Raw genomic sequence first — 45001 nt, 5'->3', positions numbered from 1 at the left:
TTCTTGACGACCATAGAGCATTGGAACCACCTGATCCCATCCCGAACTCAGCAGTGAAACGATGCATCGCCGATGGTAGTGTGGGGTTTCCCCATGTGAGAGTAGGTCATCGTCAAGATTAAATTCCGAAACCCCAATTGCGAAAGCAGTTGGGGTTTTGTTTTGGGCGCTCGAAAATCTCGACCCAGACTGATATCCAGCCTTTCTATGCAATGACCCTGCGCATGGCTATCATGCGTGCCTCATTCTGAGGCGATATGTGCATGCTGACGTTGTTGAAACTTCTGAAAGATGGTCAGTTCCATTCTGGAGAAGCGCTTGGCGCTGCCTTGGGCGTTAGTCGCAGTGCTGTGTGGAAGCAGCTTCAGCATCTTGAGGCAGAATTGAATCTCCCCATTCATAAGGTGCGGGGCCGCGGATATAGATTGGCTGCGCCATTGGTGTTTTTGAATGCGCAGGAGATTTCTCTGGGCGCGGCTTCCTTGGCTTGGCCCGTTCACATTTTCGACTCCATTGATTCCACTAATGCTGAGGCTTTACGTCTTATCGGTGCGGGCAGTGCGGCTCCTTTTGTTGTGCTGGCGGAGCAGCAAACGGCGGGTAGGGGGCGACGAGGCCGAAAGTGGGTCAGCCCATTTGCGCAAAACGTTTACTACAGCCTTGTATTGCGTATTGAGGGCGGTCTGCGGCAACTGGAAGGGCTGAGTCTGGTGGTGGGGCTGGCAGTCCTGCAGGCTCTGCGTGAGTCGGGTGTGCGGGGCGCAGCTTTGAAGTGGCCAAACGACGTCCTGGTTGGGCAAAAGAAAATCTCAGGCATCTTGCTTGAGTTGGTGGGAGATCCCGCCGATATCTGTCACGTTGTGCTAGGGATAGGTATCAATGTGAATATGCAGAAGGCTGTAGAGGTTGATCAGCAATGGACTTCGATGCAGCTCGAGGCTGGCTCTCCTGTGGATCGTAATCACCTGGTGGCGCGTCTGGGTTTGCAACTACAAGCCTACCTAGATCGACACAAGGCTGCGGGTTTTGCAGGGTTGCAAGACGAATGGGAACGGCATCACGCCTGGCAGGGGAAGTCCGTGTCTCTTATCGCGGGCGTCAATCAGATTGATGGGGTTGTGCTGGGCGTGGATCGTCAGGGCGCCTTGCGTTTGGATGTCGGTGGCGTTGAGAAAATATACAGCGGTGGTGAGTTAAGCCTGAGGTTGCGTGATGATTCTTGAGCTCGACTGTGGAAATAGCTTTATCAAATGGCGTGTTCTTGAGTTGAGTGAGGCAACTGTTCGCGCGGAAGGCATCGCAGGTTCGGATATCGCGCTGATCGATAGTTTGGTGGCTTTGCCTGGTCTATTGCTCACGCGTTGTCGGTTGGTGAGTGTTCGCGCGCTTGAGGAGACCGATAAGCTGATAGCTGCCTTGGTAGCGGCATTTGGCGTTGCTGTTTCCTGCGCCACCTCTGCTCAAGAAATGGGCGGAGTGCGCAATGGCTACGACGACTTCCAGCGCCTGGGGATGGATCGATGGCTAGCCATGCTAGGTGCGTTCAAGTTGGCGTCAGGTGCATGCTTGGTACTCGACTTTGGTACAGCGGCGACAGCAGATTTTATTGGTCCGGACGGTGGCCACCTGGGTGGGTTTATTTGCCCGGGTATGCCGCTTATGCGTAATCAACTGCGAACCCATACCCGCAAGATACGCTATGACGACGCGGCCGCTGAGCGGGCGCTGGAGCGTCTCTCTCCTGGTCGAACAACCGTAGAGGCTGTCGAGCGTGGTTGTACGCTCATGCTTAGAGGGTTCGTGCTGACCCAGCTCGAGTTGGCGCGAGGCTATTGGGGGGAGGATTTCACGGTCTTCCTCACTGGAGGCGATGCCGAACTGGTCAGGGATGCTGCGCCTCAGGCTCGGCTGGTCCCGGACCTGGTGTTTGTTGGTTTGGCGATGGCGTGTCCTTTGTCTTGAGGTGATTATGCGCTGGCTGTTTTTGCTTTTACTGGTTCTCAATGTTTTCTATTACGTCTGGCATCAGCAAGAGGCGCCATTGCGGGCCAAGGATGTCACGCCCTTGAGTCTCCATCGGGGAGCGCAGCAAGACATTCGCCTCTTGAGTGAGTCGGCAGACACGGTGGCTCGGCGCGATCGAGCGAGGCCGGCCGAGGCGCAAAATACCTGCTTATACATCGGTGGGTTCTCTGATCGACGCCAAGCCTCCTCTCTCGAGCAGAGGCTCACGAGCCTGGATATCAAGGTCAAGGTCCAGTTGCTGAACGCACCGGACGCCTCAGGTTATTGGTTGCGCGTAGCCCCTGAGAGCCGTCGCCTGGCTGACGATCTGCCCTTTGAAAGCCTTGCTAATGAATTCAATGAGTTAAAACATAAAATAATGCTGTGTGAAGGCATTGCAACTCTCGAATAGTTTGCATAGAATGGCGCCCGCTTCGCAGTGAAGACCTTTAAGGGCTACAGTGCAAAGCTACCGTCAATGCAGCTAACCTCATAATTTAAATGAGAAAATGCTTGACAGAAGGTCGGCGTGATGTAAAATGCCGGCTCGCTTAGGAGGGGTTCCCGAGCGGCCAAAGGGATCAGACTGTAAATCTGACGTCTACGACTTCGAAGGTTCGAATCCTTCCCCCTCCACCATTTTAGCGTGAGCTGCAAGCTCCGCGGGTATAGTTTAGTGGTAGAACCTCAGCCTTCCAAGCTGATGATGCGGGTTCGATTCCCGCTACCCGCTCCAAGTTTGCAGGTTGTGCAAGGTGTTTCGCTCTTGTAGCTCAGTTGGTAGAGCACACCCTTGGTAAGGGTGAGGTCAGCGGTTCAAATCCGCTCAAGAGCTCCATATGACAAGGCAGATATGAAAATATCTGCCTTTGTTTTAACAGCTGCCTCGGCTTGAATGTTGTTCGATGTTTCAGGTCCTGTGGGGTTGGTTGTTGTAAAGTCTTTTTCAGGCCTGCATAATGGTCGGCCTGATTTTGTTTTAGGTCAGTAGCTCAATTGGCAGAGCGACGGTCTCCAAAACCGTAGGTTGGGGGTTCGATTCCCTCCTGACCTGCCAGATTCACTTGGTGTGTCTGGCTTTCTTTTCACAGGATCTTCATAGATGACTCCTAAGGCTGAAGCTCAAAGCTCTCGTTTCGATCTGGTAAAGTGGCTCGCTGTAGTCGCCTTGGTGGTCGTAGGCGTTGTTGGCAATCAGTACTATTCTGCTTCGCCGATCCTGTACCGTGTACTCGCTTTGCTTGCCCTTGCTGCTGTAGCTGCCTTTGTAGGCCTGCAGACTGCCAAAGGCAAGTCCTTCGCGGTACTGGTTAAGGAAGCTCGCACCGAAATCCGTAAAGTCGTTTGGCCGACTCGCCAAGAAACCACGCAGACCACATTGATTGTCGTGGCTGTTGTTCTGGTTATGGCGTTGCTGTTGTGGGGGCTTGATTCCCTGCTCGGCTGGCTTGTTTCCTTGATTGTTGGCTAAGGGTGTCCCGTGGCTAAGCGTTGGTACGTTGTGCATGCTTACTCGGGTTACGAGAAGCATGTTATGCGCTCTTTGCTGGAGCGCGTAAAGCTGGCAGGCATGGAAGATGGCTTCGGCGAAATTCTGGTTCCCACTGAAGAAGTGGTTGAAATGCGGAATGGGCAGAAGCGCAAGAGCGAACGCAAGTTCTTCCCTGGCTACGTGCTGGTACAGATGGACATGAACGAAGGTACTTGGCACTTGGTCAAGGATACCCCTCGCGTCATGGGCTTCATTGGCGGTACTGCCGATAAGCCTGCTCCGATCACCGATAAAGAGGCGGAAGCAATTCTGCGTCGTGTTGCTGACGGTAGCGACAAGCCCAAGCCGAAGACGCTGTTCGAGCCGGGTGAGGTTGTTCGCGTTACAGACGGTCCGTTTGCTGATTTCAACGGTACGGTCGAAGAAGTTAACTACGAAAAGAGCCGGATCCAAGTGGCAGTGCTCATTTTCGGTCGCTCTACTCCGGTAGAGTTGGAGTTCAGCCAGGTCGAGAAGGTCTAGCTGGGCAAGCATCCCAACCCCGCAGCTTCGGCTGTGGGGTTTTGTCGTCACTGGGATAAACGCGCAAGTAACCGGGGAGCCTTTCGAGGCGTTTGAACCCGTAATTGGAGTGCCTCATGGCCAAGAAGATTACCGCTTACATCAAGCTGCAAGTGAAGGCCGCTCAGGCCAACCCTAGCCCACCCGTCGGTCCAGCTCTGGGTCAGCACGGCGTGAACATCATGGAATTCTGCAAGGCCTTCAACGCCCGTACTCAGGGTCTTGAGCCAGGTCTGCCGACTCCAGTGATCATCACTGTATACAGCGACCGTAGCTTCACCTTCGAAACCAAGTCGACCCCGGCTTCGGTTTTGCTGAAGAAAGCTGCCGGTCTGACTAGCGGTTCCGCTCGTCCTAACACCGTTAAGGTTGGCACTGTAACCCGTGCTCAGCTGGAAGAAATCGCGAAAACCAAAAACGCGGATCTGACTGCAGCTGATATGGATGCAGCCGTGCGTACCATCGCCGGTTCTGCTCGTAGCATGGGCCTTAACGTGGAGGGTGTGTAATGGCTAAGCTGACCAAGCGCCAAAAGGCTATCGCCGGCAAAATCGAAGCAGGCAAGTCCTACAACTTCGTAGACGCTGCTGCCCTGCTGACCGAGCTGTCGACTGTCAAGTTCAGCGAGTCTGTTGACGTTGCTGTAAACCTGGGCGTTGACCCACGTAAATCTGACCAGGTCGTTCGTAGCGCTACTGTGCTGCCACACGGTACTGGCAAGACTGTACGTGTTGCTGTCTTCACCCAAGGCCCAGCTGCTGAAGCTGCTCTGGCCGCTGGTGCTGATCGCGTTGGCATGGACGACCTGGCTGCCGAAATGAAAGGCGGCGACCTGAACTATGACGTCGTAATTGCTTCCCCGGATGCAATGCGCGTTGTAGGTCAGTTGGGTCAGATCCTCGGTCCACGTGGCCTGATGCCTAACCCTAAAGTCGGCACCGTAACGCCAGACGTAGCTACCGCGGTTAAAAACGCCAAGGCTGGTCAGGTTCGTTATCGCACCGACAAAAACGGCATCATTCACACCTCCGTTGGCAAAGTCGGCTTCGATGCCGTCAAGCTGAAGGAAAACGTTGAAGCCCTGATCGCTGATCTGAAGCGTATCAAGCCTGCTTCCTCGAAAGGTATCTACGTTAAGCGCGTTACCCTGAGCACCACTATGGGCCCAGGTCTGGTCATCGACCAAGGCTCGCTGGACGTATAAGACATAAATTGGCGCAAGTAATTGCGCCAATTGAAAGATTGGGGTCCCTGCCTGGCGGGGGCTATCCAAGACCGTAGGCGACGCAAGTCTTAAACCAACAAGCCTACGCAGATGGTGCTCCCGGTTCCTTACCGAATCAGACACCAAAACGACATCAGGCCTAGGCCAGATGAAACGGTAACAAGCAGGAGTTAAACCCGTGGCAATTAATCTCGAAGACAAGAAGGCCATCGTCGCTGAAGTCAACGAGGCTGCCAAAGCTGCTCTGTCCGCTGTCGTGGCTGATGCCCGTGGTGTGACAGTAGGCGCTATGACCGGACTCCGTAAAGAGGCTCGTGAAGCTGGCGTATACGTACGTGTTGTACGTAACACCCTGCTCAAGCGCGCTGTTGCTGACACTGAATACAGTGTTCTCAACGACGTGTTCACCGGCCCGACTCTGATCGCGTTCTCTAAAGATCATCCAGGCGCTGCTGCCCGTTTGTTCAAAGAATTCGCCAAGAGTCAGGATAAGTTCGAGATCAAGGCAGCTGCGTTCGAGGGCAAGTTCCTCGCAGCTAACCAAATCGACGTACTGGCAACACTGCCGACCCGTAACGAAGCTATTTCGCAGCTGATGAGCGTGATTCAAGGCGCTACCAGCAAGCTGGCTCGTACTCTGGCTGCAGTTCGCGAGCAAAAAGAAGCTGCCGCAGCCTAAGGCTGAGCAAATTCTCTCGCGTATTTTTGTTTATTTCGATGGCCGCGTAGGCCGTCCCCCAATTCAGGAAATACAGCAATGTCTATCTCCCAAGACGATATCCTCAACGCCGTAGCTGAAATGTCGGTTCTGCAGGTTGTTGAGCTGATCAAAGCTTTCGAAGAAAAATTCGGCGTTTCCGCTGCCGCTGCTTCCGCTGGCCCAGCTGTTGCTGCTGTCGCTGCTGAAGAGCAAACCGAATTCAACGTCATGCTGCTGGAAGCTGGCGAGAAGAAAGTAAACGTGATCAAGGCAGTACGTGAACTGACCGGTCTGGGCCTGAAAGAAGCCAAGGCTGTAGTTGACGGCGCTCCTGCCCAGGTTCTGGAAGCTGTGTCGAAAGACGCCGCTGACAAAGCCAAAGCTACTCTGGAAGAAGCAGGCGCTAAAGTCGAGCTGAAGTAAGCATCGACCTTGCGTCTCCAGCCCAAGCGTTAAGCTGAAGGCTGATGGCTGGTGGCTCTTGCCACCGGCCTTTTTCCGTTCTTGGCTGTCGACTCGGTCGCCGCCATTAACGCGCTGTAGCCACCCGAAGCGGTGGTGCAAACCATGGGGTTTGCAAGATTTTCTGGCTGCTCCCGTCGGAGGGGCCAAACAAGCAGGTGACCAAGCTGGGGAACGCTGATGGCTTACTCATATACTGAGAAAAAACGTATCCGCAAGGACTTTAGCAAGTTGCCGGACGTCATGGATGTCCCGTACCTTCTGGCTATCCAGCTGGATTCGTATCGTGAATTCTTGCAGGCGGGAGCGACCAAAGATCAGTTCCGCGACGTGGGCCTGCATGCGGCCTTCAAATCCGTTTTCCCGATCATCAGCTACTCCGGCAATGCTGCGCTGGAGTACGTCGGTTATCGCCTGGGCGAACCGGCATTTGATGTCAAAGAATGCGTATTGCGTGGCGTTACGTACGCCGTACCTTTGCGGGTAAAAGTCCGTCTGATCATTTTCGACAAAGAATCGTCGAACAAAGCGATCAAGGACATCAAAGAGCAAGAAGTCTACATGGGCGAAATCCCACTGATGACTGAAAACGGTACCTTCGTAATCAACGGTACCGAGCGTGTAATCGTTTCCCAGCTGCACCGTTCCCCGGGCGTGTTCTTCGACCACGACCGCGGCAAGACGCACAGCTCCGGCAAACTCCTGTACTCCGCGCGGATCATTCCGTACCGCGGTTCGTGGTTGGACTTCGAGTTCGACCCGAAAGACTGCGTGTTCGTGCGTATCGACCGTCGTCGCAAGCTGCCGGCCTCGGTATTGCTGCGCGCGCTCGGTTACACCACTGAGCAAGTGCTGGATGCTTTCTATACCACCAACGTATTCAGCCTGAAGGATGAAACCCTCAAGCTGGAACTGATCGCTTCGCGTCTGCGTGGTGAAATTGCTGTCCTGGACATCCAGGACGAAAAAGGCAAGGTCATCGTTGAGGCTGGCCGTCGTATCACTGCGCGCCACATCAACCAGATCGAAAAAGCCGGTATCAAAGAGCTGGAAGTGCCACTGGACTACGTCCTGGGTCGCACTACCGCCAAGGTCATCGTTCACCCGGCTACAGGCGAAATCCTGGCTGAGTGCAACACCGAGCTGAACACCGAGATCCTGGCCAAGATCGCCAAGGCCCAGGTTGTTCGCATCGAGACCCTGTACACCAACGATATCGACTGCGGTCCGTTCATCTCCGACACACTGAAGATCGACTCCACCAGCAACCAATTGGAAGCGCTGGTCGAGATCTATCGCATGATGCGTCCTGGTGAGCCACCAACCAAAGACGCTGCCGAAACCCTGTTCAACAACCTGTTCTTCAGCCCTGAGCGCTATGACCTGTCTGCGGTCGGCCGGATGAAGTTCAACCGTCGTATCGGTCGTACCGAGATCGAAGGTTCGGGCGTGCTGTGCAAGGAAGACATCGTCGCAGTATTGAAGACCCTGGTCGACATCCGTAACGGCAAAGGCATAGTCGATGACATCGACCACCTGGGTAACCGTCGTGTTCGCTGCGTAGGCGAAATGGCCGAGAACCAGTTCCGCGTTGGCCTGGTACGTGTTGAGCGTGCGGTCAAAGAGCGTCTGTCGATGGCTGAAAGCGAAGGCCTGATGCCGCAAGACCTGATCAACGCCAAGCCAGTGGCTGCTGCGGTGAAAGAGTTCTTCGGTTCCAGCCAGCTTTCGCAGTTCATGGACCAGAACAACCCGCTCTCCGAGATCACCCACAAGCGCCGTGTTTCTGCACTGGGCCCGGGCGGTCTGACCCGTGAGCGTGCTGGCTTTGAAGTCCGTGACGTACACCCGACGCACTACGGTCGTGTTTGCCCGATCGAAACGCCGGAAGGTCCGAACATCGGTCTGATCAACTCCCTGGCTGCCTATGCGCGCACCAACCAGTACGGCTTCCTCGAAAGCCCGTACCGTGTGGTGAAAGACGCCCTGGTTACCGACGAGATCGTATTCCTGTCCGCCATCGAAGAAGCTGATCACGTGATCGCTCAGGCTTCGGCCACGATGAACGACAAGAAAGTCCTGGTCGACGAGCTGGTAGCTGTTCGTCACTTGAACGAGTTCACCGTCAAGGCGCCGGAAGACGTTACCTTGATGGACGTATCGCCCAAGCAGGTAGTTTCTGTTGCAGCGTCGCTGATCCCGTTCCTGGAACACGATGACGCCAACCGTGCGTTGATGGGTTCCAACATGCAGCGTCAAGCTGTACCGACCCTGCGTGCTGACAAGCCGCTGGTAGGTACCGGCATGGAGCGCAACGTGGCGCGTGACTCCGGCGTTTGCGTCGTGGCTCGTCGTGGCGGTGTGATCGACTCCGTTGATGCCAGCCGTATCGTGGTTCGTGTTGCCGATGACGAAGTAGAAACTGGCGAAGCCGGTGTCGACATCTACAACCTGACCAAATACACCCGCTCGAACCAGAACACCTGCATCAACCAGCGTCCGCTGGTGAGCAAGGGTGATCGCGTTCAGCGTAGCGACATCATGGCCGACGGCCCGTCCACCGACATGGGTGAACTGGCTCTGGGTCAGAACATGCGCATCGCGTTCATGGCATGGAACGGCTTCAACTTCGAAGACTCCATCTGCCTGTCCGAGCGTGTGGTTCAAGAAGACCGCTTCACCACGATCCACATTCAGGAACTGACCTGTGTGGCGCGTGATACCAAGCTTGGGCCTGAGGAAATCACTGCAGACATCCCGAACGTGGGTGAAGCTGCACTGAACAAGCTGGACGAAGCCGGTATCGTTTATGTAGGTGCTGAAGTTGGCGCTGGCGACATCCTGGTCGGTAAGGTCACTCCGAAAGGCGAGACCCAGCTGACGCCGGAAGAGAAGCTGCTGCGTGCCATCTTCGGTGAAAAAGCCAGCGACGTTAAAGACACCTCCCTGCGTGTACCTACCGGTACCAAAGGTACTGTCATCGACGTACAGGTCTTCACCCGTGACGGCGTTGAGCGTGATGCTCGTGCACTGTCCATCGAGAAGACCCAGCTCGACGAGATCCGCAAGGATCTGAACGAAGAGTTCCGTATCGTTGAAGGTGCGACCTTCGAACGTCTGCGTTCCGCTCTGGTAGGCCACAAGGCCGAAGGTGGCGCAGGCCTGAAGAAAGGTCAGGACATCACCGACGAAATCCTCGACGGTCTTGAGCACGGCCAGTGGTTCAAACTGCGCATGGCTGAAGACGCTCTGAACGAGCAGCTCGAGAAGGCCCAGGCCTATATCGTTGATCGCCGCCGTCTGCTGGACGACAAGTTCGAAGACAAGAAGCGCAAACTGCAGCAGGGCGATGACCTGGCTCCAGGCGTGCTGAAAATCGTCAAGGTTTACCTGGCAATCCGTCGCCGCATCCAACCGGGCGACAAGATGGCCGGTCGTCACGGTAACAAGGGTGTGGTCTCTGTGATCATGCCGGTTGAAGACATGCCGCACGATGCCAATGGCACCCCGGTCGACGTGGTCCTCAACCCGTTGGGCGTACCTTCGCGTATGAACGTTGGTCAGATCCTTGAAACCCACCTGGGCCTCGCGGCCAAAGGTCTGGGCGAGAAGATCAACCGTATGATCGAAGAGCAGCGCAAGGTCGCAGACCTTCGTAAGTTCCTGCACGAGATCTACAACGAGATCGGCGGTCGCAACGAAGAGCTGGACACCTTCTCCGACCAGGAAATCCTGGATCTGGCGAAGAACCTGCGCGGCGGCGTTCCAATGGCTACCCCGGTGTTCGACGGTGCCAAGGAAAGCGAAATCAAGGCCATGCTGAAACTGGCAGACCTGCCAGAAAGCGGCCAGATGCAGCTGTTCGACGGCCGTACCGGCAACAAGTTCGAGCGCCCGGTTACTGTTGGCTACATGTACATGCTGAAGCTGAACCACTTGGTAGACGACAAGATGCACGCTCGTTCTACCGGTTCGTACAGCCTGGTTACCCAGCAGCCGCTGGGTGGTAAGGCTCAGTTCGGTGGTCAGCGTTTCGGGGAGATGGAGGTCTGGGCACTGGAAGCATACGGTGCTGCATACACTCTGCAAGAAATGCTCACAGTGAAGTCGGACGATGTGAACGGTCGTACCAAGATGTACAAAAACATCGTGGACGGCGATCACCGTATGGAGCCGGGCATGCCCGAGTCCTTCAACGTGTTGATCAAAGAAATTCGTTCCCTCGGCATCGATATCGATCTGGAAACCGAATAACACGTGACGCGAATCGAGAGCGGGGCTGTTTAGCCCGCTCTCTGCTCCGCCAGGAGGAAAGGCCTTGAAAGACCTACTGAATTTGCTGAAAAACCAGGGTCAAGTCGAAGAGTTCGACGCCATCCGTATTGGATTGGCATCGCCTGAGATGATCCGTTCGTGGTCGTTCGGTGAAGTTAAAAAGCCGGAAACCATCAACTACCGTACGTTCAAACCAGAACGTGACGGCCTGTTCTGCGCCAAGATCTTTGGCCCGGTAAAGGATTACGAGTGCCTGTGCGGTAAGTACAAGCGCTTGAAGCACCGTGGTGTGATCTGCGAGAAGTGTGGCGTTGAAGTCGCGCTGGCCAAGGTTCGTCGTGAGCGCATGGCGCACATCGAACTGGCTTCGCCGGTTGCCCACATCTGGTTCCTGAAATCGCTGCCGTCCCGTATCGGCTTGCTGATGGACATGACCCTGCGTGATATCGAACGTGTTCTCTACTTCGAGAGCTATGTCGTTATCGACCCAGGCATGACCACCCTTGAAAAAGGTCAGCTGCTGAACGACGAGCAGTACTTCGAAGCGCTGGAAGAGTTCGGCGACGATTTCGATGCCCGCATGGGTGCCGAAGCTGTCCGCGAACTGCTGCACGCTATCGACCTGGAGCACGAGATTGGTCGTCTGCGCGAAGAGATTCCGCAAACCAACTCCGAAACCAAGATCAAGAAGCTGTCCAAGCGTCTGAAGTTGATGGAAGCCTTCCAGGGTTCCGGCAACTTGCCAGAGTGGATGGTGCTGACCGTTCTGCCGGTTCTGCCGCCAGACCTGCGTCCGCTGGTACCGTTGGACGGTGGTCGTTTCGCGACGTCCGACCTCAACGACCTGTACCGCCGCGTGATCAACCGTAACAACCGCTTGAAGCGCCTGCTTGATCTGTCCGCTCCGGACATCATCGTGCGCAACGAAAAGCGTATGTTGCAAGAAGCGGTCGATGCCCTGCTCGACAACGGTCGTCGTGGCCGCGCTATCACAGGTTCCAACAAGCGTCCTCTGAAATCCCTGGCTGACATGATCAAGGGTAAGCAAGGTCGTTTCCGTCAGAACTTGCTCGGTAAGCGTGTTGACTACTCCGGTCGTTCGGTAATTACCGTAGGCCCGACCCTGCGTCTGCACCAGTGCGGTCTGCCTAAGAAGATGGCACTCGAGCTGTTCAAGCCGTTCATCTTCGGCAAGCTAGAAATGCGCGGTCTCGCGACCACCATCAAAGCGGCCAAGAAAATGGTCGAGCGCGAACTGCCAGAGGTTTGGGACGTTCTTGCTGAAGTGATCCGCGAACACCCGGTTCTCCTCAACCGTGCACCGACCCTTCACCGTCTGGGTATCCAGGCGTTTGAACCTGTACTGATCGAAGGTAAGGCTATCCAGCTGCACCCTCTGGTCTGTGCTGCGTACAACGCCGACTTCGACGGCGACCAAATGGCCGTGCACGTACCGCTGACACTGGAAGCTCAGTTGGAAGCGCGTGCGTTGATGATGTCGACCAACAACATCCTGTCGCCAGCCAACGGTGAGCCAATCATCGTTCCGTCGCAGGACGTTGTATTGGGTCTGTACTACATGACCCGTGAAGCGATCAACGCCAAGGGCGAAGGTCGTGTGTTCGCTGACCTGCAAGAAGTTGACCGTGTGTTCCGTGCCGGCGAAGCCGCACTGCACGCCAAGGTCAAAGTGCGGATCCACGAAACCGTCAACGACCGTGACGGCGGCAGCGTGAGCAACACCCGTATCGTCGACACCACTGTCGGCCGTGCGCTGTTGTACCAGGTTGTGCCAAAAGGTCTGTCGTACGACGTCGTCAACCTGCCGATGAAGAAAAAGGCGATCTCCAAGCTGATCAACCAGTGCTACCGCGTGGTTGGTTTGAAAGAGACCGTTATCTTCGCTGACCAGTTGATGTACACAGGTTTCGCTTACTCGACTATCTCCGGCGTTTCCATCGGCGTTAACGACTTCGTTATCCCGGATGAAAAAGCTCGCATCATCAGTGCTGCCACTGACGAAGTGAAAGAGATCGAGAGCCAGTACGCCTCCGGCCTGGTAACCCAGGGCGAGAAGTACAACAAGGTGATCGACCTTTGGTCCAAGGCGAACGACGAAGTTTCCAAGGCGATGATGGCCAACCTCTCGAAAGAGAAAGTCATCGACCGTCACGGCGACGAAGTTGACCAGGAATCCTTCAACTCGATGTACATGATGGCCGACTCGGGCGCGCGGGGTTCTGCTGCGCAGATCCGTCAGCTCGCCGGTATGCGTGGCCTGATGGCCAAGCCGGACGGTTCCATCATCGAAACGCCGATCACTGCGAACTTCCGTGAAGGTTTGAGCGTACTTCAGTACTTCATCTCCACTCACGGTGCTCGTAAGGGTCTTGCGGATACCGCGTTGAAAACCGCTAACTCCGGTTACCTGACTCGTCGTCTGGTAGACGTTGCACAAGATCTGGTTGTAACCGAGATCGATTGCGGCACCGAGCACGGCCTGCTGATGACTCCGCATATTGAAGGCGGTGACGTTGTAGAGCCACTGGGTGAACGTGTATTGGGTCGTGTTATTGCCCGTGACGTGTTCAAGCCGGGTACCGAGGAAGTTATCGTTCCTGCTGGCACCCTGGTTGACGAGAAGTGGGTCGAGTTCATCGAACTCAACAGCATCGACGAAGTGATCGTTCGCTCGCCGATCAGCTGCGAAACCCGCTACGGCATCTGCGCCAAGTGCTACGGCCGTGACTTGGCTCGTGGTCACCAGGTGAACATCGGTGAAGCGGTCGGCGTTATCGCTGCCCAGTCCATCGGTGAGCCGGGTACCCAGCTGACCATGCGTACGTTCCACATCGGTGGTGCGGCAAGCCGGACCTCCGCAGCCGACAGCGTTCAGGTGAAGAATGGCGGTACCGTCCGCCTGCACAACCTCAAGCACGTTGAGCGAGTGGATGGCCACCTGGTTGCTGTGTCCCGTTCCGGTGAGCTGGCCATCGCTGATGACTACGGTCGTGAGCGTGAGCGTTACAAGCTGCCGTACGGTGCTGTGATTTCGGTTAAAGAAGGTGACAAGGTCGACGCTGGCGCAATCGTGGCCAAGTGGGATCCGCACACTCACCCAATCGTTACCGAAATGAAAGGTACCGTGACCTACGTGGGCATGGAAGAAGGCATCACGATCAAGCGTCAGACTGACGAATTGACCGGTATGACCAACATTGAAGTACTCGACGCCAAAGATCGTCCAGCTGCCGGTAAGGACATCCGTCCTGCCGTGAAGATGGTCGATGACAACGGCAAGGATCTGTTGCTGCCAGGTACTGACGTAATCGCTCAGTACTTCCTGCCAGCCAACGCCCTGGTCGGTGTAGCGGATGGTGCGAAGATCGCGATCGGTGATGTTATCGCGCGTATCCCGCAAGAAACTTCGAAGACCCGTGACATCACCGGTGGTCTGCCGCGTGTTGCCGACTTGTTCGAAGCTCGTCGTCCGAAAGAAGCGTCGATTCTGGCTGAAGTCAGCGGCACCATCGCGTTCGGTAAAGAGACCAAGGGCAAGCGCCGTCTGGTCATTACCCCGAACGACGGTAGCGATCCGTATGAAGAGCTGATTCCGAAGTGGCGTCACCTGAACGTGTTCGAAGGCGAACAGGTAAACCGCGGCGAAGTTATCTCCGACGGTCCGAGCGATCCACACGACATCCTGCGTCTGCTGGGTGTGAGTGCGCTGGCCAAGTACATCGTTAACGAGATCCAGGACGTTTACCGTCTGCAAGGCGTGAAGATCAACGACAAGCACATCGAGACCATCCTGCGTCAGATGCTGCGTAAAGTTGAAATCGCTGAATCCGGCGATTCTAGTTTCATCAAGGGCGACCAGATGGAACTGACTCACGTACTGGTAGAAAACGAGCGCCTGGCGAACGAAGAGAAATTTGTCTCCAAGTTCACTCGCGTGTTGCTGGGTATCACCAAGGCGTCGTTGTCCACTGAGTCGTTCATCTCGGCGGCCTCCTTCCAGGAGACCACTCGCGTACTGACCGAAGCAGCGGTAACCGGCAAGCGCGATTACCTGCGCGGCCTGAAAGAAAACGTAGTCGTGGGTCGTCTGATCCCGGCGGGTACCGGTTTGGCTTATCACAGCGAGCGTAAGCGTCGCCGTGATGCTGACAAGCCGCTGCGCGTAAGCGCCAGTGAAGTGGAAGCTGCACTGACCGAAGCGCTGAACTCAAGCGGTAACTGAGTTCTGCGATAGATGAGTCTGGGCCCTGACACTCCCATTCGTCGGATCGAGGCATTTTTGCCCCGGTTCGACGCGAGGGGAGGTCGGGGCCTTGCCTTGACTGGGGACAAGATCCTCTTTAGACTCTTGTACCCCTAAATTTGGCGGGAATTCGTTCCTGCCATTTTGCTTTTCTTGCAAGACAATAGCGTCGCAAGACAACAGTGGAGCTAGTAGATGGCAACTATCAACCAGCTGGTACGTCAGCCGCGTAAGCGTATCGTCGAGAAATCCGACGTACCTGCGCTGCAGAACTGCCCGCAACGTCGTGGCGTATGCACCCGTGTGTATACCACCACGCCGAAAAAACCTAACTCGGCACTGCGTAAAGTATGCCGTGTGCGTCTGACCAACGGTTTCGAGGTTTCCTCGTACATCGGCGGTGAAGGCCACAACCTGCAAGAGCACAGCGTGGTACTGATCCGCGGCGGTCGTGTAAAAGACTTGCCAGGTGTTCGTTATCACACCGTACGCGGTTCTTTGGATACTTCCGGCGTTAAAGGTCGTAACCAGGGTCGTTCGAAGTACGGTACCAAGAAGCCTAAGTAGTAGCGGCTTTTTGTAAACCTGAATCATCTTATTTTCTGAGTCGATAAGAGTAAGGTCGGAGGCGTCCCGAAAGGGCACCGATTCCGAGCGAACCTGAAGACCGTTTGAGGGCTTATCCATGCCAAGAAGACGCGTAGCAGCCAAGCGCGAAGTGCTTGACGATCCAAAATACGGAAGCCAAATTCTGGCCAAGTTCATGAACCACGTGATGGAAAGCGGCAAGAAAGCCGTTGCCGAGCGTATCGTTTATGGCGCGCTGGAAAAGGTTAAAGAACGCAAGAACAGCGACCCCCTGGAAATCTTCGAGAAAGCTCTCGACGCCATCGCTCCGCTGGTCGAAGTGAAGTCGCGCCGTGTAGGCGGTGCTACTTACCAGGTTCCGGTTGAAGTTCGCCCGTCCCGTCGTAACGCTCTGGCAATGCGCTGGTTGGTAGACTTCGCCCGTAAGCGCGGCGAGAAGTCTATGGCTCTGCGTTTGGCCGGCGAACTGTTGGACGCTGCTGAAGGTAAAGGTGCTGCTGTTAAGAAGCGTGAAGACGTGCACCGTATGGCTGAAGCCAACAAAGCTTTCTCGCACTACCGCTTCTAATTTTAGCTTCACTAATTTTGCGAGGGCTTTATGGCTCGTACTACTCCGATTAGCCGCTACCGTAACATCGGTATCGTCGCTCACGTGGATGCTGGTAAAACCACCACCACCGAGCGCGTACTGTTTTACACCGGCAAAAGTCACAAAATGGGCGAGGTGCATGACGGCGCCGCGACCACAGACTGGATGGTTCAGGAGCAGGAGCGTGGTATTACCATTACTTCTGCTGCTATTACCGCCTTCTGGAAAGGTTCCGAGAAGCAGTACAAAGACGAGCATCGCTTCAACGTAATCGATACCCCGGGCCACGTAGACTTCACCATTGAAGTTGAGCGTTCCCTGCGCGTACTCGACGGCGCTGTCGTTGTGTTCTGCGGCACCTCGGGTGTTGAGCCTCAGTCGGAAACCGTATGGCGTCAAGCCAACAAGTACGGTGTTCCACGTCTTGTTTATGTAAACAAGATGGACCGTGCTGGTGCCAACTTCCTGCGCGTGATCGGTCAGATCAAGCAGCGTCTGGGTCACACTCCGGTGCCTATCCAGTTGGCTATCGGTTCCGAAGACAACTTCCAGGGTCAGATCGATCTGATCAACATGGAAGCTGTTTACTGGAATGATTCCGACAAAGGTATGGTTCCTGTTCGTAAGCCTATCCCTGAAGAGCTTCAGGAACTGGCTGACGAGTGGCGCAACAACATGGTTGAGGCTGCTGCCGAAGCCAGCGAAGAGCTGATGAACAAATACCTCGAAGGTGAAGAGCTCACCAACGTGGAAATCAAGGCCGCTCTGCGTCAGCGTACTATCGCTGGTGAGATCGTCTTGGCTGTTTGCGGTTCCTCGTTCAAGAACAAGGGTGTTCCCCTGGTTCTCGATGCCGTTATCGACTACCTGCCTGCTCCAACCGACATTCCTGCTATCAAGGGTTCCAACCCTGATAACGAGGAAGAAGAAATGGAGCGTCACGCCGATGACAACGAGCCGTTCTCGGCTCTGGCGTTCAAGATCGCTACCGACCCATTCGTGGGTACTTTGACCTTCGTCCGCGTTTACTCGGGCGTGTTGGCCTCCGGCGACGGCGTGATCAACTCGGTTAAAGGCAAGAAAGAGCGCGTGGGTCGTATGGTGCAAATGCACGCAAACGCCCGTGAAGAGATCAAGGAAGTACGCGCTGGTGACATCGCGGCCCTGATCGGCATGAAGGACGTCACCACTGGTGAGACTTTGTGCGACGCTGCCAAGCCAATCATCCTGGTTCGCATGGACTTCCCGGAGCCGGTTATTTCGGTTGCCGTAGAGCCTAAGACCAAGGATGACCAGGAAAAAATGGGTATCGCTCTGGGCAAACTTGCTCAGGAAGATCCATCTTTCCGCGTCAAGACTGATGAAGAGACTGGTCAAACGATCATCTCCGGCATGGGCGAGCTGCACCTGGACATCCTGGTTGACCGGATGCGCCGTGAGTTCAACGTCGAAGCCAACATCGGTAAGCCTCAGGTTTCCTATCGTGAGCGCATCACGAAGAACTGTGAAATCGAAGGCAAGTTCGTTCGTCAGTCCGGCGGTCGTGGTCAGTTCGGTCACTGCTGGATCCGTTTTGCTCCTGCTGACGAAGGTCAGGAAGGTCTGCAATTCGTGAACGAAGTAGTAGGTGGTGTTGTTCCTAAGGAATACATCCCTGCTATCCAGAAGGGTATCGAAGAGCAGATGAAGAACGGTGTTGTTGCCGGCTATCCGCTGATCGGCCTGAAAGCAACCGTTTTTGACGGTTCTTACCACGACGTCGACTCCAACGAGATGGCGTTTAAGGTGGCTGCTTCCATGGCAACCAAGCAACTGGCCCAGAAGGGCGGTGGTGAGTTGCTTGAGCCAATCATGGCGGTAGAAGTTGTTACACCTGAAGACTATATGGGTGATGTCATGGGCGACCTTAACCGTCGTCGCGGCATGATCTTGGGTATGGAAGACACGGTTTCCGGCAAAGTGATTCGCGCCGAGGTTCCGTTGGGCGAGATGTTCGGTTATGCGACCGACGTTCGTTCCATGTCCCAGGGTCGCGCAAGCTACTCTATGGAATTCAAAAAATACAACACAGCTCCGGCGCACATCGCTGAAACTGTATCCAAAAAACAAGGCTGATTCAGTCCTTTAGGCAAGGAGTTAATTGTCGTGGCTAAAGAAAAATTTGATCGTTCCCTACCGCACGTCAACGTTGGCACCATCGGTCACGTTGACCACGGTAAAACCACTCTGACTGCTGCTCTGACTCGCGTTTGCTCCGAAGTATTCGGTTCCGCAATCGTTGATTTCGATAAAATCGACAGCGCGCCAGAAGAGAAAGCTCGTGGTATCACCATCAACACCGCGCACGTTGAATACAACTCGCTGATCCGTCACTACGCTCACGTTGACTGCCCAGGTCACGCTGACTATGTGAAGAACATGATCACCGGTGCTGCCCAGATGGACGGCGCAATCCTGGTTTGCTCGGCCGCTGATGGTCCGATGCCACAAACCCGTGAGCACATCCTGCTGTCCCGTCAGGTTGGCGTTCCGTACATCGTGGTTTACCTGAACAAGGCTGACCTGGTAGACGACGCTGAGCTGCTGGAACTGGTTGAGATGGAAGTGCGCGATCTGCTGAGCACTTACGACTTCCCAGGTGACGACACTCCGATCATCATCGGTTCTGCTCGTATGGCTCTGGAAGGCAAAGACGATAACGAAATGGGCACCACGTCCGTTCGTAAACTGGTTGAGACTCTGGACAGCTACATCCCAGATCCAGTCCGTGTTATCGACAAGCCGTTCCTGATGCCAATCGAAGACGTATTCTCGATCTCCGGTCGCGGTACTGTTGTAACTGGTCGTATCGAGCGCGGTATCGTTAAGGTACAAGATCCACTGGAAATCGTTGGTCTGCGTGACACTACCGTCACCACCTGCACCGGTGTTGAAATGTTCCGTAAGCTGCTCGACGAAGGTCGTGCTGGCGAGAACTGCGGCGTTCTGCTGCGTGGTACCAAGCGTGACGACGTTGAGCGTGGCCAGGTTCTGGTCAAGCCAGGTTCGGTTAAGCCGCACACCAAGTTCGAAGCTGAAGTGTACGTGCTGAGCAAAGAAGAAGGCGGTCGTCACACTCCGTTCTTCAAAGGCTACCGTCCACAGTTCTACTTCCGTACTACTGACGTGACTGGTAACTGCGAACTGCCGGAAGGCGTAGAAATGGTAATGCCAGGCGACAACATCAAAATGGTTGTCACCCTGATCAAAACCATCGCTATGGAAGACGGTCTGCGTTTCGCAATCCGTGAAGGCGGCCGTACCGTTGGTGCTGGCGTTGTAGCTAAAATCATCGAGTAATCTCTCTTTTGAGTGAGCTTTGATGTTTTGAGAAAGCCCCCGCTTAGCGGGGGCTTTTTTATTGGGTTGACACCTATCTAGGGCGTCTATAGAATTGCGCCTCCTTTTAACGGGCGTATTGCGCCCGGTGGGAATAGCAGCCGGAGTCTGAAATCCAATGCAAAATCAGCAAATCCGTATCAGGTTGAAGGCTTTTGACCATCGCCTGATCGACCAATCCACCCAGGAAATCGTGGAAACCGCGAAACGTACTGGTGCTCAAGTGCGTGGTCCAATTCCACTGCCTACCCGTAAAGAGCGGTTCACCGTTCTGGTCTCCCCGCACGTCAACAAAGACGCGCGTGACCAGTACGAGATCCGTACTCATAAGCGCGTACTGGACATCGTCCAGCCAACGGATAAAACCGTTGATGCACTTATGAAGCTCGATCTGGCGGCCGGTGTGGAAGTACAGATCAGCCTCGGCTAAGACTTGGGTCTTAGTCGTGTAACGCTCTGAAATGGGCGGCCATAGCGGGTGAAAGCCCCGTACACTCATGAGGTTTACAACATGACTATTGGTGTAGTCGGTCGTAAATGCGGTATGACCCGTATTTTCACCGAAGAAGGTGTCTCCATTCCGGTCACGGTCATTGAGATCGAACCGAATCGCGTCACCCAGTTCAAAACTGAAGAAACCGATGGCTATCGTGCAGTGCAAGTCACTGTCGGCGAGCGTCGTGCTTCGCGCGTGACTGCTGCTCAAGCAGGTCACTTCGCTAAAGCAAACGTTGCAGCTGGTCGTACTGTCATGGAGTTCCGTCTTGAAGACGGCGACTACCAGGCTGGCGATCTGATCAACGCTGAAATCTTCGCCGCTGGTCAACTGGTTGATGTAACCGGTCAGTCCAAAGGTAAAGGCTTCCAGGGTACGATCAAGCGTTGGAATTTCCGTGGTCAAGACAACACTCACGGTAACTCCGTTTCCCACCGCGTCCCGGGCTCTATTGGCCAGTGCCAGACTCCTGGTCGTGTATTCAAGGGCAAAAAAATGTCCGGTCATATGGGCGCTGAGCGCGTGACCGTGCAGTCCCTCGAAGTAGTGCGCGTCGACGCTGAACGCAATCTGTTGTTGGTCAAGGGTGCTGTTCCTGGCGCTACTGGCGGCAACCTGGTTGTACGTCCAGCGGCCAAGGCTCGCGGTTAAGGGGAAGCTGACATGCAATTAAATGTAAATGACGCTCAAGCGATCGAAGTTTCCGAACTGACATTTGGCGGCGAATTCAACGAGACGCTCGTTCACCAAGCAGTCGTGGCCTACATGGCCGGCGGCCGTCAAGGTAGCAAGCAGCAAAAGACCCGTTCCGACGTACGTGGTGGCGGTAAGCGCCCTTGGCGTCAGAAAGGCACTGGCCGTGCTCGTGCCGGTACTATCCGTAGCCCAATCTGGCGTGGCGGCGGTACCACTTTCGCAGCTCGTCCACAGGATCACTCTCAGAAGCTCAACAAGAAGATGTACCGCGCAGCACTGCGCTCCATCCTTGCTGAACTCGTGCGTACTGATCGTCTGGTCGTGGTTCAGGACTTCGCTGTTGAAAGTCCAAAAACCAAAGATCTGCTGGGCAAACTGAACAACATGAGCCTGACCGACGTTTTGATCGTGTCCGAAGCTGTTGATCAGAACCTGTACCTGGCTGCTCGCAACCTGCCACACGTTGATGTACGTGACGTGCAAGGTTCCGATCCAGTTAGTCTGATCGCATACGACAAGGTGTTGATCACCGTGTCGGCCGTGAAGAAATTCGAGGAGCTGCTGGGATGAACCAGGAACGCGTATTTAAAGTTCTGCTTGGCCCGCACGTTTCCGAAAAGGCTACGGTTCTGGCTGACAAGAAAGGCCAGTTCGTTTTCAAGGTTGCAACTGACGCAACCAAGCTGGAAATCAAGAAGGCCGTCGAAAGCCTGTTCAGCGTGAAAGTAGAGCGTGTTACTACCCTGAATGTTCTGGGTAAGAGCAAGCGCACTGCTCGCGGTCTGGGCAAGCGTAATGACTGGAAGAAGGCAGTTATCTCCCTTCAGCCAGGCCAAGATCTCGATTTCAGCAGCAGTGCTGAGTAAGGAAGGGGTGCATCATGGCAATCGTTAAATGCAAACCGACTTCCCCTGGCCGCCGTTTTGTGGTCAAGGTGGTCAACCAGGAGCTGCATAAAGGCGCTCCTCACGCACCGCTGCTCGAGAAAAAATCGAAGTCTGGTGGTCGTAACAACAATGGTCGCATTACCACTCGTCACATCGGTGGTGGCCATAAGCAGCATTATCGTCTGGTCGACTTCCGTCGCAACGACAAAGATGGCATCGCTGCCACTGTCGAGCGTATCGAATACGATCCAAACCGTACTGCTCACATCGCTCTGCTGCTGTACGCAGATGGCGAGCGTCGCTACATCATCGCCCCTAAAGGCGTGAGTGCTGGCGACCAGCTGATCGCAGGTGCTCTGGCACCGATCAAGCCGGGCAACGCTCTGCAACTGCGTAACATTCCAGTTGGTAGCACCGTACACGGCATCGAATTGAAGCCAGGTAAAGGCGCACAGATCGCTCGTTCCGCTGGTGCTTCGGCTCAGCTGATCGCTCGTGAAGGTGTCTACGTGACCCTGCGTCTGCGTTCTGGTGAGATGCGTAAAGTACTGGCTGAATGCCGTGCGACCCTGGGCGAAGTCTCGAACTCCGAGCACAGCCTGCGTTCGTTGGGTAAAGCTGGTGCCAAACGCTGGCGTGGCGTTCGCCCAACCGTTCGTGGTGTTGCCATGAACCCGGTTGACCACCCACACGGTGGTGGTGAAGGTCGTACCTCTGGTGGTCGTCATCCGGTATCGCCATGGGGCTTCCCGACTAAGGGCGCGAAGACTCGTGGTAATAAGCGTACCGACAAAATGATCGTCCGTCGTCGCAAGTAAATAGAGGGATACGACAGTGCCACGTTCTCTGAAAAAAGGTCCTTTTATTGATCTTCACCTACTGAAGAAGATCGAAGTGGCGGCGGAAAAGAACGATCGCAAACCAGTTAAAACCTGGTCGCGTCGTTCGATGATCCTGCCACAAATGGTCGGTCTGACCATCGCAGTACACAACGGTCGTCAACACGTCCCAGTTCTCGTTAACGAAGACATGGTCGGCCACAAACTGGGCGAGTTTGCCGGTACCCGCACTTATCGTGGGCACGTGGCAGACAAGAAAGCCAAGCGTTAAGGGGTTAGGAAATGGAAGTAGCCGCTAAGTTGTCGGGCGCTCGAATCTCCGCCCAGAAAGCCCGCTTGGTCGCCGACCAGATCCGCGGGAAGAAGGTGGGCGAAGCGCTCAACCTGTTGGCTTTCAGCAGTAAGAAAGCCGCCGAGATCATGAAGAAAGTGCTGGAGTCGGCCGTAGCCAACGCCGAGCATAACGAAGGCGCAGACGTTGATGACCTGAAGGTCAGCACCGTTTTCGTCAACGAAGGGCGTTCGCTGAAGCGCATCATGCCACGTGCCAAAGGCCGTGCTGATCGCATCGTCAAGCGGTCTTGCCATATCACTGTCAAGGTTGCTGACAAGTAACGGAGTCGAAGAGATGGGTCAGAAAGTACATCCCATTGGCATTCGCCTGGGAATCGTCAAGGAGCACACCTCCGTCTGGTACGCAGACGGTCGGACTTATGCGGACTACTTGTTCGCTGATCTGAAGGTGCGTGAGTATCTCCAAGACAAACTAAAAAGCGCGTCCGTAAGCCGTATCGATATCCATCGTCCGGCCCAAACTGCACGTATCACCATCCACACCGCTCGTCCAGGTATCGTTATCGGGAAGAAAGGTGAAGATGTTGAGAAACTGCGTCAGGACCTGACCAAGCAAATGGGTGTGCCTGTGCACATCAATATCGAAGAGATCCGCAAGCCGGAGCTCGACGGTATGCTGGTTGCGCAGAGCGTAGCTCAGCAGCTGGAGCGTCGCGTAATGTTCCGTCGCGCTATGAAGCGCGCCGTACAGAACGCCATGCGCATTGGTGCCAAAGGCATCAAAATCCAAGTGAGCGGTCGTCTCGGCGGTGCTGAAATCGCACGTACTGAATGGTATCGCGAAGGTCGTGTGCCACTGCACACCCTGCGTGCCGACATCGACTATGCCAACTACGAAGCTCACACCACTTACGGTGTGATCGGTGTAAAGGTTTGGATCTTCAAAGGCGAAGTAATTGGTGGTCGCCAAGAAGAACTGAAACCACAAGCACCAGCGCCTCGTAAAAAAGCTGCTAAGTAAGGGGTACGCCAAATGTTGCAACCTAAGCGTACGAAGTTCCGCAAGCAGATGACAGGCCACAACCGTGGTCTGGCTCAGCGCGGTAGCAAAGTCAGCTTCGGCGAGTTCGCGCTGAAGTCTGTAGCTCGTGGTCGTCTCACCGCTCGTCAGATCGAGTCAGCGCGTCGTGCTCTGACCCGTCACGTAAAACGTGGCGGCAAGATCTGGATCCGTGTATTCCCGGACAAGCCGATCTCCAAAAAGCCTCTCGAGGTTCGGATGGGTAAAGGTAAGGGTAACGTGGAATACTGGGTAGCCCAGATTCAGCCAGGCAAAGTCCTGTATGAAATCGAGGGTGTTTCTGAAGAGCTGGCGCGTGAGGCTTTCGCCCTGGCTGCTGCAAAGCTGCCGCTCGCCACCTCCTTTGTTAAACGGACGGTGATGTGATGAAAGCGAATGAACTTCGTGAAAAATCCGCACAGCAGCTGAACGAGCAACTGCTCGGCCTGCTGCGCGACCAGTTCAATCTGCGTATGCAGAAAGCAACTGGCCAGTTGGGGCAGTCTCATCTGCTCTCGCAAGTTAAGCGTGACATCGCTCGCGTGAAGACTGTGCTCAACCAGCAGGCAGGTAAGTGATCATGGCTGAAGCCGAAAAGACTGTCCGTACGCTGACTGGCCGTGTTGTCAGCGACAAGATGGACAAAACCATCACCGTTTTGATCGAGCGTCGCGTTAAGCACCCGATCTACGGTAAATATGTTAAGCGTTCGACTAAGCTGCACGCGCACGACGAAACCAATCAGTGCCACATCGGCGACAAAGTCACTATTCGTGAAACTCGTCCGATGGCCAAGACCAAGTCTTGGGCACTGGTTGATGTTCTCGAACGCGCTGTGGAAGTCTAAGGACTAGGGGTCGGAGAAATTATATGATTCAGACTCAATCCATGCTCGATGTGGCCGATAACAGCGGCGCTCGCCGTGTTATGTGCATCAAGGTGCTGGGTGGCTCCCATCGTCGTTACGCTGGTATCGGTGACATCATCAAAGTTACCGTGAAGGAAGCAATTCCTCGCGGTAAGGTGAAAAAAGGCCAAGTGATGACTGCTGTTGTAGTCCGCACTCGTCACGGCGTACGTCGTGCTGATGGCTCCATTATCCGCTTTGATGGCAACGCTGCTGTTCTTCTGAACAACAAGCAAGAGCCGATCGGCACCCGTATCTTTGGGCCAGTGACCCGTGAACTTCGTACTGAGAAGTTCATGAAGATCGTCTCGCTCGCCCCAGAAGTGCTGTAAGGAGATCCGACATGCAAAAGATTCGTCGTGACGACGAGATCATCGTGATCGCCGGCAAAGACAAAGGTAAGCGCGGTAAGGTGCTTAAGGTTCTCGCTAATAACCGTCTGGTTATCGGTGGTCTGAACCTGGTCAAGCGTCATACCAAGCCTAACCCGATGTCGGGCGTGCAGGGCGGTATCGTCGAGAAAGAAGCTCCGCTGGATGCTTCTAACGTCGCCATCTTCAACGGCGAAACCAACAAGGCTGACCGCGTTGGTTTCAAAGTAGAAGACGGTAAGAAAATTCGTGTCTTCAAGTCGACCCAAAAAGCGGTTGATGCTTGAACACTGCTAGGTAGATTAGACCATGGCACGACTACAAGAGATTTACCGGAAGGAAATCGCCCCTAAGCTTAAGGAAGAACTTAAGCTCGGGAACGTGATGGAAGTTCCGCGCGTCACCAAAATCACCCTGAACATGGGTCTGGGCGAAGCGATCGGCGACAAAAAAGTCATCGAGCACGCTGTTGCCGACCTGGAAAAGATCACCGGTCAGAAAGTCGTTGTGACTTACGCTCGGAAATCCATCGCTGGCTTTAAAGTCCGTGAAGGTTGGCCGATCGGCGTCAAAGTGACTCTGCGCCGTGAGCGTATGTACGAATTCCTGGATCGTCTGCTGTCGATCTCCCTGCCTCGGGTCCGCGACTTCCGCGGCCTGAATGCCAAGTCCTTCGATGGTCGTGGTAACTACAGCATGGGCGTGAAAGAGCAGATCATCTTCCCGGAAATCGACTACGACAAGATCGATGCTCTCCGCGGTCTGGACATCACCCTGACCACCACTGCCAAGAACGATGATGAAGGTCGCGCCCTGTTGCGTGCTTTCAAATTCCCGTTCCGCAACTGATTGGAGTAGGACCATGGCCAAGATGAGCATGAAAAACCGCGAGCTGAAGCGTCAGCTCACGGTTGCCAAGTACGCCAAGAAGCGTGCAGCACTGAAAGCAATCATCGTTGATCTGAACGCAAGTCCAGAAGCGCGTTGGGAAGCGACAGTTGCTCTGCAGAAGCAGCCACGTGACGCAAGCGCTTCGCGCATGCGTAACCGCTGCCGCCTGACCGGTCGTCCACACGGCGTTTACCGCAAGTTCGGCCTCGGCCGTAACAAACTGCGTGAAGCGGCAATGCGTGGTGACGTACCAGGTCTGGTTAAAGCCAGCTGGTAAGTACTTTCAACGTCCGGGTGGTCGGAATCGCAAGATACTGACCACCGGTGACCTTGAATCTGGATCAAGCCCCTTTTGGGGCTTGTTTCATTTCTGGAGTATGTCTAAAATACGCGGCTCGCCTGAGCCCGTGTTTTTTGTGCTCGGAGATTCTCGGCGACATATGTAGCCGCAAGGCTAATTTTTTTGTATTAGGAGCGTCTAGCCCATGAGTATGCAGGACCCGTTAGCGGACATGCTAACTCGTATCCGTAATGCCCAGATGGCTGAAAAGTCCGTCGTAAGCATGCCATCTTCCAAGTTGAAGGTAGCTGTTGCCAAAGTCCTGAAAGACGAAGGCTACATTGCGGGTTATCAGATCAGCAGCGAAATCAAACCACTGCTGTCCATCGAGCTGAAGTACTTCGAAGGCCGTTCGGTCATCGAGGAAGTGAAGCGCGTTAGCCGTCCAGGCCTGCGTCAGTACAAGTCCGCTGAAGATCTGCCGAAAGTTCGTGGCGGTCTGGGCGTGTCTATCGTCTCCACCAACAAAGGTGTGATGACGGATCGTGCTGCGCGCGCTGCCGGTGTCGGCGGCGAAGTTCTTTGCACTGTGTTCTAAGGGGGGATAAGCATGTCTCGCGTCGCTAAGAACCCCGTTAAGCTGCCAGCCGGTGTCGAAGTCAAATTCGCAGGCCAACAGCTTTCGGTGAAGGGTGCCAAGGGTACTCTTGAACTGAACATCCATTCGTCCGTTGAGATCGTTGAAGAAGCTGGTGAGCTGCGTTTCGCTGCTCGCAATGGCGATCAACAAACTCGCGCAATGGCCGGTACCACGCGTGCGTTGGTAAACAACATGGTCCAAGGCGTAAGCCAAGGCTTCGAGCGTAAGCTCCAGCTGGTCGGTGTTGGTTACAAAGCGCAAGCAAAAGGCACGGTTTTGAACCTTGCCCTTGGCTTCTCGCACCCAGTGGATTACGAACTGCCAGCGGGCATCACTGCTGAGACTCCTAGCCAGACCGATATCCTGATCAAGGGCATCGATAAGCAGCTGGTAGGTCAAGTGGCCGCTGAGATCCGCGACTTCCGTCCACCAGAGCCGTACAAAGGCAAAGGTGTGCGCTACGCGGACGAAGTCGTCCGTCGTAAAGAAGCCAAGAAGAAGTAGGGCATAGCAAATGACCGACAAAAAAGTTACTCGACTGCGTCGCGCTCGCAAAGCACGCCTGAAAATGCACGAACTCGAAGTCGTGCGTCTCTGCGTGTTCCGCTCGTCGCAGCACATCTACGCCCAGGTCATCTCGGCCGACGGCAACAAAGTCCTGGCAAGCGCCTCGACTTTGGATAAAGAACTGCGTGATGGTGCCACTGGCAACATCGACGCGGCCACAAAGGTTGGCCAGCTGGTCGCTACGCGTGCTAAGGCCGCTGGCGTCTCGCAAGTGGCTTTCGACCGCTCTGGCTTCAAGTACCACGGTCGCGTGAAAGCGCTGGCTGATGCTGCTCGTGAAGCTGGGCTGGAGTTCTAAGTTATGTCAAATAACGACCAAAAGCGCGACGAAGGCTACATTGAGAAGCTGGTTCAAGTTAACCGCGTAGCCAAAACCGTTAAAGGCGGCCGTATCTTCACTTTCACCGCGTTGACCGTGGTGGGTGATGGTAAAGGGCGTGTTGGCTTCGGCCGTGGCAAGTCACGTGAAGTGCCTGCTGCGATCCAGAAGGCAATGGAAGCTGCTCGTCGCAACATGATCCAAGTTGATCTGAACGGCACCACTCTGCAGTACGCAATGAAGTCCGCTCACGGCGCTTCGAAGGTGTACATGCAGCCTGCTTCTGAAGGTACCGGTATCATCGCTGGCGGCGCTATGCGTGCTGTCCTCGAAGTTGCTGGCGTTCAGAACGTTCTGGCCAAGTGCTACGGCTCGACTAACCCGGTAAACGTGGTTCACGCCACTTTCAAGGGTCTGAAGGCTATGCAATCTCCTGAGTCCATCGCTGCCAAGCGTGGTCTGACTGTCAAGGAGATCTTCTGATCATGGCTACCGTTAAAGTAACGCTGATCAAAAGCATGACCGGCCGCATCCCTAACCACAAATTGTGCGTTAAAGGTTTGGGTCTGCGTCGCATCGGTCACACTGTAGAAGTCCAGGATACTCCCGAGAATCGCGGGATGATCAACAAGGCTTACTACATGCTGCGTGTAGAGGGTTAATCGATGAAACTCAATGATCTGAGTCCAGCGCCGGGTTCCCGTCGCGAAAAGCATCGTCCGGGCCGTGGTATCGGTAGTGGTTTGGGTAAGACCGGTGGCCGTGGCCACAAGGGTCAAACCTCCCGCTCCGGTGGCACCATTGCTCCAGGCTTTGAAGGCGGTCAACAGCCGCTGCATCGTCGCCTGCCTAAGTTCGGTTTCGTATCCCTGAAAGCCATGGACCGCGCAGAAGTGCGTCTGTCCGAGCTGGCTAAAGTGGAAGGCGACATCGTTACTGTGCAGACCCTGAAAGATGCCAACGTGATCAACGTCAACGTACAGCGTGTGAAAATCATGCTGTCCGGTGAAGTGACTCGCGCTGTCACTATCGGCAAGGGAATCGGCGCCACCAAAGGTGCGCGTTCGGCTATCGAAGCAGCTGGCGGCAAGTTCGAGGAATAAATGGCTAAGCAAGGTGCTCTCTCAGCGCTCGGCAAAGGCGGTATGTCTGAACTTTGGGCTCGTCTGCGTTTTCTGTTCCTGGCGATTATCGTCTACCGAATAGGCGCACACATCCCGGTTCCAGGTATCAACCCGGACCGACTCGCAGACCTGTTTCGACAGAATGAGGGGACCATTCTTAGCTTGTTCAACATGTTTTCCGGCGGCGCGCTGGAGCGGATGAGCATCTTTGCACTGGGGATCATGCCGTACATCTCGGCATCGATCATCATGCAGCTGATGACAGCCGTCAGCCCGCAGCTGGAGCAGTTGAAGAAGGAAGGTGAAGCTGGCCGTCGCAAGATTAGCCAGTACACCCGCTACGGCACTGTCGTCCTCGCCCTGGTTCAAGCTATCGGCATGTCCGTTGGCTTGGCCGGGCAGGGCGTTGCGTTCACTGGTGACTTTGGCTTCCATTTCGTCGCAGTATCCACGTTTGTGGCTGGTGCGATGTTCATGATGTGGCTGGGTGAGCAGATTACTGAGCGTGGTGTTGGCAACGGTATCTCGATGTTGATTTTCGCAGGTATCGTCGCCGGTCTTCCGAGAGCAATCGGGCAGTCTTTCGAGTCTGCGCGTCAGGGTGATATCAATATCTTCGCCTTGGTTGCCATCGGTTTGCTGGCAGTAGCGATTATCGGTTTTGTGGTGTTCATTGAGCGTGGCCAGCGTCGTATTGCTGTTCACTACGCCAAGCGTCAGCAGGGCCGTAAGGTCTTTGCTGCGCAGACCAGCCACTTGCCGCTGAAAGTGAATATGGCCGGTGTTATTCCGGCAATTTTCGCGAGCAGCATCTTGCTGTTTCCGGCTTCGTTGGGTACCTGGTTTGGTCAGTCTGAAAATATGGGCTGGCTGCAGGACCTCTCTCAGTCGATCGCTCCTGGTCAGCCGTTGAATATTCTGCTGTTTAGTGCAGGGATTATTTTCTTCTGCTTCTTCTATACGGCGTTGATGTTCAATCCGAAAGACGTAGCGGAAAACCTGAAGAAGTCCGGTGCCTTTATTCCGGGCATCCGTCCAGGTGAGCAGTCGGCACGCTACATTGATGGCGTTCTGACTCGTTTGACCCTGTTCGGTGCTCTATATATGACGGCCGTGTGCCTGTTGCCCCAGTTCCTGGTGGTTGCAGCAAACGTTCCGTTCTACCTTGGCGGGACCTCGTTGCTGATCGTGGTCGTGGTTGTGATGGACTTCATGTCCCAAGTACAATCGCACCTCGTTTCGCACCAGTACGAATCCCTGATGAAGAAAGCCAACCTGAAGGGCTACGGCAGCGGCATGTTGCGCTGAGTACCCCATAAGGTTCGAGGAGTTGGTGATGAAAGTTCGTGCATCGGTGAAAAAGCTGTGCCGTAACTGCAAGATTATTCGCCGCGAAGGTGTTGTTCGAGTAATTTGCAGCGCGGAACCGCGTCACAAACAGCGCCAAGGCTGAGTGTGATCCGCTTGAAGCCCGGCAGCTAGTGCGCTGCCGGGTTGATTATTTGTTATTACAGCGATATTATCTCGCGCCCTATTTCTTGGCTTCCGGGGCGTAGGTAGCTGTCAATTGGAGTCCCACTGAATGGCCCGTATTGCAGGCGTTAACATTCCAGATAACAAGCACACTGTTATCTCGCTGACCTACATCTATGGTGTTGGTCGCACTACTGCGCAGAAAATTTGCGCGGTCGCTGGGGTAAACCCAGCCGCTAAGATCAAGGATCTGAGCGACGAGCAGATTGAACAGCTGCGTGGCGAAGTGGCGAAGTTCACCACTGAAGGTGACCTGCGTCGCGAAATCAACATGAAAATCAAGCGTTTGATGGACCTCGGTTGCTATCGCGGTCTGCGTCATCGTCGTGGTCTTCCAGTACGCGGTCAGCGTACCAAGACTAACGCGCGTACCCGTAAAGGTCCGCGTAAGCCGATCCGCAAGTAATCGCCCCAGCGAATCGACAGGAAAATTATCATGGCAAAACCTGCTGCTCGTCCTCGTAAAAAAGTTAAAAAGACAGTGGTTGATGGCATCGCCCACATCCATGCATCTTTTAACAACACCATCGTGACCATCACCGACCGTCAAGGTAACGCGCTTTCTTGGGCTACCTCCGGTGGTTCGGGTTTCCGCGGTTCCCGCAAGTCCACTCCGTTTGCTGCTCAAGTAGCTGCTGAACGTGCTGGTCAAGCTGCGCTGGAATATGGCCTGAAAAACCTCGACGTTAACGTCAAAGGTCCAGGTCCAGGTCGTGAGTCTGCTGTCCGTGCTTTGAACGGCTGTGGCTATAAGATCGCCAGCATCACCGACGTGACGCCAATCCCGCACAACGGGTGCCGTCCGCCGAAGAAGCGCCGCGTGTAATCCAGGAGATTGTAAAGAATGGCTCGTTACATTGGTCCAAAATGCAAACTCGCTCGTCGCGAAGGCACCGATCTCTTCCTGAAGAGCGGCGTGCGCGCGATCGAATCGAAGTGCAACATTGAAGCAGCACCTGGTATCCACGGCCAACGCCGCGGTCGCCAGTCCGACTACGGCACCCAACTGCGTGAAAAGCAGAAGGTCCGTCGTATCTACGGCGTTCTCGAGCGTCAGTTCAGCGGCTACTACAAAGAAGCTGCTGGCAAGAAAGGTGCAACCGGTGAAAACCTGCTGCAACTGCTCGAATGCCGTCTGGACAACGTTGTATACCGTATGGGCTTTGGTTCGACTCGTGCCGAATCCCGTCAGCTGGTATCGCACAAGTCGATCAGCGTTAACGGTCAGACCGTAAACGTTCCGTCCTACCAGGTTCGTGCTGGTGACGTGGTCGCAGTTCGCGAGAAAGCAAAAAACCAACTTCGCATTGTCCAAGCTCTCGATCTGTGTGCCCAACGTGGCCGCGTAGAATGGGTAGAAGTAGACACTGAGAAGAAGTCGGGCGTTTTCAAGAACGTTCCTGCTCGCAGTGATCTGTCCGCCGACATCAACGAAAGCCTGATTGTCGAGCTCTACTCCAAGTAAGGGCTAGAAAATAGGTGCATCCATGCAGATTTCGGTAAATGAGTTCCTGACACCCCGCCACATTGATGTGCAGGTTGTCAGTCCAACCCGCGCCAAAATTACTCTCGAGCCTCTCGAGCGTGGTTTTGGCCACACCCTGGGCAACGCGCTGCGCCGCATCCTGTTGTCCTCAATGCCCGGCTGTGCAGTAGTCGAGGCCGAGATTGACGGTGTGCTCCACGAGTACAGCGCCATCGAAGGTGTACAGGAAGACGTAATTGAAATCCTGTTGAACCTTAAAGGTCTGGCTATCAAGCTGCACGGCCGTGACGAAGTTACGCTGACCTTGTCGAAGAAGGGTTCGGGGGTGGTTACCGCTGCCGATATTCAGCTGGATCATGATGTCGAGATCGTTAACCCCGATCACGTAATCGCTAACCTGGCGTCTAACGGCGCCCTGAACATGAAGCTCACTGTAGCTCGTGGTCGTGGTTATGAACCGGCCGACTCGCGTCAGAGCGATGAAGACGAAAGCCGCAGCATTGGTCGCTTGCAGCTTGACTCTTCGTTCAGCCCGGTTCGCCGTATCGCATACGTGGTGGAAAACGCCCGTGTCGAACAGCGTACTAACCTGGACAAGCTGGTTATTGATCTGGAAACCAACGGTACCCTGGATCCTGAAGAGGCTATCCGCCGCGCTGCAACCATTCTGCAACAGCAGTTGGCTGCGTTCGTCGACCTCAAAGGTGACAGCGAACCAGTGGTAATCGAGCAGGAAGACGAGATCGATCCGATCCTGCTTCGCCCGGTTGACGATCTGGAACTGACTGTACGTTCGGCTAACTGCCTTAAGGCGGAAAACATTTACTACATCGGTGACCTGATCCAGCGCACCGAAGTAGAACTGTTGAAGACTCCGAACCTGGGCAAGAAATCCTTGACTGAAATCAAGGACGTTCTGGCCTCCCGCGGTCTGTCCCTCGGCATGCGCCTCGACAACTGGCCGCCTGCAAGTCTTAAGAAGGACGACAAGGCGACTGCCTGATCGTCGTAATCACCGAACGTGAGTTTGGTAAGGAATGAACCATGCGTCATCGTAAAAGTGGTCGTCACCTGAGCCGTACCAGCTCGCACCGCAAGGCCATGTTCCAAAACATGGCGGTGTCGCTGTTCGAGCACGAGCTGATCAAAACTACACTGCCGAAAGCTAAAGAACTGCGTCGCGTTGCTGAGCCGCTGATCACTTTGGCCAAGACAGACAGCCTGGCTAACCGCCGTCTGGCTTTCGACCGTACTCGTTCGAAAGCTATCGTTGGTAAGCTCTTCAACGACCTGGGCAAGCGTTACGCTACCCGTGAGGGTGGCTACCTGCGCATCCTCAAGTGCGGTTTCCGCGCTGGCGATAACGCGCCTATGGCGTACGTCGAGTTGGTTGATCGTGCTACTGCCGGCGAAGCTGTAAGCGCCGAGTAAGACGACAAGCTGCAACGAAAAACCGGGCCTAGTGCCCGGTTTTTTGTGCGCGTAACAAAAGCGTGCTGCGTACAAGAATCCTCAAGCGACACGCCTCACTATGAGCGTTGGGTATGTTGGTAGTTATTTTCTATTGAAGCCTACAATTTAATGAATTTGTAGGTGTCATGTGGATGGTCAATACTCCCTCCAAGCCGATTAGCCGGCAGTTCAAAGCCCGACCTGAGGAAGATGCGCATGAGCCAGAATAAAGTCCTTACCACCGCCAGCGGCGCGCCCGTTGCGGACAATCAGAACTCACGTTCCGCCGGCCCACGTGGCCCATTGCTGCTCGACGATTTCCACCTGATCGAGAAGCTTGCTCACTTCAACCGTGAAAATATCCCTGAGCGTCGCGTGCACGCCAAAGGTTCGGGTGCCTTCGGTACCTTTACCGTGACAAAAGACATTACCCAGTACACCAGCGCCAAGTTGTTCGAGTCCGTTGGCAAGCAGACGCCTACGTTCCTGCGTTTCTCCACCGTAGGCGGTGAACGTGGTTCGGCTGATACTGAGCGCGATCCACGTGGCTTCGCCTTGAAGTTCTACACCGAAGAAGGCAACTGGGACATCGTCGGTAACAACACCCCGGTGTTCTTTATCCGTGACCCGCTGAAATTCCCGGACTTTATCCACACCCAGAAGCGTCTGCCCCAAAGCAACTTGAAAAGCGCGCAGATGATGTGGGATTTCTGGTCGCACTCCCCAGAGGCGTTGCATCAGGTCACCATTCTGTTTTCGGACCGTGGCATTCCAGACGGCTACCGTCACATGCACGGTTTCGGCAGCCACACTTACAGCCTGATCAACGCCCAGGGCGAGCGTCATTGGGTGAAGTGGCACTACAAGACCAAGCAAGGCATCAAGAACCTGGCGCCGGCCGAGGCTGCCCGCTTGGCGGGTACTGATCCTGACTACGCCCAGCGCGATCTGTTTGGCGCAATCGAGCGCGGTGACTTCCCCAAGTGGCGCGTGTGCATCCAGATCATGACCGAGGCCCAGGCGAACGCCCATTACGAGAACCCGTTTGACGTGACCAAGACCTGGTCGCAAAAAGAATTCCCGTTGATTGAAGTGGGTGAGTTGGAGCTCAATCGTAATCCGCAGAACTACTTCGCAGAAGTCGAGCAGGCTGCATTTGGCCCAAGCAACATGGTTCCAGGCGTTGGCCTGTCGCCAGACCGTATGCTCCAAGGTCGGGTGTTCGCCTACGCCGATGCTCACCGCTACCGTGTGGGCACCAACCACCAGCAACTGCCGGTGAACGCACCACGTAGCCCGGTTAACAGCTACCAGCGTGACGGCTCAATGGCTTTCGGCAGCAATGGTGGGGCGGCTCCGAACTACGAGCCAAACAGCTATGCCGACGCACCGAAACAAGCTCCGCAATATGCAGAGCCAGCATTGGCCCTGAGCGGCGCCGCTGATCGCTACGATCATCGCGAAGATACGGACTACTACAGCCACGCCGGTGCGCTGTTCCGTCTGATGAATGATGAGCAAAAAGCGTTGCTCACCAATAACATCGCGGGCGCAATGGCTGGGGTTTCCAGCGACGTGGTCCAGCGTCAACTGCAGCACTTCTATAAAGCCGACCCGGCTTATGGAGAAGCAATCGCAAAGGCACTGGGTGTATCGCTTAACTGACTCTAAACGATAAGCAGAACCGCCCTCATTTGGGCGGTTTTTGCGTTATTTAAGCTACTTTTCCCTGAAAATCTTCACTTTTCTGCCGTTTGTCCCGTGACCTTCAAGTCAGCATGGTTCAAACTACAGCCTTTCAAGCAGGGAGATGTAGGGCGATGCAAGGTCACCCCGACGTAATCGATTACCTCAACACGTTGCTGACGGGCGAACTGGCAGCTCGTGACCAATATTTCATCCATTCGCGTATGTACGAAGACTGGGGCTTTACCGAGCTCTACGAGCGTATCAACCACGAAATGGAAGAAGAGGCGCAGCACGCTGATGCCCTGATGCGCCGCATTCTGATGCTCGAAGGCACGCCGCGTATGCGTCCTGATGATCTGGATGTGGGTACCACAGTGCCTGACATGCTCGCTGCCGATCTTCGCCTTGAGTACAAGGTCCGTGCCGCACTCTGCAAGGGCATCGAGCTTTGCGAGCAGCACAACGACTATGTCACCCGGGAAATACTGCGGGTGCAGTTGAATGACACCGAAGAAGATCACACCTACTGGCTGGAAAAGCAGTTGGGCCTGATCAAGCTGATCGGCCTGGAGAATTACCTGCAATCGCAGTTCTGATTCCCGGTTACAAAAAAGCCCCTGTTACTGCAAAGTGACAGGGGCTTTTTATTGGGCCTGAAAAATCAGGCCCGGTCGCGTTCCAGCAACGGTTTCAAGTAGTAACCGGTATGCGACTGCGGCATTTCGGAAACCTGCTCCGGAGTGCCCACTGCGATAATCTGGCCACCCTTCGAACCACCTTCCGGCCCCAGGTCTACCAGCCAGTCGGCAGTCTTGATCACATCAAGGTTGTGCTCGATCACCACCACGGTATTGCCGTGGTCTCGCAGGCGGTGCAGTACGTCCAGCAACTGCTGAATATCCGCGAAGTGCAGGCCAGTGGTCGGCTCGTCGAGGATGTACAAGGTTTTGCCGGTATCGCGCTTGGACAGCTCGCGAGACAGCTTGACCCGCTGCGCCTCGCCACCCGACAGCGTGGTCGCTGATTGCCCCAGCTTGATGTACGACAGGCCCACATCCATCAGCGTCTGCAGCTTGCGCGCCAACGCCGGCACCGCGTCGAAGAACTCGCGAGCTTCCTCGATGGTCATTTCCAGGGTCTCGTGGATGCTCTTGCCCTTGTACTTGATCTCCAGGGTCTCGCGGTTGTAGCGCTTGCTCTTGCACACATCGCACGGCACGTAGATGTCCGGCAGGAAGTGCATCTCCACCTTGATCAGGCCATCGCCCTGGCACGCTTCACAGCGGCCACCCTTGACGTTGAACGAGAACCGACCCGGCCCATAACCCCGTGAGCGCGACTCTGGCACGCCAGCGAACAACTCGCGGATAGGCGTAAACAGCCCGGTGTAGGTGGCTGGGTTTGAACGCGGCGTACGTCCAATCGGGCTCTGGTCGATGTCGACCACCTTGTCCAGATGCTCCAGGCCCTTGATGCTGTCGTGGGCCGCTGCTTCCAGGGTGGTCGCGCCGTTCAGGGCGGTGGCACTCAGTGGGAACAGGGTGTTGTTGATCAGCGTCGACTTGCCCGAACCGGAAACACCGGTCACGCAGGTCAGCAAGCCTAGCGGAATCTCCAGGTCGACATTGCGCAGGTTGTTCCCGCGCGCGCCCTTGAGATGCAGCGCCATCTTTTTGTTACGCGGTGTGCGCTTGGCGGGTACTTCAATCTTCACACGGCCGGACAAGTATTTGCCGGTCAGTGAATCAGGATGTGCCATCACCTCGGCAGGCGTGCCTTCAGCAACGATATGGCCACCATGCACGCCCGCGCCGGGGCCGATATCGACCACGTAGTCCGCCAGGCGGATAGCGTCTTCATCATGCTCGACCACGATCACGGTATTGCCAATATCGCGCAGGTGTTTCAGCGTGCCCAGCAAGCGGTCATTGTCCCGTTGGTGCAAGCCAATCGACGGCTCGTCGAGGATATACAGCACGCCCACAAGGCCGGCGCCAATCTGGCTGGCCAGGCGAATGCGCTGCGCCTCACCGCCGGACAAGGTGTCGGCGCTGCGGTCCAGCGACAGATAGTCCAGGCCCACGTTAACCAGGAACTGCAATCGCTCGCGAATTTCCTTGAGGATCTTGTCGGCAATTTCCCCGCGACGACCGGTCAGCTTCAGCACGCCAAAGTATTCACAGGCATCGCCGATCGGCAGGTTGGTCACTGCCGGCAGGGTCTTCTCGCCTACCCATACATGCCGGGCTTCACGGCGCAGGCGCGTGCCACGGCAATCCGGGCATGGCTGTGTGCTGAGGAATTTCGCCAGCTCCTCGCGCACGCTCGCCGATTCGGTTTCGCGGTAGCGGCGTTCCAGGTTCGGCACGATGCCTTCGAACGGGTGCGAGCGCTTGACGATATCGCCGCGGTCGTTCAGGTATTTGAAGTCGACATTCTGTGAACCGCTGCCATTGAGAATGACTTTCTGCTGGTCTGCCGGCAGTTGGTTGAATGGCACTTCCAGGCTGAATTTGTAGTGGGACGCCAATGACCCAAGCATCTGGAAGTAGTAGACATTACGCCTGTCCCAGCCACGTATCGCACCCTCGGCCAAGGTCAGTTCGCCATTGACCAGACGCTTGATATCGAAAAACTGTTTCACACCCAGGCCGTCGCAAGTCGGGCAGGCGCCGGCCGGGTTGTTGAAGGAAAACAGCTTGGGTTCCAGCTCACTGATGGCATGGCCACAGATAGGGCAGGCGAAACGCGCGGAGAAGATGATCTCTTCGCCCGGCTCGTCATCCATCGGCGCTACCAGGGCAATGCCATCGGCCAGCTTCAGCGCGGTTTCGAACGATTCCGCCAAACGCTGCTGCAGGTCGGCGCGCACCTTGAATCGGTCGACCACCACATCAATGGAGTGCTTTTTCTGCTTGTCCAGCTTCGGCGCTTCGTCCAGCTCATAGAGCTTGCCGTTGATGCGCGCCCGCACGAAGCCCTGGGCCCGCAGCTCTTCGAAGACCGACAGGTGTTCACCCTTGCGCTCGCGAATGACGGGCGCCAGCAGCATCAGCTTGGCGCCTTCGGGCTGGGCCAGCACCAGGTCGACCATCTGGCTGACGGTCTGGGCTTCCAAGGGGATATCGTGGTCCGGGCAACGGGGGATACCCACGCGTGCGTACAGCAGGCGCAGGTAGTCGTAGATCTCGGTAATGGTACCCACGGTAGAGCGCGGGTTGTGGGACGTGGACTTCTGCTCGATGGAAATAGCCGGCGACAGGCCTTCAATGGTGTCGACATCGGGCTTTTCCATCATCGAGAGGAACTGCCGGGCGTAGGCCGACAGCGATTCCACATAGCGACGCTGACCTTCGGCATACAGCGTGTCGAACGCCAGGGACGATTTGCCGGAGCCGGACAAGCCGGTGATGACGATCAGTTTGTCCCGGGGCAGGGTCAGGTCGATGTTCTTCAGGTTGTGGGTTCTAGCCCCACGAATCAGGATCTTGTCCAAGATGGCCTCGCACGGCGGGCGTAAATGATGCCGGAGTATACGGCTAAAGACTGGATGAATATACACTGTCAAAACGCCGCTTGCAGCCTTACATGAAAGCTGCGCGGCAAAGCGCCGCATATACCCTCTCAATCGATGGGACTGGTAGAATCGCCGCCGGTTCACACGAGGTTTTTCCATGCACGATCCCCACAGCGAACGCATGAGTAGCGGCGAGACCCGAGCGGCAAGCGGTCTGGCCCTGGTGTTCGCCTTCCGTATGCTGGGCATGTTTATGGTGTTGCCGGTGCTGGCCACCTATGGGATGGATCTCGCAGGGGCGACCCCCGCCTTGATCGGCCTGGCGATTGGCGCCTATGGCCTGACCCAGGCAATTTTCCAGATCCCGTTCGGGATTATTTCCGACCGCATTGGCCGTCGCCCGGTGATCTATCTCGGGCTGATCGTATTCGCCCTTGGCAGTGTGCTAGCGGCCCAGTCCGATTCGATCTGGGGCGTGATCGCCGGGCGCATCCTGCAGGGCGCCGGTGCGATTTCCGCCGCCGTGATGGCGCTGCTCTCGGACCTGACCCGCGAACAACACCGCACCAAGGCCATGGCGATGATCGGCATGACCATCGGCCTGTCGTTTGCCGTGGCCATGGTGGTGGGCCCCTTGCTCACGCGTGCGTTCGGCTTGCATGGGCTGTTCCTGGCCACGGGCGGCATGGCGTTGTTTGGCATCCTGATCGTGGCGTTTATGGTGCCGCGCTCCACCGGCACCCTGGCGCACCGTGAATCGGGCGTTGCACGCAAGGCGTTGCTGCCGACGCTCAAGCACCCGGACCTGCTGCGTCTGGATTTAGGTATCTTCGTATTACACGCCATGCTGATGTGCAGCTTCGTCGCCTTGCCCCTGGCCCTGGTGGAAAAAGCTGGGCTGCCCAAGGAACAGCACTGGTGGGTCTACCTCACTGCGTTGTTGATTTCGTTCTTCGCCATGATCCCGTTCATCATCTATGGCGAGAAGAAACGCAAAATGAAACGAGTTTTACTCGGCGCCGTCGCGACATTGATGCTCACTGAACTATTCTTCTGGCAGTTCGGCGACAGCCTGCGCGCACTGGTGATCGGCACGGTGGTGTTTTTCACCGCGTTCAACCTGCTCGAAGCGTCGTTGCCGTCGCTGATCAGTAAAGTTTCACCGGCGGGCGGTAAGGGCACGGCCATGGGGGTGTATTCCACCAGCCAGTTCCTGGGCTCCGCGTTGGGCGGCATCATGGGCGGCTGGATGTTCCAGCATGGCGGTTTGTCGGTTGTGTTCCTCGGATGCGCCGCGCTGGCTGCACTTTGGCTGGTCTTTGCTGTTACCATGCGCGAACCTCCCTACGTCACCAGCCTGCGTTTGCCGCTATCGCCCGAGGCGATCCGCGAAGCCGGCCTGGTCGAGCGCCTGAAGGCCGTGGTAGGGGTAACGGATGCAGTGGTGGTCGCTGAAGAGGCGGCCATTTACATCAAATTGGACACCGAATTATTGGATCGCGCGACGCTCGAGCAACTGGTCAACCCAGTGCCGACAGCGCGCCCAGCCTAGGAGAACGTTATGGCCCGTGGGGTTAACAAAGTCATATTGGTCGGTACTTGCGGCCAAGATCCCGAAGTTCGCTACTTGCCTAACGGTAATGCTGTGACCAACCTGAGTCTGGCGACCAGCGAGCAATGGACCGATAAGCAGACCAACGAGCGCAAAGAGAAAACCGAGTGGCACCGCGTGTCGTTGTTCGGCAAGGTCGCAGAGATCGCCGGTGAATACCTGCGCAAAGGTTCGCAGGTGTACATCGAAGGCAAACTGCAAACCCGTGAGTGGGAAAAAGACGGCATCAAGCGTTACACCACCGAAATCGTGGTCGACATGCAAGGCACCATGCAACTGCTGGGCGGCCGTCCACAGGGCGACCAACAGGGCCAGGGCGGCATGTCCAACTCGGCACCGCGTCCACAGCAGTCGCGTCCGCAGCCAAGCCAACAGCCACAGCGTGAGTCGCGCCCAGCGCCACAACAGGCTGCTCCGCAACCGGCTCCGGATTTCGACAGCTTTGATGACGATATCCCGTTCTAAGGTCCAAGACCGACCCTGAACAAACAAAACCCCCGATAGCGAAAGCATCGGGGGTTTTTTATGGGCAATGCCCAGGCGTGGGCGCACGGGATGCCTTTGTGCAGACAGCACACCACCCCGACATTTGTTCTCATGGCCCACAAGATTTAGGCTGTCGTCACCTCTAGCAAGAAGGAAGGCTGTGATGACCTGGTCCGCCAAGCAGTACACGATGTTCGAACAGCAGCGCACTCGCCCCGTCCGTGACCTGGTGGCAGCCATTCCCAACATCGACGTGACCACCGCCGTCGACCTGGGATGCGGGCCGGGGAACTCCACCGAAGTACTGGCCGAGCGTTTCCCCCAAGCGCACGTCACGGGCATGGACAGCTCCGATGACATGTTGCTGGACGCACGCAAGCGCCTGCCCAGGTTGAACTTCGAGCTGGCAGACATCGGCGCCTGGCATCCGGCGCAACGCTTGGATGTGATCCTGGCCAATGCCTCGCTGCAATGGCTGCCCGACCACGCCACGCTGTACCCGCACTTGGTCCACCAACTGAACCCAGGCGGCACGCTGGCGGTGCAAACCCCGGACAATCTGGACGAGCCCGCCCATCGCCTGGCCCGTGAAGTTGCGGCCGATGGCCCATGGGCGGCCAAGATAGGGGCGGTCAAACACAATGAGCGGCACACCGCCAGTTACTACTACGAACTGCTGAGCAAGCATTGCAGTACCGTGGATGTGTGGCGCACCACCTATCAGCACCCGTTGGCGGACCACGCGGCGGTGGTGGAGTGGTTCAAGGCTTCGGCATTGCGGCCTTTTCTTGCGCCGTTGACCGACGATGAAAAAGCCGCCTTCCTGCAGCAATACCAGGCGCGAATTACCCAGGCTTATCCCGCCCTGGCCGATGGCACGGTGTTGTTGCCCTTTCCGCGCCTGTTCATCATCGCCACACGCTGAAGCGATCAGCCCGGGTGGCGGTCACGCGGCCGCTGCTTGGGCCTTCAAATATTCCTCTGCCGACACCACACCCGCATAGCCAAAGGCCAGGGAGGCCATGTACGCGCCGTGTACCTGCGCTGCCGGAATCACCTGGCCGTTGAACTCCTGGTCGCGGGTCGCGCAGGCATCATGAATCACCGTAACCTTGTAGCCCAGGTCCGCCGCCGCCCGCACCACGGCGTCAACGCACATATGGCTCATGCTGCCCACTACCACCACGTCGGTGATGCTGCGCTGTTCCAGCAGTTCGCGCAGATTGGTTTGGCGAAACGCATTCACGAAGTGTTTGAGTACCACCGGCTCATCGCCCTCGTTGATTACCTTGGCATGCAAGTGCGCGCCTTCGGAGCCCGGGGTGAAGAAGGGTGCGTCGTCGCCAGCGAACTCATGGCGTACATGAATCACCGCATCGCCTGCTTGCCGAAATGCCTGTAGCACCTGCGCCGCCTTGTCCGCTGCGGCTTCCACGCCGTCGAGCGGCCACTTGCCCTGGGGGAAGTAGTCGTTCTGGATATCGATTAGGATGAGCGCCTGCTTGGCCATGTGTGTTGCCTCGTGATGGGTTGATGGGCCTAGTATCTTATCTGGCGATCACACCGAGAATTGGCTGCACCGACAATAACAGGGGGAAAACTGACAATGGCCGCGCAACGCAGCACTGTCGAGCTGGGTGTGTTGATCTACCAGGGCGCGCAACTCGCCGCAGTCCACGGGCTGACTGACCTGTTCGGGGTCGCCAACCGCATCGCCGCCGAGCATGAATCTGCGCAACTGCCGCTGCTGCGGGTCAGCCACTGGCAGGTAGATGCCCACGGCACGCCCGCGCGCACGTTCGACAGCCATCCCGGCCCCGACCAACCGATGATGGCCGTGCTGGTGCCACCCTCGATTGCCGAGTTCACCGAAGACCAGGCGCCGCCTGCACTGCTGCAATGGCTGCGCCAGCAACATGCGGCCGGCACCGTGCTGGGCGGTGTGTGCATCGGTTCGATCATGCTGGCGCGCAGCGGCTTGTTGGATGGTCGCAGCGCCACCACTCACTGGTCTTCCGCGAAGTCCTTTGCGGCCAGTTACCCGGCGGTGCGCCTGGAAGCGGATAAACCCATTGTCGATGACGGCGACCTGATCACCTCCGCTGGGCTGATGGCCTGGTCCGAACTGGGCCTGCGCCTGGTCGACCGCCTGATGGGCCCGAGCGTTGCAGCCGACACGGCGCGTTTTCTGGTGATTGAACACAGCGCCAGTGCCAGCCAGTGCGGTAGCAACTTTGCGCCGATTCTCAGGCATGGTGATGGTGCGGTTCTCAAGGTCCAGCATTGGCTGCAGGCCAGTGGCGCGGTGGATGTGTCCGTGGCGGCGATGGCGCAGGAGGCCAACCTGGAGGAGCGCACGTTCTTGCGGCGATTTCGCAACGCCACCGGGTTGAAACCCACCGAGTACTGCCAGCACCTGCGGGTCGGCAAGGCACGGCAGATGCTGGAGTTCACCAACGGCACGATCGATCACATTGCCTGGACCGTGGGCTATCAGGACCCCAGCGCCTTTCGCGCCATTTTCAAGAAAATCACGGGGTTGTCCCCCAGCGATTACCGCAACCGTTTTGGGGTTTGAATCGTGCAGAACGCCGCAGGGTTAACTTAGGGTCGTGCAGAATAAAACAGGCTAACGGCCATCACTTCTTGCGCAACTGATTGATTTTACGGCCATCCCCGCAAACCCTATGTTGGCCTGATCCATGCAGCCCTCCTGCTACACAACGGCTGATAGAAAGGGGAACGCATGACCCCCATAAGTCGCAAGAAGCTGGTGGTCGCCCACTCCATGCGAGAAGGCGCGCCCCTGCATGAAATTGAAACCAACCGTGCACTCGCGCGCTGGCTGGCGCAGATCCTGGGGCTCAAGTTCGGTGGTAGCTACGACCCGGCCCTGCATGCGGGCCGGGAATTGTACCTGCTGCCCACGCAAACGCTGGTCGGACCTGCCCAAGCGCAACGGCTCAATATCAAAGGGCCACAAGATCTGTGGGGCGGCTATGTCGATCACGCTTTCATCTGCACCAAAGCCATCAGTCACGGCCTGCTGAGTCCCGAGGCCAAGGCGCCCGAAGGCTGGTCGCCGACATTCTGCGAGCGTGTGCGTGACGTGGTGTTGGACGGCGTGAGTGTGTTCGCCCTTGAGGATGCACGGCCTGCCGCGACCCGCTTGCTCTACAGCGGCCCGATTCGTCTGAAACCCGTAAATGCCTGTGCAGGGCGGGGGCAGGAAGTTATCCACAGCCTGGATGAATTCGACGCGATAGTGGCCCGCCCGGAAGCGGCCCGAATGTTCAATCAAGGCGTGGTGCTGGAACAAGACCTGCACGAGGTGGTCACCCATAGTGTGGGCCAGAGTTTTATCGGCGATCACCTCTTCAGCTACTGCGGCGAGCAGCACCTGACGCAAGACGGGCAGGGCGAAGAGGTCTACGGCGGTTCCGATCTGCTGGTCGTCCCCGGTGATTACGCAGCCCTGCTCAAACTGGATCTGCCTGAAGACGTGCGTAAGGCTATCGAACAGGCGCTGGTTTTTGACCGAGCCGCGAATGAAGCCTACCCAAGCTTCTTCGCCTCGCGCCGCAACTACGACATCGCCCAAGGCCTGGACAGCACAGGCCAGCGCCGCAGTGGCGTGCTCGAACAATCCTGGCGCATGGGCGGGGCCAGTAGCGCGGAAGTCGCGGCGCTGCAGAGCTTTATCAACCACCCGGGCCTGAAGGCCATCCGTGTGTCCTCGGTAGAAACCTATGTAGACCAAGTGCTGCCGGCGGATGCCATCGAGGTATACCGAGGCCCGGCCGAAAACAGCGACTTTCTACTCAAGTATGTGACGGTCCAGACTTATGACGGCTAGAAGCGAGAGCATCAGCATTGATATAGACGACGAACAAATGAGCGGGACCTTCCTCAGCCCCAAGTCCAAAGTGCCCGGTGTGTTGTTCGTGCACGGTTGGGGCGGTAGCCAGGAGCGCGACTTGGAGCGAGCCAAAGGTATCGCAGGCCTTGGGTGTGTGTGCCTGACTTTCGACCTGCGTGGCCATGCTGGCACCGGCATCCCCTTGTCCCGCGTCACCCGCGAAGACAACCTGCGCGACCTGCTGGCTGCCTACGACCGCCTACTGTCCCACCCGGCGATCGACACCTCGGCGGTGGCAGTGGTGGGCACCAGTTATGGCGGCTACTTGGCGGCGATCCTCACCTCGTTGCGCCCGGTACGCTGGCTGGCGCTGCGAGTGCCGGCACTGTATCGCGACCAGGAATGGCTCAAGCCCAAGCGCGATTTGGACAAAGCCGACCTGATGGATTACCGCGGCA

General features: G+C 56.2%; 53 protein-coding genes, 4 tRNA genes and 1 rRNA gene (1 of these 58 cut by a window edge). 56 read left to right on the top strand and 2 right to left on the bottom strand.

Annotation, left to right across the window (positions count from 1 at the left end; genetic code table 11):
- Positions 1–2: 2 nt before the first annotated feature.
- From rrf to bfr, 50 genes are all read left to right on the top strand, one after another.
- A 5S ribosomal RNA gene (gene rrf, locus MF6394_RS23985) occupies positions 3–118 on the top strand.
- A 145-nt stretch (positions 119–263) separates the two neighbouring features.
- Positions 264–1223 carry a bifunctional biotin--[acetyl-CoA-carboxylase] ligase/biotin operon repressor BirA gene (gene birA, locus MF6394_RS23980; protein ID WP_078467700.1) on the top strand — a complete coding sequence of 320 codons (960 nt, stop codon included), beginning with the start codon at positions 264–266 and terminating at the stop codon, positions 1221–1223.
- Complete coding sequence (locus MF6394_RS23975) at positions 1213–1962, top strand: pantothenate kinase (protein ID WP_078467699.1); 750 nt, start codon at positions 1213–1215, stop codon at positions 1960–1962. The genes birA and MF6394_RS23975 overlap by 11 nt, the downstream gene beginning before the upstream one ends.
- A 7-nt stretch (positions 1963–1969) precedes the next feature.
- Positions 1970–2416 carry a hypothetical protein gene (locus tag MF6394_RS23970; RefSeq protein WP_032895069.1) on the top strand — a complete coding sequence of 149 codons (447 nt, stop codon included), beginning with the start codon at positions 1970–1972 and terminating at the stop codon, positions 2414–2416.
- A 142-nt stretch (positions 2417–2558) separates the two neighbouring features.
- Positions 2559–2643 (top strand) — tRNA-Tyr (locus MF6394_RS23965).
- Positions 2644–2666: 23 nt separating this feature from the next.
- Positions 2667–2740, top strand: a tRNA-Gly gene (locus MF6394_RS23960).
- A 26-nt stretch (positions 2741–2766) separates the two neighbouring features.
- Positions 2767–2842, top strand: a tRNA-Thr gene (locus MF6394_RS23955).
- Positions 2843–2985: 143 nt separating this feature from the next.
- Positions 2986–3061: transfer RNA gene (locus MF6394_RS23950), tRNA-Trp, on the top strand.
- A gap of 45 nt (positions 3062–3106) precedes the next feature.
- Positions 3107–3475 carry a preprotein translocase subunit SecE gene (secE, locus tag MF6394_RS23945; RefSeq protein ID WP_003194658.1) on the top strand — a complete coding sequence of 123 codons (369 nt, stop codon included), beginning with the start codon at positions 3107–3109 and terminating at the stop codon, positions 3473–3475.
- A gap of 9 nt (positions 3476–3484) precedes the next feature.
- Positions 3485–4018 carry a transcription termination/antitermination protein NusG gene (gene nusG, locus MF6394_RS23940; protein WP_003176436.1) on the top strand — a complete coding sequence of 178 codons (534 nt, stop codon included), beginning with the start codon at positions 3485–3487 and terminating at the stop codon, positions 4016–4018.
- 116 nt (positions 4019–4134) lie between these two features.
- On the top strand, positions 4135–4566 hold the full coding sequence (gene rplK / locus MF6394_RS23935) for a 50S ribosomal protein L11 (RefSeq protein ID WP_003176435.1): 432 nt from the start codon (positions 4135–4137) through the stop codon (positions 4564–4566).
- On the top strand, positions 4566–5261 hold the full coding sequence (gene rplA / locus MF6394_RS23930) for a 50S ribosomal protein L1 (protein ID WP_003176434.1): 696 nt from the start codon (positions 4566–4568) through the stop codon (positions 5259–5261). The genes rplK and rplA overlap by 1 nt, the downstream gene beginning before the upstream one ends.
- A 199-nt stretch (positions 5262–5460) precedes the next feature.
- Complete coding sequence (rplJ, locus tag MF6394_RS23925; RefSeq protein ID WP_003176433.1) at positions 5461–5961, top strand: 50S ribosomal protein L10; 501 nt, start codon at positions 5461–5463, stop codon at positions 5959–5961.
- Positions 5962–6039: 78 nt separating this feature from the next.
- Positions 6040–6405, top strand: coding sequence for a 50S ribosomal protein L7/L12 (rplL, locus tag MF6394_RS23920; RefSeq protein WP_003176432.1), 366 nt, complete (start codon positions 6040–6042; stop codon positions 6403–6405).
- Between the two features lie 219 nt (positions 6406–6624).
- Positions 6625–10698 (top strand): DNA-directed RNA polymerase subunit beta, encoded by a 4074-nt coding sequence (gene rpoB, locus MF6394_RS23915; RefSeq protein ID WP_010206926.1) that lies wholly within the window; start codon positions 6625–6627, stop codon positions 10696–10698.
- A 64-nt stretch (positions 10699–10762) separates the two neighbouring features.
- Positions 10763–14962, top strand: a complete 4200-nt coding sequence (rpoC, locus tag MF6394_RS23910) for a DNA-directed RNA polymerase subunit beta' (protein WP_003194653.1) — start codon at positions 10763–10765, stop codon at positions 14960–14962.
- Between the two features lie 216 nt (positions 14963–15178).
- Positions 15179–15550, top strand: a complete 372-nt coding sequence (rpsL, locus tag MF6394_RS23905) for a 30S ribosomal protein S12 (RefSeq protein ID WP_002555494.1) — start codon at positions 15179–15181, stop codon at positions 15548–15550.
- A 118-nt stretch (positions 15551–15668) separates the two neighbouring features.
- Positions 15669–16139, top strand: coding sequence for a 30S ribosomal protein S7 (gene rpsG / locus MF6394_RS23900; RefSeq protein WP_002555493.1), 471 nt, complete (start codon positions 15669–15671; stop codon positions 16137–16139).
- A 30-nt stretch (positions 16140–16169) separates the two neighbouring features.
- Positions 16170–18275 carry an elongation factor G gene (fusA, locus tag MF6394_RS23895; protein WP_003194651.1) on the top strand — a complete coding sequence of 702 codons (2106 nt, stop codon included), beginning with the start codon at positions 16170–16172 and terminating at the stop codon, positions 18273–18275.
- Positions 18276–18305: 30 nt separating this feature from the next.
- Positions 18306–19499 carry an elongation factor Tu gene (tuf, locus tag MF6394_RS23890; protein ID WP_003176426.1) on the top strand — a complete coding sequence of 398 codons (1194 nt, stop codon included), beginning with the start codon at positions 18306–18308 and terminating at the stop codon, positions 19497–19499.
- A gap of 157 nt (positions 19500–19656) precedes the next feature.
- The gene (rpsJ, locus tag MF6394_RS23885; protein ID WP_003186070.1) at positions 19657–19968 is read left to right on the top strand and encodes a 30S ribosomal protein S10; all 312 of its coding nucleotides are present in this window, start codon (positions 19657–19659) and stop codon (positions 19966–19968) included.
- Between the two features lie 81 nt (positions 19969–20049).
- Entirely contained in the window at positions 20050–20685 is a 636-nt protein-coding gene (rplC, locus tag MF6394_RS23880) for a 50S ribosomal protein L3 (protein WP_003194649.1), read from the top strand.
- 12 nt (positions 20686–20697) lie between these two features.
- On the top strand, positions 20698–21300 hold the full coding sequence (rplD, locus tag MF6394_RS23875) for a 50S ribosomal protein L4 (RefSeq protein ID WP_003176424.1): 603 nt from the start codon (positions 20698–20700) through the stop codon (positions 21298–21300).
- Positions 21297–21596 (top strand): 50S ribosomal protein L23, encoded by a 300-nt coding sequence (rplW, locus tag MF6394_RS23870; protein WP_002555488.1) that lies wholly within the window; start codon positions 21297–21299, stop codon positions 21594–21596. Before rplD ends, rplW begins: the two co-directional genes overlap by 4 nt.
- A 14-nt stretch (positions 21597–21610) precedes the next feature.
- Complete coding sequence (rplB, locus tag MF6394_RS23865; protein ID WP_003186055.1) at positions 21611–22435, top strand: 50S ribosomal protein L2; 825 nt, start codon at positions 21611–21613, stop codon at positions 22433–22435.
- Positions 22436–22451: 16 nt separating this feature from the next.
- On the top strand, positions 22452–22727 hold the full coding sequence (rpsS, locus tag MF6394_RS23860; protein WP_002555486.1) for a 30S ribosomal protein S19: 276 nt from the start codon (positions 22452–22454) through the stop codon (positions 22725–22727).
- Between the two features lie 11 nt (positions 22728–22738).
- Positions 22739–23071 carry a 50S ribosomal protein L22 gene (rplV, locus tag MF6394_RS23855; RefSeq protein WP_003103908.1) on the top strand — a complete coding sequence of 111 codons (333 nt, stop codon included), beginning with the start codon at positions 22739–22741 and terminating at the stop codon, positions 23069–23071.
- 13 nt (positions 23072–23084) lie between these two features.
- Positions 23085–23771 carry a 30S ribosomal protein S3 gene (rpsC, locus tag MF6394_RS23850; RefSeq protein WP_003176422.1) on the top strand — a complete coding sequence of 229 codons (687 nt, stop codon included), beginning with the start codon at positions 23085–23087 and terminating at the stop codon, positions 23769–23771.
- A gap of 12 nt (positions 23772–23783) precedes the next feature.
- Positions 23784–24197 carry a 50S ribosomal protein L16 gene (gene rplP / locus MF6394_RS23845; RefSeq protein ID WP_003176421.1) on the top strand — a complete coding sequence of 138 codons (414 nt, stop codon included), beginning with the start codon at positions 23784–23786 and terminating at the stop codon, positions 24195–24197.
- A complete protein-coding gene (rpmC, locus tag MF6394_RS23840) occupies positions 24197–24388 on the top strand; it encodes a 50S ribosomal protein L29 (RefSeq protein ID WP_002555481.1) in 192 nt (63 codons plus the stop codon). Before rplP ends, rpmC begins: the two co-directional genes overlap by 1 nt.
- Positions 24389–24390: 2 nt before the next feature.
- On the top strand, positions 24391–24657 hold the full coding sequence (rpsQ, locus tag MF6394_RS23835) for a 30S ribosomal protein S17 (protein ID WP_003194644.1): 267 nt from the start codon (positions 24391–24393) through the stop codon (positions 24655–24657).
- 23 nt (positions 24658–24680) lie between these two features.
- Positions 24681–25049 (top strand): 50S ribosomal protein L14, encoded by a 369-nt coding sequence (gene rplN / locus MF6394_RS23830; RefSeq protein ID WP_002555479.1) that lies wholly within the window; start codon positions 24681–24683, stop codon positions 25047–25049.
- 11 nt (positions 25050–25060) lie between these two features.
- Entirely contained in the window at positions 25061–25375 is a 315-nt protein-coding gene (gene rplX / locus MF6394_RS23825) for a 50S ribosomal protein L24 (RefSeq protein ID WP_003176416.1), read from the top strand.
- 22 nt (positions 25376–25397) lie between these two features.
- A complete protein-coding gene (gene rplE, locus MF6394_RS23820; protein WP_003194642.1) occupies positions 25398–25937 on the top strand; it encodes a 50S ribosomal protein L5 in 540 nt (179 codons plus the stop codon).
- 13 nt (positions 25938–25950) lie between these two features.
- Positions 25951–26256, top strand: coding sequence for a 30S ribosomal protein S14 (rpsN, locus tag MF6394_RS23815; RefSeq protein WP_003176414.1), 306 nt, complete (start codon positions 25951–25953; stop codon positions 26254–26256).
- Between the two features lie 208 nt (positions 26257–26464).
- Positions 26465–26857, top strand: coding sequence for a 30S ribosomal protein S8 (gene rpsH, locus MF6394_RS23810; protein WP_003176413.1), 393 nt, complete (start codon positions 26465–26467; stop codon positions 26855–26857).
- A 12-nt stretch (positions 26858–26869) separates the two neighbouring features.
- Complete coding sequence (gene rplF / locus MF6394_RS23805; protein WP_003194640.1) at positions 26870–27403, top strand: 50S ribosomal protein L6; 534 nt, start codon at positions 26870–26872, stop codon at positions 27401–27403.
- Positions 27404–27413: 10 nt separating this feature from the next.
- A complete protein-coding gene (rplR, locus tag MF6394_RS23800) occupies positions 27414–27764 on the top strand; it encodes a 50S ribosomal protein L18 (RefSeq protein WP_003186037.1) in 351 nt (116 codons plus the stop codon).
- Positions 27765–27767: 3 nt separating this feature from the next.
- Entirely contained in the window at positions 27768–28268 is a 501-nt protein-coding gene (gene rpsE / locus MF6394_RS23795; protein ID WP_003176409.1) for a 30S ribosomal protein S5, read from the top strand.
- Positions 28269–28270: 2 nt separating this feature from the next.
- On the top strand, positions 28271–28447 hold the full coding sequence (gene rpmD / locus MF6394_RS23790) for a 50S ribosomal protein L30 (protein WP_003176408.1): 177 nt from the start codon (positions 28271–28273) through the stop codon (positions 28445–28447).
- 3 nt (positions 28448–28450) lie between these two features.
- Positions 28451–28888: a 50S ribosomal protein L15 gene (gene rplO / locus MF6394_RS23785; RefSeq protein ID WP_003176407.1), complete on the top strand. Its 438-nt coding sequence runs from the start codon at positions 28451–28453 to the stop codon at positions 28886–28888.
- Complete coding sequence (gene secY, locus MF6394_RS23780; RefSeq protein WP_003194637.1) at positions 28889–30217, top strand: preprotein translocase subunit SecY; 1329 nt, start codon at positions 28889–28891, stop codon at positions 30215–30217. It begins immediately after the preceding gene.
- 28 nt (positions 30218–30245) lie between these two features.
- Positions 30246–30362 carry a 50S ribosomal protein L36 gene (gene rpmJ / locus MF6394_RS23775; RefSeq protein ID WP_002555468.1) on the top strand — a complete coding sequence of 39 codons (117 nt, stop codon included), beginning with the start codon at positions 30246–30248 and terminating at the stop codon, positions 30360–30362.
- 129 nt (positions 30363–30491) lie between these two features.
- Positions 30492–30848 (top strand): 30S ribosomal protein S13, encoded by a 357-nt coding sequence (rpsM, locus tag MF6394_RS23770; protein WP_003194635.1) that lies wholly within the window; start codon positions 30492–30494, stop codon positions 30846–30848.
- Positions 30849–30878: 30 nt separating this feature from the next.
- Entirely contained in the window at positions 30879–31268 is a 390-nt protein-coding gene (gene rpsK, locus MF6394_RS23765; RefSeq protein WP_002555466.1) for a 30S ribosomal protein S11, read from the top strand.
- Between the two features lie 18 nt (positions 31269–31286).
- Complete coding sequence (rpsD, locus tag MF6394_RS23760; RefSeq protein ID WP_003176404.1) at positions 31287–31907, top strand: 30S ribosomal protein S4; 621 nt, start codon at positions 31287–31289, stop codon at positions 31905–31907.
- A 22-nt stretch (positions 31908–31929) separates the two neighbouring features.
- Positions 31930–32931, top strand: coding sequence for a DNA-directed RNA polymerase subunit alpha (locus MF6394_RS23755; protein ID WP_003176403.1), 1002 nt, complete (start codon positions 31930–31932; stop codon positions 32929–32931).
- A gap of 41 nt (positions 32932–32972) precedes the next feature.
- Positions 32973–33359 (top strand): 50S ribosomal protein L17, encoded by a 387-nt coding sequence (gene rplQ, locus MF6394_RS23750; RefSeq protein ID WP_003176402.1) that lies wholly within the window; start codon positions 32973–32975, stop codon positions 33357–33359.
- 237 nt (positions 33360–33596) lie between these two features.
- Entirely contained in the window at positions 33597–35045 is a 1449-nt protein-coding gene (locus MF6394_RS23745; protein ID WP_044269390.1) for a catalase, read from the top strand.
- A 155-nt stretch (positions 35046–35200) separates the two neighbouring features.
- Positions 35201–35665, top strand: a complete 465-nt coding sequence (gene bfr, locus MF6394_RS23740; RefSeq protein ID WP_003176400.1) for a bacterioferritin — start codon at positions 35201–35203, stop codon at positions 35663–35665.
- Between the two features lie 65 nt (positions 35666–35730).
- On the opposite strand, the gene uvrA is transcribed toward bfr, so the two are convergent.
- Positions 35731–38565, bottom strand: a complete 2835-nt coding sequence (uvrA, locus tag MF6394_RS23735) for an excinuclease ABC subunit UvrA (RefSeq protein ID WP_003194630.1) — start codon at positions 38563–38565, stop codon at positions 35731–35733.
- A gap of 178 nt (positions 38566–38743) precedes the next feature.
- Here uvrA and MF6394_RS23730 point away from each other — a divergent pair, with 178 nt between their 5' ends.
- From MF6394_RS23730 to tam, 3 genes are all read left to right on the top strand, one after another.
- Positions 38744–40138, top strand: a complete 1395-nt coding sequence (locus MF6394_RS23730) for an MFS transporter (protein ID WP_034133877.1) — start codon at positions 38744–38746, stop codon at positions 40136–40138.
- Positions 40139–40147: 9 nt separating this feature from the next.
- Positions 40148–40663: a single-stranded DNA-binding protein gene (locus MF6394_RS23725; protein ID WP_003194626.1), complete on the top strand. Its 516-nt coding sequence runs from the start codon at positions 40148–40150 to the stop codon at positions 40661–40663.
- Positions 40664–40847: 184 nt separating this feature from the next.
- Complete coding sequence (gene tam, locus MF6394_RS23720; protein WP_078467698.1) at positions 40848–41609, top strand: trans-aconitate 2-methyltransferase; 762 nt, start codon at positions 40848–40850, stop codon at positions 41607–41609.
- A 21-nt stretch (positions 41610–41630) separates the two neighbouring features.
- On the opposite strand, the gene MF6394_RS23715 is transcribed toward tam, so the two are convergent.
- Positions 41631–42194 (bottom strand): cysteine hydrolase family protein, encoded by a 564-nt coding sequence (locus MF6394_RS23715; protein WP_044269384.1) that lies wholly within the window; start codon positions 42192–42194, stop codon positions 41631–41633.
- Positions 42195–42290: 96 nt separating this feature from the next.
- Between MF6394_RS23715 and MF6394_RS23710 the strand changes: the two genes are divergently transcribed.
- From MF6394_RS23710 to MF6394_RS23700, 3 genes are all read left to right on the top strand, one after another.
- Entirely contained in the window at positions 42291–43262 is a 972-nt protein-coding gene (locus MF6394_RS23710) for a GlxA family transcriptional regulator (protein ID WP_044269383.1), read from the top strand.
- Positions 43263–43430: 168 nt separating this feature from the next.
- The gene (locus MF6394_RS23705) at positions 43431–44540 is read left to right on the top strand and encodes a DUF3182 family protein (RefSeq protein WP_078467697.1); all 1110 of its coding nucleotides are present in this window, start codon (positions 43431–43433) and stop codon (positions 44538–44540) included.
- A protein-coding gene (locus MF6394_RS23700) for an alpha/beta hydrolase family protein (RefSeq protein ID WP_003194616.1) crosses the window boundary here: on the top strand, positions 44530–45001 show its 5' portion. Its footprint extends 284 nt past the window's final position; the window shows 472 of its 756 coding nt (coding positions 1–472); the start codon lies at positions 44530–44532; its stop codon lies off the right edge, out of view. The genes MF6394_RS23705 and MF6394_RS23700 overlap by 11 nt, the downstream gene beginning before the upstream one ends.

The organism is Pseudomonas sp. MF6394, assembly GCF_002018845.1.
GTDB lineage: Bacteria > Pseudomonadota > Gammaproteobacteria > Pseudomonadales > Pseudomonadaceae > Aquipseudomonas > Aquipseudomonas lactis.
The sequence above is the reverse complement of the archived record's forward strand: the minus strand, read 5'-3'. Positions and strand labels throughout refer to the sequence as shown.

What these genes read in the sequence shown, in the direction of transcription:
- MF6394_RS23745 (WP_044269390.1), top strand. Translation starts at nt 33,597, where the DNA reads ATGAGCCAGAATAAAGTCCTTACCACCGCCAGCGGCGCGCCCGTTGCG.
- bfr (WP_003176400.1), top strand. Translation starts at nt 35,201, where the DNA reads ATGCAAGGTCACCCCGACGTAATCGATTACCTCAACACGTTGCTGACG.
- MF6394_RS23715 (WP_044269384.1), bottom strand. Translation starts at nt 42,194, where the DNA reads ATGGCCAAGCAGGCGCTCATCCTAATCGATATCCAGAACGACTACTTC.
- rpsL (WP_002555494.1), top strand. Translation starts at nt 15,179, where the DNA reads ATGGCAACTATCAACCAGCTGGTACGTCAGCCGCGTAAGCGTATCGTC.
- MF6394_RS23725 (WP_003194626.1), top strand. Translation starts at nt 40,148, where the DNA reads ATGGCCCGTGGGGTTAACAAAGTCATATTGGTCGGTACTTGCGGCCAA.
- rpsD (WP_003176404.1), top strand. Translation starts at nt 31,287, where the DNA reads ATGGCTCGTTACATTGGTCCAAAATGCAAACTCGCTCGTCGCGAAGGC.
- MF6394_RS23710 (WP_044269383.1), top strand. Translation starts at nt 42,291, where the DNA reads ATGGCCGCGCAACGCAGCACTGTCGAGCTGGGTGTGTTGATCTACCAG.
- rpsC (WP_003176422.1), top strand. Translation starts at nt 23,085, where the DNA reads ATGGGTCAGAAAGTACATCCCATTGGCATTCGCCTGGGAATCGTCAAG.
- rpmC (WP_002555481.1), top strand. Translation starts at nt 24,197, where the DNA reads ATGAAAGCGAATGAACTTCGTGAAAAATCCGCACAGCAGCTGAACGAG.
- rplN (WP_002555479.1), top strand. Translation starts at nt 24,681, where the DNA reads ATGATTCAGACTCAATCCATGCTCGATGTGGCCGATAACAGCGGCGCT.
- rplC (WP_003194649.1), top strand. Translation starts at nt 20,050, where the DNA reads ATGACTATTGGTGTAGTCGGTCGTAAATGCGGTATGACCCGTATTTTC.
- MF6394_RS23975 (WP_078467699.1), top strand. Translation starts at nt 1,213, where the DNA reads ATGATTCTTGAGCTCGACTGTGGAAATAGCTTTATCAAATGGCGTGTT.
- rplK (WP_003176435.1), top strand. Translation starts at nt 4,135, where the DNA reads ATGGCCAAGAAGATTACCGCTTACATCAAGCTGCAAGTGAAGGCCGCT.
- rpsK (WP_002555466.1), top strand. Translation starts at nt 30,879, where the DNA reads ATGGCAAAACCTGCTGCTCGTCCTCGTAAAAAAGTTAAAAAGACAGTG.
- secY (WP_003194637.1), top strand. Translation starts at nt 28,889, where the DNA reads ATGGCTAAGCAAGGTGCTCTCTCAGCGCTCGGCAAAGGCGGTATGTCT.
- rpmD (WP_003176408.1), top strand. Translation starts at nt 28,271, where the DNA reads ATGGCTACCGTTAAAGTAACGCTGATCAAAAGCATGACCGGCCGCATC.
- rpoB (WP_010206926.1), top strand. Translation starts at nt 6,625, where the DNA reads ATGGCTTACTCATATACTGAGAAAAAACGTATCCGCAAGGACTTTAGC.
- rplB (WP_003186055.1), top strand. Translation starts at nt 21,611, where the DNA reads ATGGCAATCGTTAAATGCAAACCGACTTCCCCTGGCCGCCGTTTTGTG.
- rplE (WP_003194642.1), top strand. Translation starts at nt 25,398, where the DNA reads ATGGCACGACTACAAGAGATTTACCGGAAGGAAATCGCCCCTAAGCTT.
- rplW (WP_002555488.1), top strand. Translation starts at nt 21,297, where the DNA reads ATGAACCAGGAACGCGTATTTAAAGTTCTGCTTGGCCCGCACGTTTCC.
- rpsN (WP_003176414.1), top strand. Translation starts at nt 25,951, where the DNA reads ATGGCCAAGATGAGCATGAAAAACCGCGAGCTGAAGCGTCAGCTCACG.
- MF6394_RS23705 (WP_078467697.1), top strand. Translation starts at nt 43,431, where the DNA reads ATGACCCCCATAAGTCGCAAGAAGCTGGTGGTCGCCCACTCCATGCGA.
- rplL (WP_003176432.1), top strand. Translation starts at nt 6,040, where the DNA reads ATGTCTATCTCCCAAGACGATATCCTCAACGCCGTAGCTGAAATGTCG.
- rplO (WP_003176407.1), top strand. Translation starts at nt 28,451, where the DNA reads ATGAAACTCAATGATCTGAGTCCAGCGCCGGGTTCCCGTCGCGAAAAG.
- rplX (WP_003176416.1), top strand. Translation starts at nt 25,061, where the DNA reads ATGCAAAAGATTCGTCGTGACGACGAGATCATCGTGATCGCCGGCAAA.
- rpmJ (WP_002555468.1), top strand. Translation starts at nt 30,246, where the DNA reads ATGAAAGTTCGTGCATCGGTGAAAAAGCTGTGCCGTAACTGCAAGATT.
- rpsH (WP_003176413.1), top strand. Translation starts at nt 26,465, where the DNA reads ATGAGTATGCAGGACCCGTTAGCGGACATGCTAACTCGTATCCGTAAT.
- secE (WP_003194658.1), top strand. Translation starts at nt 3,107, where the DNA reads ATGACTCCTAAGGCTGAAGCTCAAAGCTCTCGTTTCGATCTGGTAAAG.
- rplF (WP_003194640.1), top strand. Translation starts at nt 26,870, where the DNA reads ATGTCTCGCGTCGCTAAGAACCCCGTTAAGCTGCCAGCCGGTGTCGAA.
- rplD (WP_003176424.1), top strand. Translation starts at nt 20,698, where the DNA reads ATGCAATTAAATGTAAATGACGCTCAAGCGATCGAAGTTTCCGAACTG.
- MF6394_RS23730 (WP_034133877.1), top strand. Translation starts at nt 38,744, where the DNA reads ATGCACGATCCCCACAGCGAACGCATGAGTAGCGGCGAGACCCGAGCG.
- rplA (WP_003176434.1), top strand. Translation starts at nt 4,566, where the DNA reads ATGGCTAAGCTGACCAAGCGCCAAAAGGCTATCGCCGGCAAAATCGAA.
- rplV (WP_003103908.1), top strand. Translation starts at nt 22,739, where the DNA reads ATGGAAGTAGCCGCTAAGTTGTCGGGCGCTCGAATCTCCGCCCAGAAA.
- tam (WP_078467698.1), top strand. Translation starts at nt 40,848, where the DNA reads ATGACCTGGTCCGCCAAGCAGTACACGATGTTCGAACAGCAGCGCACT.
- rpsJ (WP_003186070.1), top strand. Translation starts at nt 19,657, where the DNA reads ATGCAAAATCAGCAAATCCGTATCAGGTTGAAGGCTTTTGACCATCGC.
- fusA (WP_003194651.1), top strand. Translation starts at nt 16,170, where the DNA reads ATGGCTCGTACTACTCCGATTAGCCGCTACCGTAACATCGGTATCGTC.
- MF6394_RS23755 (WP_003176403.1), top strand. Translation starts at nt 31,930, where the DNA reads ATGCAGATTTCGGTAAATGAGTTCCTGACACCCCGCCACATTGATGTG.
- rplQ (WP_003176402.1), top strand. Translation starts at nt 32,973, where the DNA reads ATGCGTCATCGTAAAAGTGGTCGTCACCTGAGCCGTACCAGCTCGCAC.
- rpsM (WP_003194635.1), top strand. Translation starts at nt 30,492, where the DNA reads ATGGCCCGTATTGCAGGCGTTAACATTCCAGATAACAAGCACACTGTT.
- rpsQ (WP_003194644.1), top strand. Translation starts at nt 24,391, where the DNA reads ATGGCTGAAGCCGAAAAGACTGTCCGTACGCTGACTGGCCGTGTTGTC.
- birA (WP_078467700.1), top strand. Translation starts at nt 264, where the DNA reads ATGCTGACGTTGTTGAAACTTCTGAAAGATGGTCAGTTCCATTCTGGA.
- MF6394_RS23970 (WP_032895069.1), top strand. Translation starts at nt 1,970, where the DNA reads ATGCGCTGGCTGTTTTTGCTTTTACTGGTTCTCAATGTTTTCTATTAC.
- rpsG (WP_002555493.1), top strand. Translation starts at nt 15,669, where the DNA reads ATGCCAAGAAGACGCGTAGCAGCCAAGCGCGAAGTGCTTGACGATCCA.
- rplR (WP_003186037.1), top strand. Translation starts at nt 27,414, where the DNA reads ATGACCGACAAAAAAGTTACTCGACTGCGTCGCGCTCGCAAAGCACGC.
- rplP (WP_003176421.1), top strand. Translation starts at nt 23,784, where the DNA reads ATGTTGCAACCTAAGCGTACGAAGTTCCGCAAGCAGATGACAGGCCAC.
- rpsE (WP_003176409.1), top strand. Translation starts at nt 27,768, where the DNA reads ATGTCAAATAACGACCAAAAGCGCGACGAAGGCTACATTGAGAAGCTG.